Origin of the sequence: Sphingomonas flavida (assembly GCF_036663655.1) — a bacterium.
Lineage (GTDB): Bacteria > Pseudomonadota > Alphaproteobacteria > Sphingomonadales > Sphingomonadaceae > Sphingomonas.
Genome location: NZ_JAXOJH010000017.1, coordinates 1 through 57,671, shown reverse-complemented (window position 1 = coordinate 57,671; position 57,671 = coordinate 1). Strand labels below are relative to the sequence as shown.

The window sequence follows — 57,671 nt, the reverse complement described above, 5'->3', positions numbered from 1 at the left end:
GTTACACTCACTGGCGTCACTTACTGGTATCGTACACACTTGGCAATTCTTCCGTTCTCAAGGGCGCTCAGCGCTCCACCGGTGAGCAGCGCGTGCAGCGACTTCCGGTGGCAGTTGCCATCCTGGGACCTCCTCGGATGCCGAGTTGTGTAGCTGCACACACCGATCCTTGACGATCCTCATCCCAGGCAATCGACAGGTCATAACGTCGGCCAGCGAACCTGAGGATATGAATTCCGGTAGCTGGCGCCGCTGCTCATCGGACAACGCTTCCCAAACGACGTCTCCCGGCCGGTCTGCGAAAGTGCGCTTCGCCAGAAAAGCTGTGCAGAGAATGCTGATCAGCAGCGCCGCCGTCAGGAGCGTCAGCAGGGTCGGTCGCACCCATGATATCTCCTCTCGCAGCGCCCGATAGGCCGAGCGACTTTCGTAGGCCTGATCGCGTAGGTCGCTCTTGGCCTGCTCGAGCGCCGAAACCGTGCCGCGAATGCGGGCACCGAGATCAACGTGTAGGGCCGTGAGCGTAACTACCGAGGATTGGGCTCTTCCCGCCGCATCCTCCAGCAACGACGCGGCATGGGCGGTGCCACGCACATTTTCCAGGAGCGCCGGGCTATGGTCCTCCAGCCAGTCGGCGATCGACGACTTGAGCACCTGGCCATGACGGTGCTGGTACATGGCGATGACTAGAAAGGGATCGTCCTGATAGGGCGCGCATATGCTTGCGATCTCGTCCAACGACGCGGCCACCCGATCATCGGGCTCTTCATCAGGCCAGATCTGATACCAGAGCACGCGCCACTGAGTCACAGGACGTCCTCCAGCCCGGCGTTGAGCAGCCGGAGGGCTCGGGCGAGCAGCATGGCTTCTCCTGCCGACGCCTCCAGCAAAGCCGAGCTGAGGCGGCGCTTGTCCTTGTAAAATGCCTGTTGGAGCCGCTCACCGAGCCGGGGCACCTGCAATACGCCGCCCTCTGGATCGTGGCGCATGTTCGTAGCACCGGCACCGGCCCGAAGCCCCCGACGCGGCTCAGTGAAACACCGGATAACCCGGCCTAGGCCTCCCTTCTTGCGGTAATAGGCCTCAGCCCGGCTATCTTCGCTCCATTCGGCTAACTTGACGAGAACGCGGTAGCGTTCGGGCGCCCGTTCGATCCATGGCGCAAGTTCACCTTCGATCTCAACGAAATCCTTCCACGCCCCGGCGTTGACGCTCAGCAGGATCGGATAGCCGGTCGGGACCTCCGACACAGCCGTGAGGAGGTTGGCGACGACATCCGGGTCCGCGACGTCGACGAAGACATACTCTCCGGGTTCGAGCGTGCCCTTCAGATACCCACGGGTCGTTCCCAGTTCGATTACTCGGCATCCTCTTCCGGCTCCGTCCAGAAGGGCGACGATACAGCCGACGAGCGTATCCACACCCGCTCCACCAGTTTCGCCGGTCACGACCAGCAGCGTCGCAGTGATGCTGTCGATTAGTAGGTTGGACGCCGCCGCCGTCACAGGCAGTTGCGGGCGGTCGTGAATGACCACCGCACGCGGCGTCGCGACGACGAGATCGGTCTTTTCATTGCTCATTTACTTGATCCTCAATAGTCTTCGTCATCAATGCCGAGCATGTCCGCACCGGAAATCCGGGAAGCCGGATATCCTGATGGCGATCCGACAGGCTGCGAGGCTTGCTGCTCAGGCGGCAAGTCGAACAGCTCCCAGATGAGCTCAGTCACCGGCTGCCGGAGCAGATTCGCGGTACGCGAAAGCGGCAATTCGACCGTCAGGTTGAGGGGAACATCGATGCCGCGCGACTGCGCCAGCCAGCGCACGTCGGCCCGATCGCGCACCAACAGGGCGAGGTCTCGGACCTCCTCCCGATGCTGACGCTCGAGAGCAAGTCTCCAGTCTTCCGCCAACAAGATCGTCTTGGCCCAGGATGCCTGACCCGACTTGTCTCGGTCAGTCTCGGTCAAACGATCCGCGAAGGCGCGCCGCATGCTGACGTCGTGACCGATCGTATCCATCAGCGCCTTCCAGCGGTCTTGATCGGGACCGTGGAGATGCTCCAGCATCTGGCGCGCGATCGATTCAGCATCCTCAAGGGACGGATCATCGACGGAGCGTGACGGCGGGAACAGGATGTCCCATGCGCGCTCCTCCGCCGCTTCGCCGCCGCCGAGGGCCTCGGCCAGAGACTGAAGGTCCTGCTGAAAGGCCTTTTCCTCGACATGATCAACGGTGCGATCTGCGCCGGGCCAGACGCCGTCCGATCGCTGTCGCTCCGCCGCCCGCGACAACGCCCCGGCGAGGGTTGGAGAAATTTGTAGCGGTCGACCCGCTGCTGCCTCGAACGCGGACTTCGCGGCGATATCAGCTTCCGAAATTCTGCCCGCGGCCAACAGCAACGCCAACTCCTCATCCGGGGTCAGCCCCTCTACGGCAAGTTCGAGATGGCCTGCCCGGAATGCGGCCATCCCCACGCCGTCCTGCTTTTGGTGCCGCGGATCACGCAGCTTTTCCCGGACGAAGGTGGCGACGAACGAGAGGTCGTCCTTGGATAGGCGGGCCAGTTGCCATAGCGGGCATCCGGCGTCCTCTAGCGCCTTCAGAGCCGCGCTGTCCTTTCGGGTCAGCGTCGGCTTCGCCTTGACCTCGGCGCGCTCTTTTCGGATCTCATCGATCTGGGTGCCGAGGATCAGCGCCTCAACGACGACCTTTACCATATTGCCCAAGTCCGGCCGGTGTTCGATAAGGAGCTTATTCAGCGCCTTGGTCAGGTCCGCTTCTTCCTGCGCAAGCGACGCCTTGCGCCCCCGTGGATTTTGCAGGGTCTGCTTGGCGGCCTTGGCCTTCCGCTTAGCCTCCATCTTCTCTTGGGGCGTCAGATTAGCAAGCCGATCCGCCGAGGCATCCGCGATGACTCTGGTAAGCTCCTCCCGCTGCCGTACCGCTTCCGCGATCCCCGCAAGGACACCGCTGAGTGCGTCGTCTTCGATAATCCTCCAAATCGACATGGCCTCACCTGAAAAAGGCAAACAAACCACTTTGTAGGATTCGAAGCGAAATCGCGCAAAAATTTTCTGAGCAGCATGGAAAAGCGCCGACCATAGCGGCGCAGATAAGGTGCAATGTCGGCGAAGACCTATCGCGAATACCCTTCGTCAAAGCGATCGTCTTCCAAACCACTCGGCGAAGGAGTGTCGCCACAGCTCCTTCGCCCACTCAAGACAGGCGCAATACCTACAATTTGACGCACCTAACGGCGCGACAAATTGTGTGCGGCGGCGCCTTTGGCGCCGCTTGGATCGGCGCTGACGCGCCGAGGTGGCACCGCTCTCTCGTTGCCAGCGCTAACGCGGGGGTCGCGGCTTCGCCGCCTCGGGCGGGGCGTGGGCGCCCCGTGTCGCTACGCGAAATCCTGAAGATCATGAGCCTTTCACTCAAGTCGGGAACATCATGACCGCTGCGCTTGGGCGACGGAATACGATGCCCCAGTAGCATTGGTGCGGATCATGACCGATCCGCCAGGCTCCGGAACGTGATCGACCAGCGCGGTCGCGTCAGCGGAGCGATGCTGTGCTCCCAGTCGTGCCGAGCGGGGCCGGTCATGTGATAGCCGCCGCGCGGATCGAGCGGCACAGAAACGCGATCGAACCCGTCGGCACGCCGCTTCCGAAAACGCATGACGGCCGGCTCGCCAAGCGAAATGCCGAGGACATGCCCATAGATCGGTCGGTCGCGGTGCCAGCCGATCCCGGCGCCGGGATCGTAGCGGATCAACAGCGCCTGGATCAGAGCGTCGGCGTCGAGCCCCGCAAAGCTGGCCGCCCGGTCACGAAACGGCCGCAGCCAGTCCGGGATCGGTGGAGCGTCCTTGGGCCGCCCAATTTCGAAATCATAGCTCCAGCCGAACGACGTGGTCAGCCGCTTGCCGGTCCAGCCCTGGAACCGGAAGGGAGCCAGATCGGTCGCATCGATGCGATCGATCAGCATCCGCTCTTCCGTGAGGCTGATCAGATCATGGCGAGTGGTGAGGCCGGGCAAAGCGGGCGCATCAAACAGGTCGAGCATCAGGCCGCCGCCTCCACGAAGATCGGCAGTTCGTCGACCGCCTCGGTATGCGCCTCGGCAAAGTTGGATACCGTCACGCCGACCAGCCGAATGCCCTTCTGGGTCGGCAGGACCGATCGGATCAGGTCGAGCGCGGCCCGGTGCAGCGCCTCTCGCGTGGCAACGACCATCGGCTGGCTGCGTCGGCGCGTGATCTGGTGGAAGTCGCCATATTTGACCTTCACCGTGACCGTGCGGCCGAACGCCTGACGGCCTTCGCACCACGCCCAGACATCATCCGCCATCTTGAGCACTCCGACCTCGATCTCCGCTGCTTCGATCAGGTCGCGGTCGAAAGTGGTCTCCGAGCCGGACGACTTGCGGACCCGGTTGGGGTTGACGGGTCGGTCATCCTGTCCGCGCGCGATGGCGTGGTACCATTCCGCCGAGCTGCCGAAATGCTGCTGGAGGAAGGCCATCGACTTGGCCTTGAGGTCGACCCCCGTCTCGATGCCAAGCCGCTTCATCTTCGCGGCCGTGACCGGTCCGACGCCATGGAAGCGGCAGACCGGCAGCGTCTCGACCCAGGCCCCGCCCATCTCGGGCGTGACCGCGAACTGGCCATTGGGCTTGCGGTGGTCGGAGGCGAGCTTGGCGAGGAACTTGTTGTAGGAAATGCCGGCCGACGCCGTCAGCCCCGTCTCGGCAAGGATGTCGGCGCGGATCGCCTTGGCGGTGCGCCACGCGGTCCCCACCCCCTGCTTGTCGGCAGTCACGTCGAGATAGGCCTCGTCGAGCGAGAGCGGCTGGATCAGGTCGGTGTAGCGCGCAAAGATCGCGTGGATCTGGCGGGAGACATCGCGATAGACCTCGAACCGCGGCCGCACGAAGATCAGGTCGGGACAGCGACGCAGCGCCGTGACCGACGGCAGGGCCGACCGCACGCCGAACGAGCGCGCCTCATAGCTCGCCGCTGCGACCACGCCGCGCGCCGCGGCGGAGCCGACCGCGACCGGCTTGCCGCGAAGCGTCGAATCGTCACGTTGCTCTACCGACGCAAAGAATGCGTCCATATCGACATGGATGATCTTGCGCGTGACCATGGACGCGAGCTTACCCGATTCGGAACGAATTGGGAACATGCGCCTGCGCATCCACGCGGAGGACTGCCTATGAGTTTGCCGTGGCTCGGAAATTACCATGAAACGTTGGGTTCGGCATGAAGACGATCCGCTTGCCCGACGGCACTGCCGTCCCCGCGCTTGGCCAAGGCACCTGGATGATGGCGGAGGATCGCCGCCGACGCGCGGAGGAGATTGCCGCCTTGCGGGAGGGCGTCGACCTCGGCCTGACGCTGATCGATACCGCGGAAATGTATGCCGATGGCGAGTCCGAACGGTTGGTCGGCGAGGCAATTGAGGGTCGGCGCGACGACATCTTCCTGGTCAGCAAGGCCTATCCGCAGAATGCGTCGCGTGATCGCCTGCCCCGCGCGTGTGAGGCCAGTCTGGCGCGGCTCGGTACCGATCGGCTCGATCTCTACCTGCTGCATTGGCGCGGCAGCGTGCCGCTGGCAGAGACTGTGGAGGCGATGGAGCGGCTGGTCGAAGAGGGCAAGATCCTGCGCTGGGGCGTCAGCAATCTCGATACCCACGATATGGAGGAGCTGGTCGCCAGCGGCGGCACGGCGTGCGCGACCGACCAGATCCTCTACAATCTGACGCGGCGCGGCCCCGAGCACGACCTCCTGCCCTGGCTCGCGGAACGCGGCATGGCGACCATGGCCTACAGCCCGGTCGAGCAGGGGCGCCTCGTCGCGCATCCAGGATTGCGCACGCTCGCCGACGAACTCAGTGCTTCGCCGGCCCAGGTGGCACTGGCCTGGCTGCTGGCGCAGGGTGATGTCATCGCCATCCCCAAGGCCGGGCGCAGCGCGCATGTGCGGGAGAACCGAGCGCCGGCCGACCTGACGCTCGATGCGGATGCCCTCGCTCGCCTCGATGAACTATTCCCGGCCCCCAAGGGATGCGTGCCCTTGGAGATGCTCTAGCCGAAGCGGTAGACCCCACCCGCGTCCGCCGCGACGAAGCGGTCCGGGGCGATGTGCGCCTCGTCCAGCGCTATCGCCAGTTCCTCGACCGGTGCTTCGCGGGCCTCGTCGGTCAGCTGGAAGGTCCCCCAATGGATGCCGAGCGCGCGCCCTGCCCCGACGTCCTTGAAGATCCGCACCGCCTCGGCTGGATCGACATGCTGTGCGGCCATGAACCATCGCGGGGCATAGGCGCCAATCGGGATCAGCACGACGTCGGGTGCGCCGAGCCGCTCGCGAACTTCGCTAAAGATGCGTCCATCGCCATAGCCGGTGTCGCCGACGAACCAGATCGTCCCGGAAGGCGTGTCGAGATAATGCCCACTCCACAGCGTCATGCGCGTGTCGCTCGGCCAGCGGTTCGACCAGTGGTTGGCCGGGGTCAGCGTTGTCGCGAGGCCGCCGCCGAGGTCGAGCCGGTCCCACCAGTCGCCGGTCACGCATCGCGCGGCCGGTACCGCTGCCCGGACGACCGCATCATTGCCGAGCGGCATCGCCATTAGGGGATTGTGCGCGGCGTGGAGGCGCCGCAACGTGTCGAGGTCGAGATGGTCGTAATGGGCATGGCTCAGCAGCACGACATCGATCGGCGGCAGATCCTCGAACGCGATCCCCGGCGCGGTCACCCGCATCGGTCCGACGCGGCGGAACGGGCTGGCGCGCTTCGACCAGACCGGGTCGGTGAGGATGTTCACCCCCGCCACCTGGATCAACAGCGACGCATGGCCGACCATCGTCACGCACAGGCCATCGACGCGCGGCTCGGGTCGTGCGGGCGTGACCGGCACTGACTTCGGCCACTTGGCGGCACCGCCCGCCAGCTTCCAGCGGAGCACCGCGCGCAGGCCCCGGTCGGTGCTGGCCTGCCCCGGGTTGAAGAAGCGCGTGCCGTCGTAGTGATCGCTCAGCGGTCCGTCATAATAGCGGTTGCGGGCCATGGTCAGGCGACGCTCATCAGCTGCGAGGGATAGGCGTTCAGCATCGTCACCGCCTCCTCGACCGGGGCGGTCAGCCAGCGCTCCTGATCCTCGGCGAGCAGGATGACCGGCATCGCCTTGGGATGCTTGGGCGCGACCAGCGGATTGGGCTCGGTCGTGCAGAACGCATAGACCCGGTCATGGTCCTGGTCGACCTTCCACAGTCCGGCAAAGCACGGCGCTGACTGGTCCTCGACGGTGAACCACCAATTGGTGTCACCGGGCGCCTGCCGGTCGGCGGCCGCCTTGGGCTCGGCAAAGCGCGTGAAGGGCACTAGGCAGCGATACTCAGCCTTGAGCAGCCACGGCTTCCACATATTGCTCTGCATGTTCCGGGCGTTGGTCCACCAGTCGTAAACGAAAGGCAGTTCTCCCTCACGCGCCGGCCGCTTGCGCGGTTTGCGGGTTGGGAAGCCCCAGCGCATTGTGCTGAGCACCCGTCGGCCCTCCTCGACACGAACGACATAGCCGGGTTTGCCGGGCGCCGCGTAATCCTTCTCGACCTCCAGCGTGTTGCTCGCATCGTCGACTGCAGCAAGCGCGTCGAAATAGGTCCGCGGATCGACCTTGATGTTGTAAAGATTACACATTCGCCTGTTCGATCACGACCGGTAGCGCGACACAAGCTTCTTCCACGTCGCGGCATCCGGATAGGGCAGAGCGGCACCCGTAGGCTGGTCCCGCCCGATCACCACATGAGGACGCTGGGTGCGTCCTTCCGCCTGGCATGCCGAGCAACATAGCCGTCGACCAACCACCCCCAGCGTGCCGTCCCAACCTCGCCGGTAGAACAGCCACCAGAGCGCAACGGCATCGAAGACGCGGCCGTGACCGCATTTTGGACAGGTGAGGCGCAGCGTACGCTTGTGCAGGGCACGCTCCTCCAACGTGCGCAGACGCCGCCCGATATGATCGTGATCGGCCCCTGCCCCGCCTTCTTGGCTGCCCCTTTTACGGCCCTCATCTGCCACCGCCCTGTCCCGTTCCGATTATCGATCCGCTTCCGCAACGCCTTGACCCGCCTGCGGAATCAACGGAACATATAGCGAACATATGAGTCGCAGCAATGATGTCTTCCACCGCCCCACCCATCGAAACACTGGCTCGCCTGCGGAGCGCCATAGGCGCTGTGCGCGGCAGCGAGGGCGCAATTCTCCCTTTCGGCATCGAAGCGGTAGACACGCGATTGACGGGCGGCGGCCTGGCGCTCGGCGGTTTGCATGAGACGTCTTCGGCGACACCGACCCTTACGGATGATGCGGCTGCCACGCTGTTCGCGGTGGGGATTGCCGCGCGCGCAGCAGCGCTGAGCGGCCGCCGGGTGCTTTGGGCGCTCACCCGGTTCGACCTCTATGCGCCGGGTCTCGAACAGGCCGGGCTCAGCCCGGCCACGCTGTTCTTCGCCGAGGTACGTGAGGACAAGGACGTTCTGGCCGTCATGGAGGATGGCTTGCGTCATGGCGGGCTTGCAGCGGTCGTCGGCGAGGTAAAGCGCGCCGACATGGTCGCAACCCGGCGACTTCAGCTGGCGGCGATGACGGGGAATACGCCTGCCTTGCTTTCGCGTCGCTGGCGCCGACAGGGCACCTGCCCACTCACCGAGCTGTCGGCGGCAATGACACGGTGGCGGATCGCCTGCGCGCCCTCCACGCCGCTCCCCGCGCCCGGGGTCGGCCGCGCACGCTGGATGGTCGAGCTGGCGCGCCAGCGGGGCGGCCCGGGTTTCACGATGGAATTGGAGGCATGCGATGACACGGGTCGCCTCGCTCTACCTGCCGCATCTCGCGATCGAGCGAATGCGACGGCTGGAGCGGCCGCGCGCGCTGCCTGAGCCGAGGCCTGCGCTCATACTTCCAGTCGACGATGACCCCGGTGCCTGCTCGGTGCCGCGGGGCGGCGGCTGGCGTCCCGGTGCGCGCTGGGCGCAGCAAGGCGCTGCGCGTGCAACGGTCGAGGAGCAGGTAGCGGCGCTGCCGCTCCATCAGCGACCGCCGATGCGCGAGTTGGGCCGCCGGTCCGAGGCAGCGGATCACCCCTTCAAGCGACTGGTCGCAACGGACCAGCGTCAACCCACGGCGGCGTCTGTGACGCACCTCGTGCCGATGGTGCTGGCCGAGCAGATCGGACAGCGACAGGTCATCGCCGCCGCTTGCCCGGCGGCGATGGCGCTCGGACTGACCCCGGGCATGGCGGTGACGCAGGCGCGGGCGCTAATCCCGGATCTCGACATCCGCCCCGCCGACCGGGCGGCAGATATGACGTTGCTGGCGGATCTGGCGCTGCATGCCGTGCGTCATTGGACGCCGACCGCCGCGGTCAGCGGATCGGACGGGCTGTGGCTGGACCTGAGCGGCGTCGCGCATCTGCACGGCGGCGAGACCCGTTTCTGCCAACGACTGGTCCGGTTCTGCCGACGTTTCGGCCTGACCGCACGGGTCACGGTCGCCTCCACGCCGGGCGCAGCTCATGCGCTCGCCCGTTTCGGTCGCGATGCGATCCTCCTGGTTCCCGGCGGACAAGAGGCACAGGCGCTGGCTCCCTTACCCCCCGCCGCACTCCGCCTGACCCCGGAGGCAACAGCGGCGGCGAACCGGTTTGGGCTCGACCGGATTGCCGATCTGCTGCCACTGCCACGCGGGCCGCTCGCCCGGCGGCTAGGCATGGCGAGCGTTCGCCGCCTCGACGAGGCGCTGGGGCGTGTCCCCGAACCGATCGTACCGGTGGTTCCGCAAGAGACGCCCGTCGCCCGTCTCCGCCTGCTCGAACCCATCGGTACAGCCGAGGCGATCGAGCAGGTGATCGGCGATCTGCTCACCGACCTTATCCAGCAATTGGTGGAGCGTGGCCGCGGTGTCCGGGCGTTGATCCTGACGCTGGAGCGGATCGATGGCAGCGAACAGCATCTGTCGATCGGCACCGCGCGCGCGACCCGTAATGCAGGCCATCTCGCCCGCCTTTTCCATCTGCGCATCGACCGGATCGACCCAGGCGACGGGATTGAGGCCATGCGCCTTGCGGCTCCGCGGACCGATCCACTCGGCGCGACCGCGCTGGCCGCCAGCCTGGCCGGCGACGATGCCCCGCCCGACGTTGCGGTTCTGGTCGACCAGATCGCAGGGCGGGTCGGCGAGGACGCCCTATTCACGGCTGCACCGGTGGAAAGCGACGTGCCCGAACGTGCCGTGCGCCGATGGCCGCCGCTCGCCGCCCCCACCGGCTGGCCATCGTGGAAGCGGCCTGTCCGCCTGCTGTCGCGCCCTGAACCACTGGTCGGGGTGCTGGCCCTCCTGCCCGACGCACCGCCGCGACGCTTCACTTGGCGGGGCAAGGTCCATGTCGTGGTCGCGGGTGACGGCCCTGAGCGCATCCACGGCGAATGGTGGCGACGCGACGGCGAGGTCTGGGCGGTGCGCGACTATTTCCGGGTCGAGGACAAAACGGGCGCTCGCTTCTGGTTGTTTCGCCGCGGCGACGGGGTCGTGCCTGTAACCGGCGATCTCAGCTGGTACCTCCACGGGCTATTTGGCTGATGGCAGCCCCCACCACGACCTATGTCGAGCTTCAGGTGACGAGCCATTTCTCGTTTCTGCGCGGTGCCTCCAGCCCCGACGAGCTGTTCGCCGCCGCCGCGCTGCAGGGGCATGGCACGCTCGGCATCGTTGACCGCGGCAGCGTCGCCGGGCTGGTGCGCGCGTGGGAGGCGCAGAAGGCGACTGGCGTGCGGATGATCGCCGGCGCGCGGGTCGACCTCGACGACGGCCGCGCGCTGCTGCTCTACCCGACCGACAAGCCCGCCTGGTCGCGGCTGACCCGGCTGCTGACGCTGGGCAAGGCGCGCGCCGGCAAGGGCGGCTGTACGCTTGGCTGGAGCGATGTCGTCGCATGGAGCGAGGGACTGGTCGCGATCCTGCTGCCGGGCGAGGCGGATGCGGTGACCGCGACGCAGCTCGCCGAATTGCGCTCAACCTTCAGCGCGCGCGGCTATTGCGGCCTCGCCTTCCGCCGCCGGCCCGACGATGCGCTGCGGCTCCACGATCTCGCTGCGCTCGCGGGGGCGGCGGGTGTCCGCGCGGTCGCTCTCGGCGACATCCTTTACCATGCCCCCGAGGCGCGACTGTTGCAGGACGTCGTCACCGCGATCCGCGAGAAATGCACGGTCGACACGCTCGGCTACCGGCGCGAACGCCATGCCGACCGGCACCTCAAGTCCCCCGCCGAGATGGAGCGTCGTTTCGCCGCCTTCCCCGATACGATCGCCGCCACCGCCGCGATCGCGCGTGCCTGCACCTTTGACCTCGGCGAACTCAGCTACCAATATCCGCACGAGCGGGTGGTCGAGGGGCTGACCGCGCAGGGCGCGCTTGAACAGCTGACCGAAACCGCCGCCGCGCGAATGTTCCCCGACGGCCTGCCGCCAGCTTATCGCGACCAGATCGCACACGAGCTGCGGCTGATCGGCGAACTCGGCTACGCCCCCTATTTTCTCACCGTAAACAGCATCGTCGCCGAGAGCCGGCGCCGCGGCATCCTGTGTCAGGGGCGCGGCTCGGCGGCGAACAGCTGCGTCTGCTTCGTGCTCGGCATCACCAGCATCGATCCCATCAAGCATGAACTTCTCTTCGAGCGCTTCGTCTCCGGAGAACGCCGCGAGCCGCCCGATATCGACGTCGATTTCGAGCATGAGCGGCGCGAGGAGATCATCCAGTGGATCTATGACACCTATGGCCGCAACCATGCCGCGCTGACCGCGGTCGTCACCCGCTATCGCGCGCGCGGCGCGGTGCGCGAGGTCGGCAAGGCCCTGGGCCTGCCCGAGGATCTGACCAAGGCACTCGCCGGCCTCGTCTGGGGCTGGAGCCAGGAGGGGGTCGGCGAGAAGCAGGTCGCGCAGCTCAATCTCAATATGGACGACCGGCGCCTGCGCCTCGCGCTCGAACTTTCCCGCCAGCTGATCGGCGTGCCCCGCCATCTATCGCAGCATCCCGGCGGCTTCGTGCTGACCCACGATCGGCTTGACGATCTCGTCCCCATCGAGCCCGCCGCGATGGTCGACCGGCAGGTGATCGAATGGGACAAGGACGATATCGATGCCTTGAAGTTCATGAAGGTCGACGTGCTCGGCCTCGGCATGCTCGGCTGCATGAACCGCGCCTTCAACCTGCTCGAGGAGGCCAAGGGCGTGGCGGTCGGCATGGCCGATCTGCAGGACGACGACCCGGACGTCTATGCGATGATCCAGAAGGCCGACACGCTCGGCACCTTCCAGATTGAGTCCAGAGCGCAGATGAGCATGCTGCCGCGCATGAAGCCGGCGCGCTTCTACGACCTCGTCATCGAGGTCGCGATCGTGCGACCGGGGCCGATCCAGGGCGACATGGTCCACCCCTATCTGCGCCGCCGAGAAGGGCGCGAGAAGCCGGACTATCCGCGTCCAGAATTACGTGCTGTGCTCGAAAAGACACTGGGCGTGCCGCTGTTCCAGGAACAGGCGATGAAGGTCGCGATCGTCGGCGCAGGCTTCACCGCTGTCGAGGCCGACCAGCTCCGCCGCGCCATGGCGACGTTCAAGTTCACCGGCGGGGTCAGCCATTTTTACGACAAGCTGGTCGAGGGGATGGTGTCGCGCGGCTACCCCCGCGACTTCGCCGAACGGACCTTCAAGCAGATCGAGGGTTTCGGCTCCTACGGTTTCCCCGAGAGCCACGCCGCCTCTTTCGCCAAGATCGCCTATGCCAGTTGCTGGATGAAGCATCATCATCCCGACGTCTTTTGCGCGGCGCTGCTCAACGCTCAGCCGATGGGCTTTTATGCCCCCGCCCAAGTCGTCCGCGACTCGCGCGAGCACGGCGTCGAGGTGCGGCCCGCCTGCATCAACGCCAGCCGCTGGGACTGTACGCTGGAGCCGACCGCCGGCCGCTACCTCGCCGTGCGGCTCGGACTGCGCCAGGTGCGCGGCCTCGCCAACGCGCATGGTGCGGCGATCGTCGCGGCACGGGGGGAATCGCCTTTCCAGTCGGTGGAGGAAGTGTGGCGGCGGGCCGGCGTCCCGAGGGCCGCGATCGAGCGACTGGCTGAAGCGGATGCCTTCCATGCGCTGGGCGAGGATCGCCGTCAGGGGTTATGGAAGGTGAAGGGCCTGGGCGAGGCCCCCCTGCCCCTGTTCGCCGCCGCCGATGCGCGGCACGCGTCGTTCAACACGGAGGGACTGGAGCCCGCCGTGTCGCTCCGCCCGCTAACCGAGGGCCGCGAAGTGGTGGAGGATTATCGCGCGCTGCAATTGTCGCTGCGCGCGCATCCGCTCGCCTTCCTCCGCCAGGACCTGACCCGCCGCGGCATCGTCCGCTGCGCCGACCTCGCCCACATCAAGGACGGCCGCCACGTCGAAGTCGCCGGGATCATCCTTGTCCGCCAGAAGCCCGGCAGCGCCAAGGGGGTACTCTTCATCACCATCGAGGACGAGACCGGCATCGCCAACGGCATCCTCTGGCCCGATCGGTTCGAGGCACAGCGCCGCACCGTCATGTCGGCGGCGATGATCGGAATGAAGGGCCGGGTCCAGCGCGAGGGGCTTGTCATCCATGTCATCTGCGACCGGATCATCGACTATGGCGGGCTGCTCGCCCAAGTCGGACAGATGGACTTCCCTCATGCGACCGGCCGGGGAGACGGTGCGCGCCATGCCGGGTCGCCCGACCGTGGCGATGCCGGCTGGCGACCGGGCCCGCGCGACAGCTATTGGCCGCCGCACGCCAATGGCCAGGATCCCGAGCAGGTGGTGCGGATCAAGTCGCGCGACTTTCATTGATTGGCCATGTCGCGCCATCAGCGGATCATCATAGACTTGTCGCTCCACATCCTGCGCGGGGCCGCCGCCCGGTCGGGCAAGGGCAAGGTCGACACCATAGAGGTGCGCCTCGCGCTGCGCTGCCTGATCGCACATTGCCCAGAGCGCTGGCCGCTCGACATGTTCTGGAACTCGGCCGGCACCGATCACGATATCGGCCGCGCGCAGGGATGCACCGCTGCGCTGAACGGCATTATCCGGCAGATCGGCGGCGATCCTCGCTAGGCGCTTGTCCAGCGCGCCGAAGCCAGCACGCTGGACTGCCCCCAGCCAGCCATTCTCGCATAGGCCGAGAATGGAACGTGGCTATTATCGGCTCGCAACGGGCGTGTGTAACCTCACATGGTAATGTACCACTTGCCATCAAGGCGGCGCACCTTGCCGGTGTCGGTCTGCTTCGACCCGTCGCCAAAGCGGGTGACGGTGGTCACCAGTGCGTGATCCGCGTCGGTCTGGTCGACCTTCTCGACCTCGACAGACGTCACGCCGCCCCGCCTCTGCGCGTTCGCGGCCTTGCCTTGCAGCATCGGCGTGATGAAGATCCCGGCGGTCGCCTTGATCTCCGGATCAATGCGTTCGAGCGCCTCGGCGGTCTGACCGCGCCCGGCCGCCTCCATCGCGGCACGGGCAGCGTCACCCGGTCCCTGGCCGCAGGCGGTCAGCGCGAGAAGTGCGGCGGCTGCGAACAGCGGACGAATGTGCATCGTCCCCTTCAGGATCGCGGCCATCACAGCACCGGCTTCGTGGCACGAGCGGCAAAGAAGGCGTCAGCGGCTTGTGCCACCAGAGCGGCTGGCCGTTGGGATGATCCATCGGGTGAACCGATGCCGACCGTACCACCACGAGGTCCGACATCGGCGTCGGCGTGGTAGCCATCCAGCCCGGCTTTCCCCCAACGCGCGGAGAAGGTGTCGCGGCTGCTCTCCTGATGGGGCGTGCCCCATTTGGTGACGAGCATCTGCCGCCATTCGCCGGCCGCCGTACCTTGTGGCGCGATATAGGTGATCCCGGACAAATGCGCCCCATCCGGCCAGACGAGCATTCGGAGCGTATATCGTCCGCCCGCGTCGTCCTGAAGCGTCGCCTCGCCGAGCACGCTGCGCCGCGTTTCCACGCCACCAACGCCTCCACGAATGTTGATGGCGCTGCGAAGCTGACTTTCGAAATCGACGAAGCGGGTCACGCCCCTGCTGGTCAGCTTTCGCGTCGCGATGACGACGGAAACCTCCTCCTCGCTCATGCCGAGGCGAAAGCCGCCGAGGTCGAAGGTAACCGGATCATCGGCAACGCTGCGATCGGCAGCGCGGGTCAGGCCGACGATCACCGGCGTGGTCGGCATGGTGATGGCAGGCTGCTTCGGCCCGTTGCCGAAGACGGATGGGATCTTGTCGAGCAACTTGGTGATCGGTGCCCGCTGGGCGGCGGCGGGCACGGCGGCCAGCCCGATGACGAGTGCAATGGTCAAACGCATGTGTGTCTCCCTTGAATTAGTCGGATCAGAAGCCGGCGTGCCAGCCGACGAGCGCGGCGACGGAGCCGTCGGTGACGTCGTGCATGACGCCGAGGCGGAGCGGCATGGCGGTGCGGGTGACGTAACCGGCGGTGAGCTGGACACGGCGTGGACCAGCAAGACTGGCGCGGGTGACGCCGTACAGGACCGAACGGCTGGCAAGGTCGTAGCCGGTGCCCAGCGTCAACTCCGCCGCGCCCGCCTCGATGGCAAGCGGCTGCGCGATCCCAAGCGTCAGCAGACCGCCGGGCACCGCGCCGGTTGCCTGCACGCCGATCCGGCTGCCGAGGATCGGGGTCGCGCCCGTCACCAGCGAGGCGGCGTCGATCTTCAGCCGGGTGACGCCCAGCGAGCCATAGCCCTCCAGCGCCCAGCTATCGGTCACACCGATGCGGTGGTGAACCTCGACCATGACGGTGCGGGCGCCGCGTCCCAGCCGCAGAGCGCCGCTGCCGGTCGGCATGCCCATCAGCGTGCCGTCCTCGTCGATATACGAGGCGCGCAGATCTACGCCACCCCGGCTCCAGCCCAGCGTCATCGCCTGCGCGGCACTCCCGCTGGCTCGCCCCGCCGCCATGGTCAGCCCGAGCCGTCCGCCACCGACCGCCCGGTCGACGCCGAGGCTGGTCGCGGCCTGCGGGGCATAGGCGAGCACGCCATCGGCGAAGGGCGCCAGACCCATGACATCAGCCTGGAGCATGTCGCTCGCATTCCACGCCGCATGCATCCGGGTCGTCCCGTCGGTATAGCCAAAGGTGCCCGCCGTCGCTTCGGCACGGACCTGATCCTGTCCGGGGCCGAAGCGGGTGCTCGTAAAGCCCATCGTCCCGCTGAAACCGCCGAGCGACAGGCTCGCCTGTCGTCCCATCTGCTGGACCCGCCGCTCGATGCGGCGGTCGGCCATCACCTGCGGCTGGACGACGAGCGCGGCGACCGAACCCGCAAAGTCGCGGCCATAGGCATCGAGCACCGTCACATGCGACAGCGCCGTCTGAATCGCAGCGGTGCCGACCGCCGTCGGCACCACCATCACCGATTTCGCGACGCTGGCCTGGGTCGATCCATTCGACAGCGTCGGATTGACCGGCGACAGCGCCGCCTTGAAGTCGACCAGACCCATGCCGAATACCTCGTCCGGTCCCGGCGCACCAATGTCCTTGGCGGTCTTCAGGATGACGTCGCCCGCCTGCTGACCGCTCAGCTGCGGCCACTTGGACAGGATGTCGGCGGCGAGACCTGCGACCACCGGCGCCGCCGAACTGGTGCCGGAGAAGACGCCGACCGTGCCATCGACCAGCGTGGTAACATTGGCGCCGACCGCAACGACGGTGCGGTCCTTCATCGACCCCGCCCGGTTGGAATAGGCCTCAATCTCGTAGGCGTTCAGCGCCGGGCTGAGCGCACCGACGAACAGCACCGCGTTGCGATTGCCGACGGTGATCCACTGGCTATTGTGGGGATCGGGAGCGCCGTAATTGCCGGTCGAGTTGACCAGCAGCCCGCCGGTCGCCGCCAGCCGTTCGGTTGCTGCGGTCCAGCTCGCGCTCCCACCGACCAGCGATGAACTGACGATCTCGATACCCTTGTCCGCCGCATAGCGGATGGCCTCGTCGGTATGCGACAGGATTTCTCCTTGCGTCTTCTCGTCCCAGTCGGCGACGCGAAGTGCGACGATCCTCGCGGACGGCGCATAACCCACCGCGCCGCCACCATTAACCCTGGCGGCGATGATGTTGGCGACCGCCGTGCCGTGGTCCGACGCTGCGCTGCCCAGCTCGTTGCGCTTGGTCCGGGTGCCGTCGGCGGCCACGATATAGCCGAAGTCCTTGGACAGCGTCTGATCGATGCGGCCCTCAAGCTCGCCGTTCACGTCCATCACGCCATCGTCGACCACGGCGACGGTGACGCCCTGGCCGGTGTGCCCGCTGTCGAGGGCGTAAAGCGCATTCATGAACTCGTTCGCACCATAGTTGCGGCGGAACTCGGGCGTGTCGTTGACCGAGCGGATCGGCTGGCGGTCCGATGGCGTGATGACATAGCCCGCTGGTGGCGGCACCGGCGCCGAATAGACCGGCGGCGTCGGCGTCGGCGTTGGCGTGGGGGCCGGTGTCGGCGTGGGTGTGGGTGTGGGTGAAGGCGTCGGAGACGGCGAGGGCGTTGGGCTCGGCGACGGCGTTGGCGACGGTGTCGGACTTGGCGATGGTGTCGGCGCGGGCGTCGGTGTTGGCGTAGGCGTCGGTGTCGGCTCAGGCGTCGGTGATGGACTCGGCGTCGGCGTTGAGCCGCCAGTCGGCGGTGGCGTCGCTACGCTGCCCGAACTGCTAATCGCGCCGCCGCCCCCGCAGGCAGCGATCGTCATCGCCAGCATGCTGGCCGACGCTGCCCTAATCCCCCGTATCCCAACCATCATCATCCCCCGATGGGAATGCACGCCGGCCAGCCGGCGGCACCCCGTGAAATGGCGGGGTGCCGGCCTTCTGGAGACCGGAAGTTGAGAACCAGCGCATAGACTGGCGCGAACACCTTTAGCCGGATGGCCTGGACATACGTGTCCGCCATCCGGTCACAGAAGTGCTCCGCGACCGAATTTGGTCATATTGACCGGCTCTATGCGCAGGGTTCTCACGCCCCGGTCCGTAGGAGAGCACCCACGGACACAATCAGGCTATATTCGATTCCTTAACGAATTGCGACAGCCCGGAAGTGCCTCTGAAAGGCGAAGCCATGCCACTGGCACGGAAAAGAGGCGGCGATGGCGCTGATCCGTACGGACGGATGAAGCGAAGGTTCTGAACGAAAGGAAAAAAATAGGGTCGGCATCCGCCGACTCGGCCTTCGGTCAGAATTTTCATCGTCGGCCGGTTCTGCCGGTCATCCCCCACCATCCACGCGTCTTAAACCCCCGCCGCCTCACGCGGCGTGGGCGACAATGGCGCGTGCCTGGAGCACATTGCCTATGCTTCCTTCACCTATCATCACGGCCCTGAGCGTAGCCCGGCTCGACGTCGGTCATCGCCTGGGCGTCGACCGCCAAATCCCCATCGGCGCCGCCATTCTGACCGCTGAACTGCACGGCCAGCTCATTCACTTCACCCTCGGCAGCTGCGTCCTCCAGCCTTCTGATCCCGCAGAGTGGCTCCTGACCTGGCTCGACGAACAGCTGCTACGTGATGGGGCAACCATCGCCGGATATGGCCTGGACGACGACGCAGCACTTCTCGACCACCTTCCCGGTGCCAGATGGTCGCCTTGCATCCGCGCGCTCGCGGGATGCGGTCAGCAATATGCCTTGAATTTGATCGCCAGCCGTGACGGTGAACGGCTGACGTTCGCGCAGGCCTGCGCGAACATGAACATTCTCCATGCCCCGGTCGATCAAGGTCGCCGCTTCGCCAGCTGGCTGCGGTCCGACATCAGCGACATCGAGGGGCAAGTGCAAATCGATGCGATCGCCACTTTCCGCCTCGTCATACGCCGCTTCGCCGCGCTGAACCCGGTCGGACACAGCATCGCCGCCGTCCTCAGCGACCGCCTCGCCGCCTGGCTCGGCGAAAGCGATCACGCCGCGGCGCAGGCACATGTCGCGGACCTGCTGTCCGCCGCCGACTGATCCCACACGGCCGCCATGCGGCCAATGCCCAAGGAAATGCCCATGTCTCTCATCGACCTGTCGGTCGAGGACCGCGGTTTCGCGCCCACATCGATCGCACTCGCCATCCGCACCATCGGGGCCTGTCCCGCCGCGCGGAACAGACCGGATGCCCGCATCCTCTGCGGAATCGGCATGCTCACGGTCTCCCCGGATCATGACGGCTACCGCTTCTCGACTGAGGCTCGCTGCCTCGGCGAAGGGGATACCGTCATTGATCTGCTCGACTGGCTGGAGCCTCACATCGCATCGCCTGGTGCCGTGATCAGCTGGCACAATTTCGGCGCCGTGCCCTACCGGCTGCTCGCGCTGGCCGATCCGGCGCGCCATCCGCAGATCATTACGGCCGCAGTCGATACGGCGGAACGATGGCGGGCCCTGCCGCTCGGGCACACATGGCACCTTCGCCAGGCACGCGCCCATCTCATGCCCTGCATGTGCCCGCCACAGACGCCGGTCGACGAGTGCGCTGCAGAGATGCCGACCATCCTGCTGCCGGACCCGGCGACCACTGCTGTCGAACTGATCAGCGAGGCGATCGCCGGATGGCGATGCTGGGCTCAAGGCTTCGGCGATTTCGACGACGCTGATCACCCCGCACAGGCAGCACTTCGGGCGCTGGACCGCTGGCGGGGCGAGCAGCCCGCCACCCGCTGACCTTTCCCAAACGACATGAGGGCGCGCGAGCGCCCGCCGGAGAATCACCATGCACCACGACCTGACCTCGCTCTGGAAGAGCAACACGCCCCGCTTCGTCGTCGTCCTCGATGCCGAACTCGCCTATGATCATGAAGCACATGGCCGATACCAGGCAAGCGAACGCTTCCTGCCCGCCGATGCCGCAAACCTGTCGCTCCGCAAATTGCGCACCGACCCGCGCGTGACGCCGCGCTGGCCCTGTCACCGGATCACGACACTGAGCTGGCTGGTGATGACCGAAGCGGACGACGGCCTGCGCCCGGTAAGGTTGGAGACGCGCGGCTTGCCGGAGCAAGATGAAGCCGCTGTCCTGAAGGCCTTCTTCACCGACATGGAACAACTCGGCTATGTCCAGCTCGTGACCTGGGGCGGATTCCACTCCGACCTGCCGCAGATCTTGATCGGGGCGATCGACGCCGGGCTGCGGCTACCGTCGTCCCTGAGCGGCCTGTTGTCGCCATGGCGGCGCGATGCGTCGGGCCATCTCGACCTCTGCAGCGAAATGTGTGGCGGGGCGGCACCCGCGCACTTGGCTGAGGTCGCTGCCCGGCTGGGCATCCCGGCCAAGCTCACCTGCCGGCCGGACCTCGTCTCGCATATGATGCAGCAGGGCAAATGGTCCGCGGTCCGCTCGGTCTGCGAGGGTGATGTGCTGAGCACGGCGGCGCTGCTGATGCGCTGGCGCCACCTGTCCGGCGGCACCGGCTCCGTCCTGGAGGCAACGCGGCGGCTGACCGGCTTCGTCGCCGAGCACTGCACCCACCGACCCTACGCCGCCGATTGGCAGCGATACGCTGACGACCTGCTCGCCGCATCCTTCGCGGCGGAAGCCCGCAAACTGGAAACCTTGGGAGCCTCGGCCTGCAATTGAGCCGTGATGATGGCCTCTTCGAAGGGGCGGAAAAGCAAGAAGGATCAATGACATGAGCGTCATTGAATCAATGGACACGATGCAGGCCTGGACTATCGGCCTGCGCTTGGCGATGGGCTATCCACAATATGCGCCCATCGGCAATCCGATCGCCTATGCCTCGGGCGGGCGCAAGAACTTCGCAGAGGCGCTGGAGATCGCCGCCATCGTCGAACAGACCAACCGAGACTTCGTCCTCGTGCAATTCGACCTGCCAATCGCCGACGGGCCAGTTGGCATCTCGCTTGCCACACGCGGCAACGTCCTTGTCGAGTGGCACGCGGACGTGCAGCCCTACCTCGCCAGCGATGACGGGATCATCGAACTGCTCAGCGACACGCATCGCTGGTCGGTCGGGCCGCGCTCCATCCTGACCGCGTCGCCGCTGCCGTCCCACAGCCGCATCAAGCGCGGCATTGAACGCGCGCACCGGCGCTGGCGGGAAGCCGCCGATCAGATGCGCGGCATCGAATTGCACGGTTCGATTTTCATACCCGCCGGGGGCAGCTACGCCGACGCGACACCGATCGAGGTGGTGAGGGCGGCGGCATAAACGTCGCCAGCCTCGTCGGCGCGTAGATGTGCGTACCATCAACGCTAACAGTGCTGTTACATCGCTGGCGGTCGTTTGGACGCCCGCATACAATCGACCGTCAGCCAGTCCACTTTCGACCAGAGTCGGTCGTTCAGCCCCCACACGCTCAGCGTCCGGTTGTGCCGAAACTTGCCGTTGGCTTGAGACCGGTTATCTCGGTCGCAACCGCTGACAAAGGAGACATTGCCAACCCGAAGCTGCTCGTTGAAATCCGCCATTCGTTTCTCCGGTTATCGCGGCATTGCAATCGACCGGCTTTGGGATATTCCGGTCCTTCAAGCCGGATGCCCTGACCGACAGCTTGTGGACTAAAGGCCGTCATAAGTGACCTGCCGCTTGAGACAGCCGATCAGCCTTTCGCAATAGCGAGCGCCGGCTGTGAGCGGGGCCTCCTCGATCGACGTCCTATCTTGGCCGCATCCCAGGCGTCCGCGAACCTCGCCGCCGGCTACATGGCGTTGCCGATAGCCGATCGTCCCGTGAGGCATGCCGCGACATCCGTCTGCACCACATTGTAGAAAGCGAACGTCGCGAACAGCGCACCTATGACAGCCACCAATGCAATGATCGCGAGAACGATGCGGTGCCAGCACACCCGCCAACCGAGCGATTTAAAGACGTCGTCGAACTGTTCTGAAATAGCGGCATAATCGCTCTTCAGCTTGGCTTTCTGGCGCGAAATCTCTGTCGAGAGCACGCTTAGGGTGAGCCATTGGTTGATCACCCCGAACATGAGTAGTCCGACGAAGATCCAAGCGCCGGCCAGCACGGCAACGTCCGTCCAGAGGTCCAAGCTACAGGCCTTGGCGACCTTCAGTTGTGACGCAACGATCACGCTCGCCACGGGCAAGCCGAGCAGTTGAGCCTGTATGTCCACGATCGTCTTATGGATCTTGGTGGCAAAATCGATCCGAGCATCTTCCAGCTGACTGCGGATCTTAGCGTAGGAGAAGCTCGAGGCGAACAGGCGATAGCCGTCCTGCACGGCCTTGAGGACCGCGTTGAGATTGGCGACCAGATAGGAAAAGCGGAGCTTATGCGGATGCGCATGCGCTATGTCCATGAGCGCCCCGCCAAGAATCTCGAGCTTTTGTTCCCGGTGTTCGTCTCGGTCGAAGAGATCAAGCAGGGCGTTAGCATTGTCGATGGCCATCATCGTCAACTCGTGCACGCCGTACGTCACGGGCACGACGAACTTGCCGTCCTTGACGAACACGAGTTCGGCACGCGTCTCGTCAAAGTAGGATGCCGCCTCGCCAAACAAGGTCACCAGCTTGAGCATCGTCCGATAGCGCACGATAAGATCCGGAACGGGTGCGTCCCCTCGGGCGAAGTCGACATCTTTGACGTAGTAGGCCTGCGGCTCTGCGATGCAGACCCTGGGTCCCTTTAGTAGATCATCCGTCGTGCGAGCGAACAGGCCGAGGCCGACGCGCGGAGCATCGATGCGCACAAGCACGTCGGCCCCGGGCGCAACCTCGTTCCGCTCCGATCGCAGCACTAGGCCAGTCTCCGCGCCTTCCTCGGGGTCGCCGTCAATCCTAAGAAGCAGTTGCGCCATCACAGCGTCGCCCACGACGACGTGGCCGTCCCGTCCGGGTCCATCGAATACCGTAGCGCGATAGACCGGAATGAGATCGCCGAAGCTAAGCCTCGGCATCGAGACCGAACTCTTGGTGCAGGCGGGCCACAAGCTGCTCAGGCAGATTGCGGATCACGAGCGTCTCATCATCCTCGTTGAAGGTGATCGACTCACTGGTGATGGCATTGCGGTCAAACTCAATCGTCCAATCATCGGTTCGCGCCTTGAACCGCACCAGCGTAGTCAACACGGACACGTTCGGCACGAAACCGTCGGTCAGGTTCCGCTCCGGATCGTTGAGACGCTCGAGCAAATCATCCGGAGCGTCTGGCACGAGTTCGTTGGCCAGTGCCGTGAAGTCGAGTTCGGTTCGAGTGCGAGCCGACCGTTCGCAGATCGACCGTGCCCGACGCATAAAGTCCTCGCGCCCCTCCCCGGTTAGACCCCGGCTGTCGGCAAAATCACGGAAGATATCGACGAGGCCTTGCGTGTCGGCCTTTTCGAGAACCGTCTCCTCGCAGCCGAGCACCTCCTTGAAATACTCGGCCACGTTGCCGCGCCCCTTCAGGAAGCCGATATAGCGCGCCTCGCCTGCTTGCCATCCTGAGATGCCGATCCGACCGGCGAAGCGGAAGCCTTCCATGTCGATGTGCGGTGCTTCGTGCATGTCAAGATCCTGGGTCAGACGGGCGCCCCACTTCTCGTTGACGATGGCGACGAGCAGGAACTGGCGACCCTCGGTCTCGAAGTGAGCGAACAGGACATGTCCCCCGCCGGCATTCGGTCGGGTCCTCGCCCGCACGTCCAGCGTCGTCATCATGTCGCCGGTTAGCGCGGCGAACGCCTCCGCCGTCGTGCCCTCGTCAATGTATGTTTGAATGAAGGTCTGCGTCGGAAACTGTACGACGTCGGCGGCGAAGCGCCCATGAGCTTTAGAACTGCGTCGGCGATAAAGTTCATGCAAATCGTCGACGACCTTCTGCGTAAGACCACTGACCGGAAGCGGCGCCCCTCGAAGCCGGACTTCGAACCCGCCGTCGATCCTGCGATGTTCATGAACCGTAAGATTGATGATGTCGTTCGCCAAGAGCATATCTCCAAAGTCAGCGGCGTATTCTGCCAGAGTACCGCAGACGTAGTCTAGCCTGTTCCATTTCTGTTTCTTTTCCGCAAATCAGGCCGGTGATCGCCAGCAAGCGCCGCCTCGTTGCAGCCGGCCAGCGTTTAATCATTATCGTTTGCCCTGAAATCCTCGTCCGTACATCAATGAAGCCTTGACCCCTATGAAGTTCCATGTTTGTTCTCATTTGAAGTGCATCCTCGAACCCGGGGCGAAACTTATGACGAGAGCTATCCTGATCCCTGTACACGACATGCTTGACACCCTGCTCTTTTCTTGGGAGCCCAAGAGAAGGTGGTGGGGAGAGGGCATTTTTTTTGATGCAGAGAGCGCTCGAGCTTTTGAGAGTACGATCCGTAGTCTGTTTTCGGTTTCCGCGAAGGCGGTCTGTCGTATGATCAATATCGCCTTCGAGACGCTTATAGACGATTCATTATCGAATATCACGAATGTCACCCAGTTGAAGGCGCTGTTGAACAAGCGTGTCTTGAGCTTAGTGAATGACTTCGAAGATGGGAAATGGCTCAGCAGTCGATTCCAAAGTTATCTTTGGGACAATATCGCTCAAACTGCCCTTTCTGAGCGGGAGCGATTGGCGCTGGTTGATCAGAGCCATTCGGCCTTGGTAGCTGCGGCTCGGAATCTCAGGCTTACTGACAAGGATGAGGTCGGCCAGGGAAGTGAAATCGCTGAAGTTTTTCTCTATGGAATCATGAAAAACCACTACAAGGCGCTGCCAGTTGTACCCAAGATATTTTATAAACAGAATGTACAGGATAATGCCAAGGGTGCCGATAGCGTTCATATCGTGGTCAGCAAAGATAGCGAAGACTTCACTCTGTGGTTCGGCGAAGCGAAATTTTATAATTCCATCGCCGATGCGCGCTTGGACGCGGTGGTAAATTCGGTTTACGCAAGTCTAGACACTGGCAAGCTGAAAAAAGAAAACGCAATCATCACCAACGTGTCTGACCTTGACCAGTTGGTTCTGGCTCCGGCGCTAAGATCAAAAATCAAGGCAGCCTTGAGCAGCCAAGTTTCAATCGATCATCTAAAGCCGAAGATTCACGTTCCGATCCTCATTATTCATCAGTGCGCCGATACGGCGAAATGTGCTGAGCTTTCCCAAGAATATCGTAAGGCGATCTCTGCTCATCACAAAGAAAGAGCCGAGGCCTATTTCTCGAAGCAGATTTCCGGATCGTCCAAGGTCCATAAATATGGCGACATTCAATTCCACCTGATCCTCTTCCCGGTTCCGGATAAGAAGGCGATTGTCGACACCTTCTTGGGAGCAGTCTCTTTCTACAAGGGGGCGAAGTGATGGAGGTGTTTGCTGCATGCTCCGAGGTCAATGACCTCATCGAAGGCGGCAACGACCTAGCTGCGCGAAATATACTGATAAGGCTGTTGGGTGATCTAGACCGCAGCAAAACGCCATATCCTCAGGTCTTGAATCAGTTGGTTCGAGCAGCGGGGCTTTTCCCGTATCTGCAGCTTGAGAATGCGTCGTGGGATCAGAAATTCGTCCATGAGGCGTTCGCTGTGGATGTCGGTAACCGAACCGCCACATTGCATCGAGAGCAGGCCACCGTTTTGTCGAAGCTTCTCAGCGGCAAAAGTATCGCCGTGAGCGCACCGACGAGCTTCGGAAAGAGCTTCATCATAGACGCGTTTATCGCTTCGAAGCGACCGGACACGGTGGTGATCATTGTGCCCACTATCGCCTTGATGGATGAAACTCGCCGCCGCCTGTACAAGAAGTTTTCGCGCGATTACGGCATTATCACTGCGCCTGACGCACCTCTAGAAACTCGGAATATTTTGATCTTTCCGCAAGAGCGAGCGTTCGGTTACATTAAGAAGCTTAAAAAAATCGATCTTTTGGTCATTGATGAGTTCTACAAGGCAAGTATTGCCCACGATAAGGAGCGGGCTCCGTCACTCATCAAGGCAATTGTCCAGCTATCTCGCCGGGCTGAGCAGCGTTACTATCTGGCTCCGAACATCAAAAGACTGGCTGATAACGTCTTCACGCGCGACATGGAGTTTCTAGAACTTCTCGATTTCAACACCGTATTCCTCGAAAAACATGAGGTTTACAAGGAAATTGGCGGAGACGCGAAAAAGAAATCTGAAGCGCTTCTGTCGATCATATCTCCGCGAAACGAGAAATCTCTCGTCTATGCCGGAACATATGCCGAGATAAAGAGGATAGCTGATCTCGTTGTGGCTCGAATGAGCAAAGTCGACCGAGTTCATACAAACCATTTCGCTAGGTGGCTTCGCGAGAATTATCAAGAGAACTGGGTACTAGCCGACCTCGTGGAGCGCGGCGTTGGCGTGCACAACGGGCGGATGCACAGGTGCCTCAGCCAGATTCAAGTCGTGCTTTTCGAGCATGAGAAAGGCTTCGACAGCATCGTTTCGACGTCTTCAATCATTGAGGGCGTGAACACATCCGCGCAAAACGTCGTCATATGGAAAAGTAAGTTAGGACAGAACAACCTTAAGGATTTCACATACAAAAACATAATCGGCCGAGGTGGCCGCATGTTCAAGCATTTTGTAGGCCATATATATCTTTTGGACTCACCGCCAAAAGATGAAGATACGCAGCTTCAGATCGAGTTCCCTGACACTGTCCTTGGCGGTCTAGATGAAACCCAAGATCGTGAAAGTTTGAATGAACGCCAGATCGAGAGAATTATCGAGTATAAGCGGCAAATGTCGGATATTGTTGGGGTCGAAAACTTCGCACGAATCAAAAGAGATAACCTACTGCAAGACAGCGACGCGGATTTTTTGCTTCGGATTGCTGGTGATATGAAAGACAATCCTGAAGATTGGAAGGGTTTCGGCTATCTGAACTCGAGCAATCCTTCTGACTGGGAGCGAATGCTCTACAAAGTAATCACTCTTAAGCCTTCCGGATGGGATGCCCCGTACAGCCGGGTGGTGGGGGTGGTTAAAGCGCTAGCGGCGAACTGGACGACCGACATACCGAGGATGTTGCGGCAGCTCTCTGGCAACGGAATTGATATCGAGGACTTTTTCCAGTTGGAGAGGACGATTACGTTCAAGCTCTCGGCACTTCTGAGCGACATTAATGAGCTTCATAAGATGATTGTCAACTCATCTGTCGATATTGGCGGTTTCATTGGTAAGGTTAGTCACGCATTTCTGCCACCAGCAGTGCACAACTTGGAAGAATACGGCCTTCCGCGAATGATCTCGCGCAAGCTGCACATGGCACGCTATATAGATTTTTCACAGGCGGACCTTGATCTCCGGAACGCGTTGAACCTTTTCCGCCGCAACGGTCTCGAAGCTGCTCTCGGGATCGAAACCTTGACGGCGTTTGACCGCTACATTCTTCGGTTTTTCTTCCACGGTATCACGCCCGACGAGGTCGCTTCGGCACCGGCGTAGTTCTGCAGCTTCTTTCTGCGTGGCGTACGTGGGTCGAAGACAATCATTGCCTTGCCGCATCCGAACGTCTGCTGTTGCCTGATCGGCACCAATAACGGACTTTCGGAAACGTCCAACATCGTGGTCATTCCCAACGTCGATGGCCAACTTCGGCTTTCGGCAATACCTGCCGTTGAATCGTTGGGGTACGGTCGGCAGGTATGTCCCACTTTTCGCCGTGCCGCTCTCAACATGTCGCTTACGGCGACGGATCAGCATCTGCGACAGTTCGGTTGTGCGGCAGGATATGGATCGAGGTTGCGCCGACATCGGATTATAGCAGGTACCCCTGATCGATCAGGCATCCTCACTGTTCGCAGGCGATCCACTGCGTTACGCCGCTTGAATGGATGACGACGTTCATGCCTCAGCGGTCCGGCTTCAGATACTCGCCACGCGGATGCTCCGGCTCGCGCGCTCGTCTCACGCCGACCATAAGCTCACCAGCGCGCAATTCTCCGCGCTGTCTGTTCTCCGTGAGCGCGGCACCTTGCCGCTTGGCGAGGTCGCTCGCGCCGAACGCGTGTCCCACCCGACCATGAGCCGCATCATCAGTGGCCTGGCCCAGTCCGGTTTCGTCGAGCGCGTCGGCGGGTCCTCTGACAAGCGTGTTCGCCATGTCGCCCTGACTGCAGAAGGGCGCACCTTGTACGAGCAGGTCGCGGCCAATCGCATCGCGATCATGGAAACGATCCTGACTCAGTTGACGCCGGCAACGCGAGCGGATGTCATCGCGGTCGTCGCACGGGTGGTAAAGGGTATCGAAGAGCACCTCGACCAAAATTGACGGACCACAATCCGTAGCTATGCTACATATCCGTACCGAGGGGAGGTATGGATGCATAAGCGCAAGTCAGCGGGTATCGTGGCGGGGGTCGGGCTGATCGGCCTGTATCTGGCGAATGCATCGTGGCTTGCGGCCACGCCGCAGGGGCGTCCGATGCTGCTGGCGCATCGCGGCGTTCATCAGACGTTTGATCGGACTGACCTCAAGGAAAACAGCTGCACCGCGACCCGCATGCGGCCGCCGACCAACCCCTATCTCGAGAACACGATCGGTTCGATGCGTGCGAGCTCTGCGCTGGGCGCCGATGAGATCGAACTGGACGTGCATCCCACCACCGACGGTGAGTTCGCGGTGTTCCATGACTGGTCGCTCGAGTGCCGGACCGACGGCAAGGGCGTCACCCGCGAGCAGAGCATGACCTACCTTCGCACGCTCGATCTCGGCTATGGCTATACCGCGGACGGTGGCAAGACTTATCCTTTCCGCGGCAAGTTCGTCGGCGAGATGAAGACGCTGCACGAGGTGTTGGCGACCTTCCCCGGCAAGCAGTTCCTCATCAACATCAAGAGCAACGATCCATCCGAGGTTGACAAACTCGTTGCCTATCTTCGCGCGAAGGGCGATCCCACGGACGAACGGCTGCACGTCGTCGCCAGCGACCCCGTGCTGGATCGCATGCGGGTCGTCGCCCCGCGGGCCAGGCTGCTGTCGACGGCGCGCGGCAAGGCGTGCGCCTTCGGATATGTGGCGTTTGGCTGGAGCGGATATGTCCCGGACAGCTGCCGCCACGGCGCGATCGGCGTGCCCGTGAACCTGCGCTGGGCCTATTGGGGGTGGCCCAACCGCTTTCTTCAGCGGATGCGCGACGCCGACGCAGACGTCTTCATGGTGGCACCGATCGGTAACAAGGACGGCGATCAGGGCCTTGCCGATCCCGCGCAGTTGGCCGCGATTCCCCAGGCGTTCGACGGCGGGATCATGACCGACGATGTCGAGAAGATCGGCCCTGCGGTGTTGCGGCGCTGGCCGCGCCCGCAGGTCGCCCAGCGTGGCGAGGCCACGCCGACTGAACCATCGCGTTGAACAATGGGGGGACACATGAAACGTCGGTATCGGGCGGCAATAGGCGCGGGCGTGATCCTGGTGCCTCTGTACCTCGCGAACGCGTCTTGGTTGGCAAACCCGCCGACGGGGCGGCCGACGCTCATTGCGCAACGCGGCGTGCATCCGCTTTTCAAAAGGAGTTCGGACGATCCCCAGGATTGCAAGGCCCGGCATATCCTGCCGCCCCGCAATCCCTTCATCGAGAACACGTTGCCGTCGATCCGCGCCGCCATCGCAGCCGGCGCTGATATCGTCGAGGTGGATGTCAGGGAGACGGCCGATGGGGAGTTCGTGCTGTTCCATGATTTCGGGCTCGAATGTCGCACGGATGGCAAAGGCGCGGTCAATCAGACGACCTTCGCCGACATGAAATTCCTGGATGTCGGCTATGGCTATACGGCGGACGGCGGCAAGACCTACCCGCTCCGGGGTCGGGGCCGCGGGCTGATGACCACGCTGGACGAAGCGTTTGGCGCCTTTCCGAAGCAGCGCTTCCTCGTCCAGCTAAAGGACGGCCCGTCGTCGGGCACCAACCTTGTCCTGTACATCGACAAACGACATCCCGACGCCTGGGGCCGCATCGCCCTGTTCGGCGACACGCCAGCGACGGAGGCAGCCAAAAAGCTTCGACCACAGGTGCCGGTGGTCCATGACCGACGCGGCGCGAAATGCACGCTCACCTATGCCGCGCTGGGCTGGACAGGTTACGGTCCGAAGGCATGTCGAGATGGCACGATGCTCGTCGCGATGAACATGCGAGCCTTGGCCTGGGGATGGCCCAATCGCTTTCTCGGGCGGATGGCGAGCGCCGACGCCGATGTCATGCTGATCGGATCGGTATCCGGCCTGGGTTCCAACGACTTCACCCGGCTGGATACGCTCGACGAGCTTGCCAAAGTCCCGGATGGTTTCGGCGGCCTGATCTGGACGGACCGGGTCGAGGTCATAGGACCGGCCCTTCAGAAACGGTGGCCGCGTCGATCCGGCAGTCCGAAGACGGCCCAATATCCGCCATGAGAGAATCTATGATCTGACGCGATTTAATATCCTTTGTCGGCCCGTGAGCCCCGAACATATGCTCCCTCCAGGACTGGCAGGGAATGTAGCCAGGAGGTTTACGCGGCGCGCGCGGAGGTCGCATCCATTCATCATGACGAGGAGATCAGGCATGACCCGATCGGATACGATATGGCTCCTTGCCGTGGCAGGTGCTCTTTGTGCTTGTGGTGGCTCGACGGCAGCCGAGCAGAGCAAGCCTGTTTCGCCGCCTGACGATGCGGTTGAGAAAGTCGAGACCTGGAGAGCGCCCACCGGGTCGCGGCAGATGAATATCTGGCCGGGCGCGGCGCCCGATGGAACGTTCCGGCCGCAGCGCGGCGAAACCGTCCGAACATATCGCGATCCCGGCGTGGCAGGTGGCTGGTCGCAGGTTGTCATGAACGTCGCGGTTCCGACGATGACCATCATGTCACCCAAAGAGCCGAAAACGAAGACGGCGGTCATCGTCTTTCCGGGCGGCGGCTTCCAGAAGGTCTTCGTCGGGCTGGAAGGAACGGAAATCTGCGATTGGCTGGTGGCCCGGGGCATCACCTGCATCGTCTCGAAATACCGGGCGCCGGGCGGTAACGATTTCTGGGATCCGGTTACACAGCGCCAGATCACGCCGAAGATCCCCCGCGCATTGCAGGATGCCCAGCGCACCATAAGGTTGGTGCGGTCCAAGGCCGCCGAACTGGGGATAGATTCCAACCGGATCGGCGTCCTGGGCATGTCCGCTGGCGGCTATCTGGTGGCGCAGACCAGCACCATCCTCGCGCCGACCTATCGCCCCGTCGATGCGATCGACAAGATCAGCAGCCGTCCGGACTTCGGCATCGCGCTCTATCCCGGTCATATCTGCCGCGACGACGGGTCGTTCGATCCGAAACTGCCCGTGACGAAAGCCGCACCCCCGCAGTTCATCGTGCAGACCTGGGACGACCAGACCGATCCCGTCTGCAACAGCCTGATGTATGCCGCCGCGCTCGACAAGGCGGGGGTGCCCACCGAATTGCACCTGTTTGCGCATGGCGGACACGCCTTTGCACTCCGCCATCCGAAGGAGCCGGTCGGAAAATGGCCGGAGCTGGTCAAACTGTGGCTCAGGCAAATCAAAATGCTGTAATTCCAGCACGGGTGCTCGCATCAGCTCGTCCGGACTAAGCAGGTGCCTTGGTTCGGGCTGCCGCCAAACCAGGTTATGAATGAATGACCGAATGTAGGTCATTCCGTTGAAAGCAGGCAGGCTGATGTTCACCGCCGCCGATCTTTAATGGCTCAGCGCGCGAACGTCGGCTGTTGTCGGAAACCGCCGTTTCGCGGACCAGTTCGGAACGTCGTCTTCGTCCCACGAACGACCGGCAGCAGGCTACCAATCGAGGTCTTTCGGGAAGCAAGATCCAAATGGCTGCTTTGGCCGAAAGCGGTAAGTCGCAGGTGCTCGACCAAGCGACCAGCATCGCCCCGTTGCAAGCCGTTCGTCGTACGCTTCTCAGACCCGGCACTTGCTGCTGGGCTACGCATTTGGCAGTCCCAGTTCTCCATCTCTCGGGACAGTTTCAGGAAAGAGTGGTCGGGAATAGATTGTGGCAAAACTGCCGCCTATAGGCCCAGGAAAGACCGTTGCGCTCGTCCCGTCGCGCTAGCGGTTCCCAACGAGAACGGCTTACATGGGGACATCCCCTAAGAGAAGCATAGCTATGCGGAGGTGGCGATCCTGCCGACCGGCGATGGGTGAAACTTGTCCTTTGGAAATCACCTGTTCATCGTCAGTGCGCGCGCCCCGCCTCCGATCCGGGACACTTCCATGGGCACACGCAATGGAAGCGTCAGCAACGTGTCGTTGTCGCCCGGCTGGTCGACCACCAGAGGCCCAGTCAGGATATAGCCCTGTTCACTGAGATAGCGTTCTAGCGTGCCGTTGAATGGCGATGGCCCCTGGCTTTGGTCGCCCAGCGCCAGGATGAGCTTGCAGGATCGATCGCATTCGATCCGCCCCTCCCGGATCATCGGGAAGCGGGCAGTTACGAGCGTGACGAGGTGCTGCCCATCATCGGCCGGAATCGCCGCCGCCGCGATCGGCGCGGTTGGCCTGGGGGCGGTGACAGCCGGCGGCGTCGATGTCGCGCCGCCGCCGACCACCTGGACGCGGCCTGTATCGCGTGGCGACGCAGGACCGTGTGACCGCATGACGAGCAACGACACGGTGATGACGATGGTCAGCACCGTGATACATGCCATTCCCGCCCCGGCTGCAAAGCGCATATCATCCGATCCCCTGGGATGCCGTGACCAGGGATGGGCGCATCCGATGATGGCCCACCCCCGGCGGATTCAGTTGCTGATGACCGACGTGTTGCGGCGATTCTTGCCACGCAGGTTGGAAATGGCAGTGATCGGGTCGTCGGTGATGATGTAGGAGAAGCTTCCGCTCACCACATCCGTCAGCCAGTTCAGGTCCGGCCGGTTGTCGGCGGTTTCCTGGCCCCAGCCATGCTGGGATTTCCACAGCCAGTATTTCGGCTCGGTGCAGCAATGGCCGTCGAGCGCGAAATAGGTATTGTTGCGCGTTTCGGGCACGGGCTGGTACGCGCCCAAGATCTTGGTGGTCCGCTGCGTCGTGCGCAGGCCGTAATAGCGGTTGACGATGTTATCCAGCGGATAGCTCAATGAATTATCATACTGCTTCATCCGCACTTCGGTCGCATAGACATAGCCCTTGTCGTAATAGGCCTGCCAATTCGACAGCGCGTTGGACGGGCCGCCGCTCGCATCGATGAAGTCGGCGCCGAACACGGGGATCAGCCGGAACCGACCGCCTTCGGTCGACGGATCGAAAATTCCCTTCTGCTCGAATTCGGCGGGCGTCTTGCCGATCGAGCTGACCGGCATCTTGAAATAGACCCAGCGTTCCGCCGGCGTGCCCCAGGCGTTCTTGTAACCCTTGACGATCTCCCACGCCGCCTTGGCGACGGCGACGTCCTTCACGTCGAACAACAGGATCATCGAGATCTTCTGGTCGCGGACGGCGCTGAGGATATCGTGCAGGCGCGTGAAGCGGCTGTCGGTATAGCCCGACAGGCTGGGCTTGCGCAGGGCGAGCTTATAGGTTTCGCCCGGAAACTGATCGACATTGGGGTTATAGCCGCGCCCCGTATATGGATCATATTCGGTGGCGCCGCTGACCGCGCTATAGGCGTTGGTCGTGCGGCCGAGATTGCTGTCATGCATGACCGCCACATTGCCGTGACGGTCGAAACGCAGGTCGATCTCGGAACATTCGATGCCCTGCGTCGCGGCGGCCTGGATCGCCGCGACCGAATTCTCGGGCACGTCGCGCAGCCAGTCCTGATGCGAGTTGGTGCCGACCGCCGTGCCGTGCAGGCCCCGATGGGCGCACACCATCGTCATGTCGGTGCGCGCGGTCTTCATCAGATTGCCGATCTTGTCCGTGTTGTAATTCGCGGCATGTGCGGTCGAAACCGCCAGGCAGGCCAATGCCAGGCCGATGATGCTGGACAGGCGAAATCCCATGGATCGTTCCTCAGTGAAGGGTTCGTGGATCGGTACGCGGTACTAATCGAATGTCGGGGTCCGTATCGGCGACGAAGACCGAAGGCGGCGGCGCGGGCGCGATGGCGGGGGACAGCAGGGCGCCCGTATCGGGATCGTAGCGGAACACCTCTGTCACGGGCCCGGTGACGACGGTCAGGACTCCGCGCAGGTCGTCCGTCACCGCGATCCGGGTCGCCGGTTCATCGCCGCAGACGACCTGCGCCCCGGCGTCGAAACCGGCGCCGCCATCGGGCTTTATGAGACAGGACCGACCGCCGGGCCGGGCAATCTCCAGCCACCCTCGCGCGGTGATCCGGTGGCTGTAGAGGCCACGTCCGTCGGGCGCGATCGAGGTGAAGGTATCGCCGCGGCCAAAGCGACGCTCGGGCGTACCCAAGCCCTTCACGCCGACGATATTCTCGGTCAGCAGTCCATCCGGGCCGATATAGTAATGGCCGATCTGCGTGCCCGTATCATCGGGCCAGCGCAGATGCATATGGACATGCGGCGGCGCATCGACATGACCATGCGGGGCATTGGTGTCGAAACCCATGATCTGGATGCGGCCCAGCCCCTCCCGCTCGGCCTCCTCGCCCAGGCCCAGGCGGCGCACGACTTCGCGCTGGGCAAATTCGAGCACGTTCGCCGTGCGGCGTTGCCGATCGGGAAATGGGCCGGTCGCATAGGCACCGGCGCGGCGCGCCGGGTCGGCATGTTCGAAGCGCAGCACCATTCCCGGCTCGACGATATGCGTCGCGACCTCGGCGGCGGTGATCGCATCGGTCGCGACCGGCGGCAACTGCACCACCACGCCGTGCGGCCCCGACCGGAACGGCACGTCCCCGCCCGACAGGAGCACGCGCCGCACCGCCAGGCGCGGCCCGTCGAACGCCAGTTCCAGCGATCGCCGCCTCGGCACGTGCAGGGCGACCACGGTCTCGCGCGGATTGTCCGCATTGAACAGCGGCGTGGTCACGGGCGCGCAGGCCGGACAGGATTCCGGCTGGAACCGTGCGACCGGACGGTCCGGCGAACCGTGCTTCACGAACTTGAGCACGATCTGCACCGCATCGCCCCCCTCCTGCGGGGGCGCAGCCCAAGCCGGGACGGCAGACAGAAAGGCGGCGCAGAGCAGGGCCTGGGCTGCCCGGCTTACCATTTCGGCTTCCACGACAGGCCCAGCCAGAAGGTGCGCCCGACCGGGAAATAATAGTTCACATAATCGCGCCGCACGCCCTGGCGGACGATAAACGGCTCTTTGGTCAGGTTCTGCACCTGCCCGACCAGCTCGACGCCCTCGCGCAGCGTCACGCGCGCCTGCATGTCCAGCTGCTGACGCGGTTCCTGATACAGGTCGCGGGTCGGCGTATCGCCATCGGCGGACTGCAGCGCACGGCCGATGCGATTATAGGATGCGCGAAGCTCGACCGGCCCGGCGACGTAGAAGACCGTCATGTTGGCGATATAGGCGGGTTGCTGGATCAGGCCGGTCGTGCGCCGCGTCCGGGGTAGGCCGGTCGCGATGCCCGCCGCGCTGACCGGCTGGTCGAACGATCCGTCGAGCAAGGTGATGTTAGCATTGACGCCCAGACCCGGGATCGCCGCGATCCGGTCGAGCGTATAGCTCGCCTCGATCCCCTTGACCCGTGCGCGCGCCGCATTGCGCGGCGTGCTGATGAACACGGTCTGGTAGGTGACGCCGGCGAAGCTCGTCGGGCTGCCCGCCTGGGACGAGGTGAAGATCTCGTTGCGGATGTCCTTGGCGAACCCGGCGAGCGACACCATGCCCGCGCCCCCCAGATACCATTCGTAGGACAGGTCGTAATTCCACGCCTCGCGCGGCTTCAGCGCCGGATTGCCGGTGTTGATGGTCAGCGTGCCGTCTGTCCCGACGCCGAAGGTCGTGCGCGCCGCATATTGGCTATAGTCGGGGCGGCCGATCGTCTTCGACACGCCCGCGCGCAGCCGCATTCCGTCGCCCAGATCATAGGTGGCGAGCGCCGAGGGCAACCAGAAGCCATAGCCGGTCGTCCGCCGCTGCGGCGTATAGGTCGTGGCGTTGACCAGCTGGTTGGTGTCGATGACCAGGTCGGTGCGGTCGTAGCGGACGCCCGCGCGCAGGTCGAACCGCTCGGTGCGGTAAAGGCCCTGAAGATAGGCCGCCTTGACCCGTTCGATATCGTTGAAGTCGTCGGCGACATTGTTCGCAACCTGGTTGGTCGCGATGAAGGCGCTGCGGTTCGCGGCGAAGCGCGCCCAGGCGGCAGCGCGGTTGAGCAGCAGATAGGGGACGCCCGGCGTCTCATAGGTCGCCGGACGCTCCGGATAGAGGAGGCCCGCCAGCGTGCCGACCGCCGCCTGCCCAGCCACGGTACCGGGGACATATTCCAGATAGGTCTGGTCATAGCCGACATCGGTGCGCGTCGTGGCGACACCGACGTTCAGGCCCGCACCACGATCGTCCGCGCCACTGTTATAGCCGAGATTGGCGGTTGCATATTGGACCGTCGAATCCAGATCGCGGTGGATGTCGCGATAATAGAGGTTCTTGTACGAATTCGGGTCGGCCGCCGCGACGGGGTCGTTGAAGGTCAGGCGCGGACGCCCGTCGACCAACGTGTAGCTGTACCCGAAAGCGTTCGCGAACCCGTTCGATGCCGCGCCGGCACGCGGGGCGACATCATATTTGATCATCTCGCGATGTTCCCGGTACAGCGCCTTGGACCGGGCGATCGTCGCGTCGAGCACCCAGCCGCTGCCGAAATCATGCCGCCCCTTCATGTCGACGAGCCAGGTGTCGCGGTTGACCGGCTGGAAGGTCAGCCCCTGCTGCGTATCGCCCTGGGCGAAGCGGCCGCTGGTCAGGGTCGTCCCGATCGGCGCGCCGGTCGGCTGGGTCAGCGCCTCGTAGCGCGTCTCGGTGTCGGTATCGTGATAATAGCCACCGAACAGCGACACGGCTGTCGCATCGTCGGGTCGCCATTCGAGCTTCAGATTGCCCGACAGGCGGGTGCGCATATTCTCGAAGAAATAATCCTGGTTGCGCACGGGCACGAGATTGCCGTTCGACAGGCCGGGAAAGGCTGTCCGCGCGCCCGCCGCCGTGAAATAGCTCCACCCCGCACCGTTGCTGTCGCCCGGCAGTTCGGCGCGCGCCGTCGACGGCAGCCGCTGATATTCGACCGACGCGACCACACCGAACTGGTCGCCCGATCCGAACACGCGCGACGCCGTGGCATCGGTTCGGATCGAGGCGCCCCCGCCGCGCACCAGCTTGCCCGTGGTGTCGTTGTAGCCGCCATTGGCGTTGACCACGAAGAAGCTGTGCCCCTGCTGGTCGAAGGCGCTTTTCGACACGATGTTGATCTGCCCACCCAGCGCATGGGGGTCATATTGCGCCGACACACTCTTGATCGCCTCGATCCGCGACACGAGCGAGGCGGGCAGCATGTCTAGGCGTGCGCCACGATAGACCCAGTCGGGTGAAGCGAGCGGAATGCCGTCGATCGTCACCAGATTGTAGCGCGGGTCGAGCCCGCGGATCGTCGCACGCTGATAGATGTCGCGGTTCTTGGTCGGGTCCGCGCCGCCGACCACCGAGACGCCGGTGATGCGGCGGCTCGCCTCGACGATATTGAGGTCGGGCAGCCGGCCGACATCGTCCTGCGACACGGCGTCGAGGATGACGGCGGCGTTCTTCTTGGCCTTCGTGGCGGATCGTTGCGACGCGCGGAAGCCCGTCACGACGATCTCGCCGCCCGCTTCGCCGGACGCCTTGGCGGTCGACGACCCGGTCGAAGGATCCGTCGCTTGCGCCAGCGCGGGCGACACCCCCGCCAGCATCGTTCCCGCCAGCCACAGATCGGCCCATCGCTTCGTGATTCGCATGATCGTCTTCCCCTTTGGTCTCTTTATATATCATGATGTATGATATTATTTTGACAGTCGTGCGCTATGCAGCGCCGATCGAGCCGGGTAGACGCCGGTGGCGTGGGGAAGGTGATGACGAACCGTCGATTATCCGCGCGTGCGCGCAGCGTGCTGAGCATGATCCGCCGCCATGGCCAGGTGTCGCGGGCGGTGCTGATCCGCGAGAGCGGCCTGTCGGGCACCGCGATCTTTCGTGCGACGGAGGAACTGGAGGCCTCCGGTCTGGTCCGCTCGGGCGAGTCGGTCATTGCGGGGCGCGGCCAGCCGAGCACCACGATCCATATCGAACCCGATGCGGCGTTCAGCCTGGGCCTGTCGGTGATGACCGACCGGGCGGACGTCGTCCTGATCGACATGGCGGGAACGGTGCGCGCCCGGCGCGAGGTGACATGCCCCGACATGTCGCGGTCCGCCATCATCGCGGAGGTCCTGCGCTTCAGCGACGATGTCTTCGCGGCGTCAGGCCTGGACCGGCGGCGCCTGCAGGGGCTGGGGGTCGCGGTGGCGGGCTATTTCGTCGATCCGGGCACGGTCAATCCCGGCTTCGAACTGGAGGATTGGGCGCTTGTCGATCTGGGCGATGCGATCGCGCGCGACCTGGCGATGCCGGTCGTGGTCGAGAATATCGCCAATGCCGCGGCACTTGGCGAACGCCTGTTGGGGACGGGCGCGCGGTTCGAGAGCTTTTGCTACATCAACGTCGCGGCCGGGTTCGGCGCGGGCATCGTGGTCGACGGCGCGTTGATGCGCGGACGCCACGGCAATGCGGGCGAGATCGGCGGCCTGTTCCTGTCCAGCGGACGCGTCACCCCCAATCTCGCGACGCTGCGCGATTGCCTGGCCGAACATGGCGTTCATTGTGACGGCATCTCCGACATGATCGCCCGCTTCGATCCAGAATGGCCTGGCGTCGAGGCATGGCTGGCGACGCATCAGCCGTCTTTTTCCTATCTGTTCGGCGCGCTGCGCTTCACGCTGGATTGCGAAGCGCTGATCCTGGGCGGCCGCCTGCCGCGTGCGCTCGCCCGGCGGATCGTCGATGCGATCGACTGGCCCGAAAACCACTGGCCGATCCGGCGCGGGCGACGGGCACCGGCCACCGCGACGATGGTGGCGCATCTGGAGCCGGAACTGTCCGGCCCGCTGGGCGCCGCGGCCCTGGTCTTTCACCGCACGCTGTTCGACTGACGCGAAAGACGGGGATGGCCGCCACGCACAGCAGCGCGACGATACCCGCCGCCGCCGCCATCAGCATCAGGGGCGCAGACCGGGGATCGGCCATCGTCACGCGGTAGGGCGATGCCGAGAGTATCTCGCCGAGCAGCAACATGGCCCCCGCCTGCCCCAGTTTCGAGACGCAGGTGAACAGACCCGCATGACCCGTCGCCTTTGCCGTGGCGGCATGGGCCATCATCGCCGACCAGAGGATCAGCCACAGGCCGCTCATCCCCGCGCCGAAGCCGAGCCCCGCCATCGCCCCGGCCATGGCGGGTGGCGCGACCAGCAACGCGGCGGCGGCAAGCAGGAGCAGCGCGGCGGCGCCCGACAGGACGCTCGCTGGCCCGAGACGCCGGTGACACAGGGCCCAGATCGGCGGACTGACGATGCCCCCGATCGCGCCCCCGATCAGCAGACCGCCGCCGGCCCCGGCATAGGCGGCATAATAGGGTTCAAGGGCGCGAAAGCTAGTGCCCAGGATCATCATCAACACCAATATCGCCAGAAGGATGGGTATGGCGATGCGCGTATCGCGTTCGAGCACGGGGTCGGCAGGCGCGCGATGATCGTCCTCCGGCCCGCCGCACAGCGACCAGGCCGTGCCGCACACGAAAAGTGCCAGGCACCCGGCCCATGACAGCCACGCGGCCAGGGTCTGCCCATGGATCATCAGCGGCGCCGCGATCGTCGCGACGCTCAGACCGGCCAGCCCAGATGCGACATTACGCCGCGCCAGCAATTCGCAGCGTGCGTCCGTTCCCGGTACGAGCAGGGCAACCATCGCGTTCTGCGGGACGTCGACAAAGGGATAGCAGGCCCGAAACGGCAGCAGCATCACCATCGCCCAACCCAGCCTGTGTCCGGGCGCCAGCAGCGGGGTGGCGCAGAATGCCAGGAAGAACAAACAAGCAACCGGCGCGGCCAGCGCCTGCCGACGGGTCGCGGCGCCCACCGTCGTCACCGTCCGGCTCCAACAGGCCCCGAGCGCGGCGTCGATCAGACCGTTGAGCATCAGCGACCCCGCCATGATCGCGCCCATCGCCCGCGTATCCAATGCGCAGATCTCGGTCAGGAAAAAGCCGAAGAGCAGTGTGCTGGCATGCCAGAGGTGGCTCTTGGCGAAGTGCGCCAGCAAATAGCGCACCGTCGCGCGTCGGCTGAGCACCCCCCTTGAGACTGACCGATCCCGCACGCGATCCACCCGAAGCCCCGGGCCAAAGAGCGCCCATCCGCTATCCTGGCGGAAATTTATGCCCCTTTTATGTACCGCGTCGATATTGGGTCACGCGAAACGGAATAGTCCGCGCTCAGCCGGAACCGCACTGGCAAATACATTCCCCGCTTCCCCATTTTTCGACTTTCAGAGAGCGGCTGGTTTCTCAAAACATCGTCCTTTTCGGGACACTCGCGAATGGCCGGACTCCGTCGAACCCGCCGTACGGCGAGGCTGCTGCGAATAGCGGATTTGTCCCAAGGGCTGTCGAATTCTGAGTTGTCGGCGACCGACCAGACTGCAAAATTCGGCGACGTTGTTGCGAGCGGCGGCTCTTGCCGAAACTCGCCATCCATGTCTCGCAAACCAGCCGGTCAGCTCTGCGCCCTAACAGCCGTCGTTCAGGCCCGCCCGGGGCGATCCCAAATGCTGTCCTTCGTTCAGCCGCACGGTACCCAGCGCGTCGTAACCGACCTGTTCTATCGGCAGAAGGGCGTCGTGTTACGCACGCCGTCGCTGGCCGAACGGGCGACCGATGTACCGCTGCTCGCCAGATTGTTCCTGCGGCGGGCGGCCGAAGGTCGGGCCAACTTCTTGCCGGACGCGCTGAATTGGTTGGCGGGCCGGGGAAGGCCCGGCAACGTCCGCAAATTGCGCGCCGCCGTCGAATGCGCCCCAGCGCTGGCGATCCTGGGCGCGGCGGGCACCATCGTCACGGCCGCCGACCTCGCCTTCGCGGTCGGCGACGCTCCGTTACCGGTAGGGAGCGTCGCCACCATCGCCCCCCAAAGTCTTGAAGAGGAAATCGCCGCTCTGGAACGCCGCCGCATCGTCGAGGCGCTTCAGCGGACCGGGCACAACCACACCCATACGACGCGCGAACTGGGTCTGTCGCGCGTCGGCCTGCTCAAGAAGATGGACCGGATGGGGCTGCGCTGATCTCCGTGCTGTAACCGCGCTGGTCAGCCTCGCGTCCTCCGGCCCGCCGACTGACGCGTCGGGCGCGCACAGCGCAGATGCTTAGGAAGAAGATTAATGGTTTCAGGCGACGGCAGATGGCCGGTGACGATGGGCAGGCGGTCCACGACATCCGCCAAGATCTCCAGCCGCGTCGCTCCCGCATAGCGAACGGCATTTTCGCCACCAATCTGCTGCCCGAGGAGGTCGGCCCGCGTCTCTTCGAAGGTCTGCAACGCCTTCAGCTCGGTGCTGACCATGTGTCGGCCGCTATGCACCGCCTGGCCCGGCTTGATGAGCGACAGCAACGGCTTGATCTTCAGCCAGATGGTGTTGAAGAACACATCGCCCAACGGTCGGCCGCCCTTGCCGGGCACGATTTCCGGAAAGAGATATTCTTCGCCCGCCGCCCGCATCGCGGCAACGTAGTCCAGCAGGCCGAGCCGGCGAAGTTCCGCGCAGATGGGAACCTTTCGAGTGCTCTTGGCCGTTTTGACCCGTCCGGCGCGGGTGTTGCGGATATCGAAATACGGGACGCCATCTTCCTCGCCGATGTCCTCGACGAGCAGCTTGCATGCTTCCTCACGCCGCATACCCGAGTACCAGACAATCGGCATGATCCAATAAGCCGCATCATGCCAAATCCGGCCGTCACTTCCCTTCGTGAACCGGCCGTCCAGCGTTGGGCTGCCGGTCCAGATTCCGAGTGCGAACAGCTCTTGCCCCTGCTGGATGGTGTAGGGATCACGCTCCGTCCGTTCGTCGCGCTCCTCTTCCACGAGAATGTAGTCGGAGAAATCAAGCACCCGCATTTTTGTCTTGCTGGCAAGCCATGTGGACAGCTTTTTCAGGTTGGCGAAGTGCCTGTTGATCGTACCGACATCCAATCCGATCGTGAAATTAATGGCTTCTGCGTGCTTCTCCGCCTCCTCCACCCGGTCGGCAGCCTCGAGGCAGATGTCTTCGATCTTCATCGGCTCGTGCCGCACCGACTTGTGATGCGTGGAAGGCATGCGGTTGAGCTGGTCGTAGAACCGGTTGAGATCCTCCTGCCTTGTTTGCGCCAAGGGCTTGCCGCCATTCGACTTGCCGAACAAGAAGGCCGCCGCCTTAAACTGACGCCGCTGACTGTCGGCCCAAGTCTTCGCCTGTGACTTAGGCTTGTTAGCGGCCGCTTTGGTCACGGTGGCGCGCCCTCGGGCCTTTGGCTTGAGGCTCATATACGCCTCAACTACCTCCAACGGGGTCATGCGCGCGTAGCGCTGCCTTTCCGCTTTCTCGTCCTCCCCATCCTCCTCATCCCATTGCTCGGGATTGGCCGAGACATTCGCCGCCGTCTGCGCGGACATGGGGGCTGGCGTCGGGGCTACGCTTTGTGCAGGCGAAGGAGCCGCCGCGCCGAGGGGTCGCATAATGGTCGCCGCGACGGCCATTCGATTGGCCATGTCCTGCAACGCCGGATCGGCGTACGACGCCGCGGCCGCCGCTCGCGCCTGACACATGATCTGACGGGCGGCCTCACTCCGGTCGCCGGATTCGTCGATACCCACGCGGCGCAATAAGTCTCGCGCTTCCTTCAGCAGATGCTCGGGCAATTCGGGGGTTCGGCCGAGCATCGCATAGAGATGCCCGCGTGCGTCGTCGTCCAAGTCGGCAAAGCGGCTGTCGAAGCCGCCAACATAATCGATTCCCAGAAAATCAGTGAAGCCATTGTCGGCAAAATCGCGGTTCACCGCGCCATAGATGGCCCGCATCTGCGCGAAGCGTTCCGCGACATGGCCTTCGCCGTCCTGCTGGATCGACTGGTGCTGATAGGCCAGCATATTCCGGTAGCGGATCATCTCCTCCTGAAATATGGCACTGGCTTGGTCGGCGGTAAGGCCGTCTCGCTCAATCTTCTCGTACAGGCTCATCCGCACCGTCTCGCTCTGCCCGGTCATCGCGACCGCGCGTCGACGCGCGACCGGCTGGTCCTTCGTTAGAAGGCTGACCATCATCACTACGGTTATAGGTTTTGCGCTCGCTGGCGCCAAACGCAGTCTTCGCCGCCACCAATAGACCGCACTGCGGCGGGTGACGTTCTCGATCGCTGGCATCAGGGACTGGCTCCATCGACTGGCGTCAGTTGACGCCACTGCGATGGTTGAATCCCTGCCAAGTTACCGAAAACCGCAGTTTTCCGTCCCCTTAGCTGGGGCAATCAGTGCTTGGCTGGGGCGGCAGGATTCGAACCTGCGTATGACGGTACCAAAAGAGTTTGGACCACGCTCTAGACACAACCGAAAGCGCAGAAATCCGCGCCTGAAGACTTCATAATACCGCTGGAAATGGTGTCAAGACACAAACTAGACACAGCGCTTCGAATTTCCTCAACCGTTATATACCACTTTCTTGGGCATCAATATAGGCCTGCACATGAGATAATTTGAACATCGGACGCCGCCCACGCGGATGCGTGGAAAGGCTAAAATTATACTCAGGAGGAAAACCGGCGGGCTGAGCCGCTCGCAACCGATTGAGCGTTTTGCGGCTTCGACGCAGCATATATGCGAATTCGTCGGCGGTGATTAGGCGGTCGGTCGTCATCGTCTGGTACCCTGTTAGACAGGGCCATCCATCTCTACCGCATTCGACCTGTCCGCAACGCCCTTTTGCAGATTTTTGCAAGGCATAATGGCCGTCCGCTTCCGTTCGACAGCAGATTTCGACAACATCTCCCTTGTCGCCGCGCAGACCTCGCCCCTACCCTGACCACCTTGCGCTTCAGGGTGGACGGCGATGACTGGAACAGAAGGCTTCAAGGTGATTGAGCGCTACGTCGCTGCTATCGCGACACGAGCGATTGATCGCCCGATCTATCGTGGTCACGCGCATACCGGGTGGTTACTAACCCCGGCGGCGTTTCGAGGCCCTATCGAAAATGGCATTCGATCCTACGATGAACTTCGCCGCTGGAAGCAGATGGCAGCGCGCTTCGCCGATCGACATACGACCGATCTTGAGTGGTTAGTGCTGGCGCAACACTATGGCGTCGCGACAACTCTGCTCGATTGGACCACAAACCCGTTGGTCGCCCTTTTCTTCGCCTGTGCACCGCTGCTTGATCGTGGCGGCGGACGCCCAGCAGACGGATGTATCCATGCCCTCCCCGGCAACGCCCTGCCAAGTGCGCCGACAAATCGGAATTGGAATCCTTTGGAGGCCTATACAGGGCCGCCGCTGCTAATCGACACGCTCGTGATGAATCCCCGTACACTCGCCCAAGACAGCGTCATGACGCTTCATCAAGAGTCCACAAGCCGTCCCAACGACGGCTTCAATTCGGTCATCTTCACCATCAAAGCTCACGAGAAGCGGTCAGCGCTCGATGTCCTGAGAACCATGGGCGTAAGTTCCGACCGCATTTTTTCAGATATTGGGGTCGTGGCGCGTGAATTTACGGACGAATTGACACGGGAGGCCGCGATGCGAGCGCTGAAAGTGTCTTCTGATGCCAAAACAGGGTAGCACGTGATCGCGGGATGCATAAGTAATCGGTGACGATCACCGACCATTACCGCGCCGACCACGCCGCCGCCCATTCAGACGAAGAGAGGGCCACCATCTGGCGAACCTATCGCCAAGCGCTTTCGGGCGAACTCTTGGATCGCAAAAAGGCAGTATCGAGCAAACGCCCGGCCGGGCGGCGCGGCACGGTTCGCTATCACGGTTATTGGTCGCAATTGTCGCATGATGACCTTGTGGCGCTGGCGCAGGCGCTCACCGAGACATCCACGTCATCAATCACACCCCCCGCCGGTCGAGCGAGCATGAAAGCCGCAAGGGAACATCGCGCTCAACAAGCTCGGCTCAAAACCTGACGGCAATCAGTGGCCGAAAGTCCACCGATGCTGCATGTCAGCATGGTCGCGCTCGCATTGGCGACGCATTCGTTCGAGATGTTGGTCAATCTCTCGCCGATCATCCTCATCACCGTCCGACCAGATGTCAGCAATTAGGCGGGGTATGGACCATTCAGATATAGGTGCGGTCTCAGCCATCGCGGCATAGTCGGGCTGATCAGTGTTTAACAACATCGCCGTCTTCCAGCTTGCCGATCACGGCCATAATCCCGTCGATCGACCCAAGCAGATAGGCGAACTCGACATCCTTGGATTCGTCCGGCTTGTAAGCTTCTTCTAAAATCCGGCGCAGGTTTTCGATTCTTTCGTTCGTCATGGTGTTTTCCCTCCATGACTACTTATCGGATGGGCCGCGTATCCCGCCGATAAGCTCAAAAATTCACGATTCCTGATTGTTGATCGCCCAAAGCGCGGCCGATGGGATGACTCCTCGGGAATCACGCTCAAGGAAGTCAGTGGCAGAGCGTCCATGGATCGGTTGATCGTGGCCGTTGTCGAAGCGGTAGACTGAATCGCGACGTGTCAGGGTGGCGTCGCCGTCCCGCCAAATTTCTACTTCCGTCATGGCCGGGACTTTCTTAAAAGGTAATCTTCGACATCCGCCAACCGGAAGCGCGGCTGCGGTCGGCCACCCGGCGGGGCGATGTCGATCGTCGGGATGTCGAGCGCCCCGGCCGCACGGCGGCGGGAGATGGTGCGGATGTCGAGGCACAACATCCGCGCCAGTTCGGAGGAAGTGATGAGGTCGCTCATGCGGCCTTCACCCTGACGCGTGGCTTGATCGCACGATACATCTTCACACGCTTCGTCCGGCCACGTTTGCCCGCGACCGCAGTAAAGAAAGACTCGGCGTAGCCGGACGCTTGAAGATCGACTAACGCCCACGCGTGATAGTTCACGAGCCTCGGAGAGGTCGGATCGAGACCTTCTTGGCGCAAGACCGCATCACGCAGTTCCTCGCCAGTCATCGGACCTTCGTCACGCAGTTTTAACCAGATCGGCACGCGCAGTGAGCGGCGAGGCGTGTCATCGTTGTGGACGGGAGGCGCGTCTTCAAAAGCGTGTTCAATCGCGAGGTGATTGCGAAACTCTTCGATCGATGACCAACCGCGACGCTCGTTGTCATTCGTCTTAGCCACATCAACGGACTTTGAGACACGAGGCGCAGGCATCTCATCCCACGTCCGGCCATCAAGTTCGCGCCCTGCATCCTTTTTCCCGCGTTGCCATTGGCCGTTTTCGTCGTAATTGCCCCACTGTTTGAAGAAAAACGCAGTCGCACTCTCTACGCAGCGGTCACGAAGGTCGCGGACCCAATCTACCGACATCGGCCTGATCTTGTCACGCGAACGACCAGATTCGCCGCCCACGATCAGCCAATCAATATCCGCAAGGTTGAGCGACGGGAGGGCGGACAGCAGAGGCTCAGCGCTGATGAAGCGGACAGCCGCAGGAATCTTCCTAAGATAATCGGCCCGGCCAGCATATTTGTCGCTCTCGATGCTGGTGCCCATCCAAATATTTTCCGACCATTCAACCACGTCGGCGAACTTTACCGCGCGGTTCGGCCGCTTGGTCAAAATCTGATAAGTATGACGTGGCGTCGCGTTCATTATCGCAAAGACGCGCTTGATCGTAGCGTCATCCACGCCTTCGCCAAACAGGTCGCTCATCGAGTTCACAAACCACGTCGTGGGCGCTTTCGTGCGAAGAGGCTTATCGAAAATGTGATCAGGCGCGACGTTAAAGCGTCCTGACCAGTCTACGCGCTGACCATCATTTATCGTCACGCCCTCATAGTGGGCGAACATCCCATTTTTACGATGAGACTCTAAAATCGCATAGCAATTGTCACAACCGGGCGAGACCCGGCGACATCCCACGACAGGATTCCAAGTTTTCCCGGTCCATTCAATCTTACTCACTTATTCCTCCTATGACTCGAACCGGTAGTTTCATCGTTTACAAGCCAGCACGACTACCGATCGTCCTGACAAGACAGGACATCGCTCCAGTTTCCGTCTTCCGCAAGGCCTCGAAAACTATACCACTTTTTATACAGACCGGACTTTCCATGGCCTATTCAGATGCTCCACTCGTGAATACGCACGACAACTCACCGTTGCGTGTCGACGTTTTTATTTTTGATTTTGGCTTGAATCGTTGCGCGCTGCATCGCGAAGCAACATAACTTTTACTTGCGCGGATTACTCGGCTGCCACGAGCGTAGACTTAACCCCCGAAAACATACTCGCCTCTGGCGGCAAGGTCGCCATCGCTTCAGCAATCCGTTCTCCGGCAATATTGAAAAACTTCGGGTCCGCCTCGACGCCAAAGAAATCGCGGCCCGCGCGAACGGCAGCAACGCCCGTCGATCCGCTACCCATAGTAGGGTCGAAGACCGCATCGCCGACATTAGAGTAGCGCAGAATCAGCCATTCCATTAGCGCCAACGGTTTCTGCGACGGATGTGCATTGCCGTCCTTCGGAAACTTCAAAATCGAGCGGGTAGAATTTCGGAGCGGAGTGTATTTCTTCCCGACCTCGGTACCTTGGAAGATGCGATAGATTTCCGACGTGGCAAGCTTGAGCTTCGTGGTTCCCGTCTCCTCGCCATCCGGATTAAAGGTCATCCGGCGCTTGGTTGCGAACTCATGAATCTGCGCACCATGGCTAAAGACCAAGATGTCTTCGTGAATGGCAAGCGGGCGATTGCGAACGTGGAGGTGCCCCGTCGCCTTCTCTTTTTCCCAAACCAGATTGTATTTCAGAAGGTCGATCGCGGGTGCGGCAAGCTTGGTCGCGAACGGCTGATTAGCGAACGCCAGAACCGTCCCGCGCGGCGTAAGGATACGGCGGAGTTCGACCCAGAGCGCAGCGGGATCAATCATGCGGTCCCACTTTGCGCTCGTGCAACCGTAGGGCAAATCGAGGACGATCAGGTCAACGCACTCAGGGGGCATCGACCGCATGGAAGCGAGACAGTCGTTCTGATCGATGGCGATGTAAGTGGTGGTGGCAGTGGGCGTCGTCGTCATGAGGTCTCCACAAATCGTTGCTCGGAGCCTCGTTTTCGCACAGATTGATCCGCCGCCCGCTTTTCTGAACTTTTGTGTGAAAAGATGAATCGCCTCGCCGTCGAACGCTACAAATCGCAGGTTCGCAGGCAGTCAGCGGCCATTTGGCTTGCCGACGCGCAGACCCGCATATTCCATACGTGCTTCGGTGAATTGGAAGCAGACGGGATCAAGGTCGCGGAGACGGCTATCGCCAAATGGTTGAACGAACGCCACGTCGTCTGTTCCCGCAGGTACGCTTCTAAGACGCCAGATTCGACCGGCCGGAGACCCCCTGCCCGCTGGTCGCCCAAAACGGTTGGTGATCGTCTCTTCATCGATCAGCGCCTACAGATCGAAGCGGTATGTGAAACCGGGCTTGCCATAGCTGATCGGCTCACAGACGAAGAAGACATCTACCTTTTTGCCAGTTGGCACGCGATTCACTCGCCAAACATTTGCGAACCAATGCTGAAGCCCTATGAAGTCAAAAATTGCGTTCGGCAGTTTGCCGTAGATCAGCGCGAGTGGGTGGATTTCGTAGCGCAGAACGTGCGCGCAGGCCGGACATTCGTAGATTGAACGAAGAGAGCGATGAACCGCGCAGTGACCATAGATGTCATCACGTTTACTGCGTTTTGACAGCACCCGCGCTTTCGCGGCGCATCCCGATCCTCACAGTGGGCCAGCGCCTTGGCTAAAGCGAACCGTTCAAGGGACCATCATTGGTGGCCAGTAGCACTGCAAAGCTATTGGTGCGATGACACGGGCAATCTTTCGTGGATCACACCCGATGGCGTCGTTGACAAGAAAAAAAGTGCTAACCGAAAAATCGGCTTCAAGGCTCACGGTCACACCCTCTTTAGAGGTCATCCGTGGGGGCAAACTAACTTTGAAAGCGAATTTGACGTAGACAACGAGATTCACCGCGTTGTTGAACTTCTGTCGAATCTGAGACCCTCCGGGGAACCACGTTCGCGATTGGAAACGTGGCTCCGATCTTGGTTGAAGAAAGATCGTGACCTATCCGAAAGCGTCGCGGTCCATCACATCCCCGACAAGTCCGTTCGCACCATTTTGCTTCTAGTTTTTTCGCTGCTTATCCGCGCGCCTTCCAATCGCTGGAAGTACGAGAATTTTCCCGCTCAATTCGGTCTTCCCGTGGACGAAAACGTCGGGAAAGCGAATATGCGCCAAAGCTACATGATAGCTAAGAAGCTATGCCTCGAAGGTGTCACGACTAATCGCGCCTTTGTCATTCTCCACTCTGATCACAAACAGTTCATATGCGGCGATGGCTATCTTGACTTAATGACCGGGAGCCTACAGGCCAATCGGGTCAATGGTCGAGCGCTTCTCCCGCTCACACCGAACGCCTGTCTATACGTCTGCACCCCAATGTCGATGCGCACCGATCGCAATTGCTATTCGCTCAGAGCGCCGCCTTGGCTCGTAGATCGAATGAATGAAGTTACGCAGGTCTACTCGCGCGATAGATTATTCTTCCTTGGCAAAAAACCCCGCATATTGCCTGACTTTCAGGCGAAAAAGTTTCTTCAATATACCGACCTCGACATAGACCTGATCCGACATCTTGACGAAATCGCTCAGCCGAAATCGCGGTGGTCGCTTGTCCCTTTCGCGTGACGCCCGCGCCACCCGCCGATGAATCAAGAATCACGCTGCCTTCTTTGCACGGCTCGCCGCTTTGCGCAGGCGCGCCATCTCGCGCTTTTCATCAGCCGTCCGCGTGATGACTGGACGACCCACCTTCCGCTCGATCTTGGCAAAACCGAGATCATGAGCGATCATGATCGGGTTGGCGTACCCGCGCTCATCCCGCTCGAAGTAGCGCCGTAGATATTCGGCCTGCGTTTTATCGTAGACAAATAGGTCCACGGTCGCATCGCTATTTGGATCGCGGATGCTCGTGCGACATGCGAATTGCAAAATCGTCTCGCGCTCATTTGTCTCGACGTAATAGTCAGGATCGACGCCAAGAATCTCATACACGCGACGCTGATCCGCGTCCGGCTTCACAGTGTATATGCATGTGGCAGCGGTCACGTGGCTGTATGCATTCGAACCGGCCTGCCTAGGTGACAGACGCTGACCGTCGAGCTTCACCGTCTCACTGTCAGCCTTATTCGACATCCAAATGTGATCGCGGCCAGCGATCCGCGCGTTTATATCTTCGCATACTCGCGCCAGATTCTCGCGCCCTTGATCGGAAGAAAAAAGTTTGCGCGACGCAACGTGGCTGTCTGCGTAATAATGAATGCGAACGTCGCGCGATTTGAATTCGCGACCGCTATTTGTTTTCACTTCCCGCCATTCGATCACAGGCCACATCGCGGCCATAATCTGATACGTTAGGCTCGTGGTGAAGGCGTTTGCGAGAAAATTGACGCTGTTGAAGTTCGCGAGGTGCATGGGGGACCAGAGCGAAAACCAGTTGCACTTGTTCTGGCCGTCGAACTCGGACCAATCACTTCCGCTTACGATTACCGAACGCCGCCCGCTGTCTTTGGCCTCTATGACGCGACGGTGGAGCGCGCGCAGACCGCAGGCGATGTCGTCGTTGGCAATCATCGCCAAATCAACAGCAGCGTTACGACACATCACCTCTGACCAGCCGGTCGGGGTGCCATCATCCTTGAGGATGGGATTGAGGCTGTAAAGGCTGTTGAGCAGGACGCGGCTTACGCCCACCGAGATCGACTCGTTATCCATGATGTCTGGGACCTCATCGACCCAAATCGACCAGCCCTCGAACTCGCTGAAATCGCACATCCTCATGCCTTCGTGCGTGATAAAAACGCAGATGTCGCGACCATCTCCATAATCGTCGGCGAGATCATGGATGCGTCGGCGAACACCCAGCCGCTTTGTCGCTCGGTCATCATCCGAAGATATGCAGAGAGTCGAGATATAATGGCCAGTCTCACTCGCAATTTGAGTCAACGTCGCCTGACGATCAATCATGACTTCCTTGCGATCAACGACGAACAGATGGCGTCCACCAGCCATCACAATCTTATTCAACGCCTGAAACGTTTTCCCCGTGCCGCACGCTCCGTCAGTGTAGTAGTAAATCGGCGTCATCTGCCCTTCTGTCTCCCATAATTCGGTATGAACCTATTTATGCAGGACAGCAGATTTGGATGTCGATTTAAAATTACCCGCGCGGGGTCACGCGCGTGCCTATGATCAATGTCACACTTTATGCATAGAAGAACAAGACACTCTTACCATTTAGCGTGACATGGCTGAACTGACGAAATGGAAGAAAACGACAGCCGAAAATTATGGGAGAAGGAGGCGAATAGCCGACTGACGCCCATCAATTTCGAGATGTCCTGAGCCTTTCTCGCCCATGGCCTTGGACATGGGTGAGGAAGGCGATGTTCGATTGTGTTAAAGGTGTATGCGTCCGACCATCGCTGACGCGACGGTCGTCCGGTCTTCTCGGAGTGCTTATGGCACGGGGCCTTGCCCCTTCGCTATCGCTCGCCTTGCTCACTCCGAAAAGACGTGTTTCGCCATAGCTATAAGATCACGAATCCGTTTCAAACGACTCATTCATTCCCATGAACTGACAATTAAAACGATGCGCCGCAGGCGCTTACGGTCATAGGCACGCGCGTGACCGCCCTCCGTCACCTATTATCGCACGTTCTTGCCGGGGTTCGTCGCTTTCTTCTGCTCTTCCCGCCTAGCAATCTCGTCCTCAATTTGCGTGATGCGGGCATCACCCTTCGCGTCGGGGGCGCTACGCAACTCTTTTAATCGAGCTTCTAGCTCGTCGTCCGTCATATTTCCGGGAAAACGTGGGTTGTGCCCCTTTCCCAAGTCAGCGTGATTGCTCGTTTTGTTGACCGATGTTGGGATGAACGGCGTTTCGCCTTGAATTCGCGCGATCTCATCCAAGTCTTTCCGCATTATGTCGGGTAATCTACCTGTCATCATCCCTGCCCCTTCGCCGCCTTCCGCGCCGCAATCGTCGCTGCGTAAGCTGCCCGACGTTCTTCCGACCAGCCCTTGCCACCACCTTCGCGAGGCGCACGGGCGGTACGAGTGCGAGGCATAGGCGCACTGCCCTCCTTGCCCTCAAGCTGATCGTCAACCTCGCCCGCCTGCACTTCGGCAATTAGCTTGTCCAAGACATCCGTAAACCGCTCCGATGGAACGTAGTTCACTTCCTTGCCGCCCAGCACCAGCGGATGTCCGCCGGGAAGCACGGGGCGGAATTCAACGACGCCGTTAGCGATCTTGAAATCCTTCGCGCCGCGCGCGGGCTCGGTCGCGAGAAACTTGGCCTTCTGCGCTTCGAGGCGCTTCACCAGCTTGGCGCGATCCTTCGCGGGATCGTAGGCCTTCTTCGCGAACACGTCGGCGAGCTTGTCGTCAAAGAGGTTGAAGATGTCTTTCAGGGCCATGGGAGGGCATCCTTGATGATGGAACGCCGCAAACTATCGGCAAAAACTTAAAGTTCAATCATGCAAAGCCTACGAAAGACGGAGACCATCCCATCAATCTTTCGCAGGGCGAATAGCGAGACATCCAACACATATAGAAAAGGCCCGCCCAACATCTCATGATGCTGGACAGGCCCGTTGAGACAGCCTAAACGACTGCTACGCTATATCGGCGGTACCATAGGCCCGCCTCCTTTCTGCCCGATCCGAGCGAAAGAGTAGCAAATGAGGTTCTTCGGAGCCGCAATCTCCTAGAACCTCGGCGACCGGGGCGGCTCCAAGCCGCCCCGGAAGTCGTCTATTGACGCCCTCGGACGAGAAGCGCAAGCCCTTTTTAAGCAAATCTATACACTTCGTATAGACGCTAACGGTGAGCCGTTAGAATCCCCGCTGGCACGGCATTTAAACGCGTCAGTATATATTTCCGTCAGACGTAAAATACGTGTGCCACACATATGCGGTAATTTTCCGGGTATTCGGCAAATACGTTGCGTATTGCTGGCTGCGATGGTGGCTTAGTATATTGCGATGAACACGACGCTGAAAATTGCGAAATACACGAGCGAATATGTGGCGGTAAATTCGGCGTTGTATGCGACGGTATCGCGGCATTCGTGCAACTCGTTGCAGAGTGCGGCTTTCAGAAACCATTTCCAAATGCGCTGACGTTGCGGCAGCAATCACGGAGATAACGTTGTCCCCGGCACGATCGAACGCGTGTCCGGCAACGTTACCGGAGCGGTGCGTAGCCATTGCAGGCCAACAAAAAAGGGGCTGGCATAACCAGCCCCCCTTCGAAGTCGTCAGGAATGCGGGCCTGTGGAACGGCTCACATCAACCTTCGCCGCCCAAATGGGCCTGAGCCGCCGCCTTGGCGTCCGTGACCGACTTACCCTTCCGAACAGGCTTAGACGCTGCCTTCTCGACCTTCTGGCCGGGCTTGCGGCCAAGGCCGATCTTCTTCGCCATCGCCCGGCGGCTTTCCGAGTAGGTCTGGGCGACCATCGGATAATCGGTCTTCAGGCCGTAGCGCTCGCGATATTCCTCCGGCGTCAGGCCATGCGTGGCGAGGTGACGACGCAACGTCTTGTAGGGCTTGCCGTCGATCATCGAGACGATGTGGTCAGGCGATGCGAGGGATTTCCTCACCGAGACAGCCGGAGTGTATTCGACCGCAGCTTCAACCTCGGCCGTCGCAGTGACACCGCCCATCAGGCTAAAAACCGTCTCGTGCATCTTGTGCAGGAACGCGGGAACATCATCAGCCGAAGTGCGCGTGTTGGGGTTGGCGAGCCACGCTACGGTCAGTTCGGTGGCGAGTTCGACAGCGTCGATTTCAAAGTTTTCGTCGGTCATGTTTTCGATCCTAGGATGGGAAGAAAGCTGTTATAGTTATAGCTATCACCATCAGCAACATATGCGCGGTAAATGCATTATCGCACACATAGACACATGCACTTGAACGACATGAGGCCGCCTTCGATACCCTTAGAAATTGATATATTCGTCCTCCGAAATTATGATGTCTGCGTGTGACGGCTTACGTCGAACCTTCCTAGCGCTAACCTCCTCTTCCACACCCGTGAAATATCGATACATTTCCGGACGCTCACGCATCCTCCAATCGGTAGAGTTTATCACCAGAAGAGCAAGGAGATACGACATTGCGTTTCTTTCAATCTTTATAATAGATTTGCAATCTCCCGTGTACATGTCAAATCCAATTTCGTGGCTCAATCTACAAAGAAGTAGAGACGGATTTACGAAAACAACATCTACATTCTCGTTTATGGGCTTCTGGTCATGCGATGAGGCATACCAATCAAAAGCAGCCACCCCAGATACATCCGACTCACATGCCAAAAGTAAGCTTGCCACCGGAGGTGCCGCCCAATCAGCACCATAAGCATGGTACATATACGACGCCCCCGACTCTTTTACGAACCTTTTTGATTCACGCTTGATTTCCGCATGTGACTCAAGAGTTTTTTCAAACTCCTTCTTGTTTAGAATAGCCTTTATCTCAACGACGGCATATACGTATTCTATTGGCACAACCCTAGAATTTGCACCATAAAATAATATAGGTGAGGATTTATCGTAGACTATAATATCAATCTGCTTGGATCGAAACCCACTTGACGATATTACGAACCCTTGCGCAAATCCCAAATTTTCAGGTAGATACTGCTTCAAAAGATTCTCAAAGAACTTTTCTATCTCATTGCCCTTTTGACCCCCATGACTGAGAGAATCACGAATTTTCTCTAATTCGTGAGCCAATTGGCTTGCATTGGTTTGAAGTGATCTCAGGAGGCGATTGCTCGCCTCGATTATTTTCGGATCAATAATCAAAAATACCCCCATGCATCACGCTAATATTAGTAAGAAAGGCCGTTCGACGCATATATCTTACAAACCATCCGGTTAATATTTTCTCGCAAGTCCAAGACATCAAGATTTTCAATGCCGTCTGACGCCACAGCACGACCGACCTTCACCTTGTCGACATTACTTTCCACCAAGTCTGTCGAGGACTTACCCTTCCGCCGACGCTTGGGAGCGACCCGTTCAAACTCTAGGGCATGGTCGTACGCGCCCCCCGCCAATGGCCTTCCGTAAATGCCGCCATAAACGCTCGCTACGGCGCGTTGCAGGCGGGTGTGCTCGATGTAGTTTTCGACCTCTCGGCCCTTTGTGATCCAAACCAAGCTGTCCTGAGCCTCAAACTCATCCCGAATACGCAGTTTTGTATCATTGACTTTCGAATGGGCGGACTTCCGATCGCTATCGATCAAAATGGCCATATTTCGATTGAGGTCACGCAGCTGGATAAACTCTGACACCTCTTCGTCATTAGCCGACAGGTGGCTAAGCAAGCGACCGCCGTAGAACATTATCGAATAATGGATGCCCTCAACTAAATCGGGTGCGGCGATACCAATCCAGTGCTTCAGATAGATGCGATCCGAAGGCCCCTCGACCCAGATCACAAAATTTGCTTGAATAATGTCCGATGCTCGATGGCCAAGATCGAGACATATGGCGTAGCGCTCGTGCTTTAAAACTGCTTCGCGGATATGTGTCGTGCCATCTTCTTGATAAACGTGAAAGATAGCCGCGCCTGACGTGTCGATAAATGCGGCCGAATGGGTTGCGATAAAATATTGATTGGTAGTATTTTCAGCCAGATAGCGAATCAGTTTGCGCTGAAGAAGCGGATGAAGATGTATTTCTGGCTCTTCTATACAGACGATTTGACGCTCAGCCAGCGTGCAGAAGGCAGCAATCATAACCACCTCATGGATGCCAGTGCCCAGTGATGACAATGGAAGAACACGACCATCCATATGAACCAGTACATGTTCACGAGAGTATGGTATTTCTATTTCTGCGTCAGGGCGATCCGTAACGTATTGAATGAAACCATTGATTGCCTCAAACTTCGAGCGATCCTCCCGCCTGTCATGCTCCGGGTTCTGAATTGCTGCAAGCTGATCTATCAGACCTACCCCGCTATAGTCTGAGAACGACATCCCCTTCGGACCAATTTGTCGAATTGCTGGTATGATGCTTACGGCAGGGAGCGCCAAAGCCGTGGCCTGATTAATGGCCTTGATACAACCCGGAATCCAATCCTTTAGATCTCCTCCGCCTGTATAGCTCGTCAATGCAATCCAGAGACGCTGCCAATCGATTCGATCTAACAGTGATGCAAGATTTAAATTTTGAGGAATGTCGAGGTTTATTTCCTCGCCATATGGAACCTCACTTCTCTTCCAAATCATCCCTCCACTGCTCGCCAGCGCACTAACTACTATGCGAAGATGTTTACGATACGAGAGCCCTACCCGGATGCTGGGAAATGCCGTCTCAACTTTTTTACAAACCTCGTCTACCTCAAAGCCAAATCCCACCTCAATCGGAATGCTTGCTTGCTGCATATGCCGTTCAAGATTATCTATATTATAGGATTGACCTCCGCCAAACTGAATCGTCCTCAATGTTCGAGGTGGTAGATATCTCTCTATAAAGTTTAATACCGTGGATTTTCCAGCGTTATTTGCTCCAATAAAAAAGTTGAATCCTGCAAATTTTGGCATAACTTGCACACTATCACCAATACCGCGATAGTTTTTTATACTCAGCGCCTTCAAAAAAATGGGCACAACCCCTCCTGTTATCATACTGCTGACGGCTTATATTCTAACTAAATACGAAGTGCCGAACAAACCGAAGTCGTTCCGCAGTCGAATGAATTTGATGTATGGAGGGAGTATCTCCCTTCGTGACCAGTCTGCCGCCTACCGTCGCCAGCGCCTCGCCATCCTGAGCGTCGAACCGCTTTGCCGCTACTGCCGCGCCGATCACCGCCTTACGCCTGCAACCATACTTGACCACATTATCGCGCTCAGCCTTGGCGGGACCAACGACATCTCAAACCTCGCGCCTGCCTGCCGCACCTGCAATAACGCCAAGGCAATCATTGAGGCGCGCTATGCCAAGCGAGGCTATGACATCGCCTCCGTCAGCCTCGACCCAGAGTTAGGCGAATGGCTCAGGCGCGCCCAATCAGACGGAGACAAACCAGTCTGACCACCAAGCGAGGTACACCGATTGGTTATCCGCCGCAGTCACAGATGGGTGGTAGTGCATTTTGATGACGCCATATCCGGGATGGTTGATTAGGCCGTCAAACAGATGCTTTTCCACCTTGAGTGTTTTGGCCTGTGACATTCCCCAATCCAGAATGACGAAGCCGTTGAGCGTTCCACCCTTCTTCCGCGCCCACGTGGCATAAGCCGATCGGCGGCGGGTTGGGTTTGACCTGCTCCCCATTTTCAGGCCACCGATAAGTTAGCTTCGGTGTCCTCATGCCCGTGGCGCGGGCGGTTGGTGAAGTCGGCGGGTGCCATGCCGCCGAGGCTGCTGTGCGGACGC

Annotated in this window: 53 protein-coding genes and 1 pseudogene; 23 read left to right on the top strand and 31 right to left on the bottom strand. The window is 61.4% G+C overall.

Going from position 1 to position 57,671, the window contains the following annotated elements:
• Positions 1-57 precede the first annotated feature (57 nt).
• The 5 genes from U1703_RS16050 to dinB form a co-directional block, all read right to left on the bottom strand.
• Entirely contained in the window at positions 58-810 is a 753-nt protein-coding gene (locus U1703_RS16050; protein ID WP_332786496.1) for a hypothetical protein, read from the bottom strand.
• Positions 807-1,580: a hypothetical protein gene (locus U1703_RS16045; RefSeq protein ID WP_309703198.1), complete on the bottom strand. Its 774-nt coding sequence runs from the start codon at positions 1,578-1,580 to the stop codon at positions 807-809. The genes U1703_RS16050 and U1703_RS16045 overlap by 4 nt, the downstream gene beginning before the upstream one ends.
• 11 nt (positions 1,581-1,591) lie before the next feature.
• Positions 1,592-3,010, bottom strand: a complete 1,419-nt coding sequence (locus tag U1703_RS16040; RefSeq protein WP_332786495.1) for a hypothetical protein — start codon at positions 3,008-3,010, stop codon at positions 1,592-1,594.
• Between the two features lie 496 nt (positions 3,011-3,506).
• Positions 3,507-4,067 (bottom strand): alpha-ketoglutarate-dependent dioxygenase AlkB, encoded by a 561-nt coding sequence (locus U1703_RS16035; protein WP_309703203.1) that lies wholly within the window; start codon positions 4,065-4,067, stop codon positions 3,507-3,509.
• Positions 4,067-5,149 carry a DNA polymerase IV gene (dinB, locus tag U1703_RS16030; protein ID WP_332786494.1) on the bottom strand — a complete coding sequence of 361 codons (1,083 nt, stop codon included), beginning with the start codon at positions 5,147-5,149 and terminating at the stop codon, positions 4,067-4,069. Before dinB ends, U1703_RS16035 begins: the two co-directional genes overlap by 1 nt.
• A gap of 116 nt (positions 5,150-5,265) precedes the next feature.
• On the opposite strand from dinB, the gene U1703_RS16025 reads away from it, so the two are divergent.
• Positions 5,266-6,096: an aldo/keto reductase gene (locus U1703_RS16025; protein WP_332786493.1), complete on the top strand. Its 831-nt coding sequence runs from the start codon at positions 5,266-5,268 to the stop codon at positions 6,094-6,096.
• Here the strand turns inward: U1703_RS16025 and U1703_RS16020 are convergent.
• Entirely contained in the window at positions 6,093-7,073 is a 981-nt protein-coding gene (locus U1703_RS16020) for an MBL fold metallo-hydrolase (protein ID WP_332786492.1), read from the bottom strand. The genes U1703_RS16025 and U1703_RS16020 overlap by 4 nt on opposite strands.
• A 2-nt stretch (positions 7,074-7,075) precedes the next feature.
• A complete protein-coding gene (locus U1703_RS16015; RefSeq protein WP_332786491.1) occupies positions 7,076-7,702 on the bottom strand; it encodes an SOS response-associated peptidase family protein in 627 nt (208 codons plus the stop codon).
• A 476-nt stretch (positions 7,703-8,178) separates the two neighbouring features.
• Between U1703_RS16015 and U1703_RS16010 the strand changes: the two genes are divergently transcribed.
• The 4 genes from U1703_RS16010 to U1703_RS15995 are packed head-to-tail and all read left to right on the top strand — an operon-like array spanning position 8,179 to position 14,181.
• A complete protein-coding gene (locus U1703_RS16010; protein WP_332786490.1) occupies positions 8,179-8,943 on the top strand; it encodes an ImuA family protein in 765 nt (254 codons plus the stop codon).
• Positions 8,861-10,642 carry a Y-family DNA polymerase gene (locus U1703_RS16005; protein ID WP_332786489.1) on the top strand — a complete coding sequence of 594 codons (1,782 nt, stop codon included), beginning with the start codon at positions 8,861-8,863 and terminating at the stop codon, positions 10,640-10,642. The genes U1703_RS16010 and U1703_RS16005 overlap by 83 nt, the downstream gene beginning before the upstream one ends.
• On the top strand, positions 10,642-13,917 hold the full coding sequence (locus U1703_RS16000; protein WP_332786488.1) for an error-prone DNA polymerase: 3,276 nt from the start codon (positions 10,642-10,644) through the stop codon (positions 13,915-13,917). Before U1703_RS16005 ends, U1703_RS16000 begins: the two co-directional genes overlap by 1 nt.
• A 6-nt stretch (positions 13,918-13,923) precedes the next feature.
• Positions 13,924-14,181: a hypothetical protein gene (locus U1703_RS15995; RefSeq protein ID WP_309703219.1), complete on the top strand. Its 258-nt coding sequence runs from the start codon at positions 13,924-13,926 to the stop codon at positions 14,179-14,181.
• A 113-nt stretch (positions 14,182-14,294) separates the two neighbouring features.
• Here U1703_RS15995 and U1703_RS15990 read toward each other — a convergent pair whose 3' ends face one another.
• From U1703_RS15990 to U1703_RS15980, 3 genes are read right to left on the bottom strand one after another with little or no spacing between them, the layout of a single operon-like run.
• On the bottom strand, positions 14,295-14,684 hold the full coding sequence (locus U1703_RS15990; RefSeq protein WP_332786487.1) for a DUF4878 domain-containing protein: 390 nt from the start codon (positions 14,682-14,684) through the stop codon (positions 14,295-14,297).
• On the bottom strand, positions 14,684-15,427 hold the full coding sequence (locus U1703_RS15985; RefSeq protein WP_332786486.1) for a hypothetical protein: 744 nt from the start codon (positions 15,425-15,427) through the stop codon (positions 14,684-14,686). Before U1703_RS15985 ends, U1703_RS15990 begins: the two co-directional genes overlap by 1 nt.
• 25 nt (positions 15,428-15,452) lie before the next feature.
• On the bottom strand, positions 15,453-17,522 hold the full coding sequence (locus tag U1703_RS15980) for a S8 family peptidase (RefSeq protein ID WP_332786485.1): 2,070 nt from the start codon (positions 17,520-17,522) through the stop codon (positions 15,453-15,455).
• A 70-nt stretch (positions 17,523-17,592) separates the two neighbouring features.
• On the opposite strand from U1703_RS15980, the gene U1703_RS15975 reads away from it, so the two are divergent.
• From U1703_RS15975 to U1703_RS15955, 5 genes are all read left to right on the top strand, one after another.
• Complete coding sequence (locus U1703_RS15975; RefSeq protein WP_332786484.1) at positions 17,593-17,961, top strand: hypothetical protein; 369 nt, start codon at positions 17,593-17,595, stop codon at positions 17,959-17,961.
• Between the two features lie 434 nt (positions 17,962-18,395).
• Entirely contained in the window at positions 18,396-19,076 is a 681-nt protein-coding gene (locus tag U1703_RS15970) for a hypothetical protein (RefSeq protein WP_332786483.1), read from the top strand.
• Between the two features lie 42 nt (positions 19,077-19,118).
• The gene (locus U1703_RS15965; RefSeq protein WP_332786482.1) at positions 19,119-19,772 is read left to right on the top strand and encodes a hypothetical protein; all 654 of its coding nucleotides are present in this window, start codon (positions 19,119-19,121) and stop codon (positions 19,770-19,772) included.
• Between the two features lie 49 nt (positions 19,773-19,821).
• A complete protein-coding gene (locus tag U1703_RS15960; RefSeq protein WP_332786481.1) occupies positions 19,822-20,685 on the top strand; it encodes a hypothetical protein in 864 nt (287 codons plus the stop codon).
• Between the two features lie 52 nt (positions 20,686-20,737).
• Positions 20,738-21,277: a hypothetical protein gene (locus U1703_RS15955; RefSeq protein ID WP_332786480.1), complete on the top strand. Its 540-nt coding sequence runs from the start codon at positions 20,738-20,740 to the stop codon at positions 21,275-21,277.
• 56 nt (positions 21,278-21,333) lie between these two features.
• Here U1703_RS15955 and U1703_RS15950 read toward each other — a convergent pair whose 3' ends face one another.
• The 3 genes from U1703_RS15950 to U1703_RS15940 form a co-directional block, all read right to left on the bottom strand.
• Positions 21,334-21,537, bottom strand: coding sequence for a hypothetical protein (locus U1703_RS15950; protein WP_332786479.1), 204 nt, complete (start codon positions 21,535-21,537; stop codon positions 21,334-21,336).
• Between the two features lie 230 nt (positions 21,538-21,767).
• The gene (locus tag U1703_RS15945; protein ID WP_261270555.1) at positions 21,768-22,979 is read right to left on the bottom strand and encodes a hypothetical protein; all 1,212 of its coding nucleotides are present in this window, start codon (positions 22,977-22,979) and stop codon (positions 21,768-21,770) included.
• Entirely contained in the window at positions 22,966-23,988 is a 1,023-nt protein-coding gene (locus U1703_RS15940) for a nucleoid-associated protein (protein WP_261270554.1), read from the bottom strand. Before U1703_RS15940 ends, U1703_RS15945 begins: the two co-directional genes overlap by 14 nt.
• A 427-nt stretch (positions 23,989-24,415) precedes the next feature.
• Here U1703_RS15940 and U1703_RS15935 point away from each other — a divergent pair, with 427 nt between their 5' ends.
• The 6 genes from U1703_RS15935 (at position 24,416) to U1703_RS15910 (ending at position 31,547) form a co-directional block, all read left to right on the top strand.
• A complete protein-coding gene (locus U1703_RS15935; RefSeq protein ID WP_332786478.1) occupies positions 24,416-25,345 on the top strand; it encodes a HamA C-terminal domain-containing protein in 930 nt (309 codons plus the stop codon).
• Positions 25,345-27,453 (top strand): DEAD/DEAH box helicase, encoded by a 2,109-nt coding sequence (locus U1703_RS15930; RefSeq protein ID WP_261270552.1) that lies wholly within the window; start codon positions 25,345-25,347, stop codon positions 27,451-27,453. The genes U1703_RS15935 and U1703_RS15930 overlap by 1 nt, the downstream gene beginning before the upstream one ends.
• A gap of 385 nt (positions 27,454-27,838) precedes the next feature.
• Positions 27,839-28,279: a MarR family winged helix-turn-helix transcriptional regulator gene (locus tag U1703_RS15925; protein WP_309703262.1), complete on the top strand. Its 441-nt coding sequence runs from the start codon at positions 27,839-27,841 to the stop codon at positions 28,277-28,279.
• A 153-nt stretch (positions 28,280-28,432) separates the two neighbouring features.
• Positions 28,433-29,362: a glycerophosphodiester phosphodiesterase family protein gene (locus U1703_RS15920; protein ID WP_332786477.1), complete on the top strand. Its 930-nt coding sequence runs from the start codon at positions 28,433-28,435 to the stop codon at positions 29,360-29,362.
• Between the two features lie 15 nt (positions 29,363-29,377).
• Positions 29,378-30,400: a glycerophosphodiester phosphodiesterase family protein gene (locus U1703_RS15915; RefSeq protein ID WP_309703266.1), complete on the top strand. Its 1,023-nt coding sequence runs from the start codon at positions 29,378-29,380 to the stop codon at positions 30,398-30,400.
• Positions 30,401-30,551: 151 nt separating this feature from the next.
• Positions 30,552-31,547 (top strand): alpha/beta hydrolase, encoded by a 996-nt coding sequence (locus tag U1703_RS15910; protein WP_309703268.1) that lies wholly within the window; start codon positions 30,552-30,554, stop codon positions 31,545-31,547.
• 629 nt (positions 31,548-32,176) lie between these two features.
• On the opposite strand, the gene U1703_RS15905 is transcribed toward U1703_RS15910, so the two are convergent.
• The 4 genes from U1703_RS15905 to U1703_RS15890 all read right to left on the bottom strand — a co-directional run bounded on the left by U1703_RS15905 (position 32,177) and on the right by U1703_RS15890 (position 37,864).
• On the bottom strand, positions 32,177-32,686 hold the full coding sequence (locus U1703_RS15905; RefSeq protein WP_332786476.1) for a hypothetical protein: 510 nt from the start codon (positions 32,684-32,686) through the stop codon (positions 32,177-32,179).
• A gap of 69 nt (positions 32,687-32,755) precedes the next feature.
• The gene (locus U1703_RS15900; RefSeq protein WP_309703272.1) at positions 32,756-33,955 is read right to left on the bottom strand and encodes a glycerophosphodiester phosphodiesterase family protein; all 1,200 of its coding nucleotides are present in this window, start codon (positions 33,953-33,955) and stop codon (positions 32,756-32,758) included.
• A 10-nt stretch (positions 33,956-33,965) separates the two neighbouring features.
• Complete coding sequence (locus U1703_RS15895; RefSeq protein WP_309703274.1) at positions 33,966-35,135, bottom strand: hypothetical protein; 1,170 nt, start codon at positions 35,133-35,135, stop codon at positions 33,966-33,968.
• Complete coding sequence (locus U1703_RS15890) at positions 35,129-37,864, bottom strand: TonB-dependent receptor (RefSeq protein WP_332786475.1); 2,736 nt, start codon at positions 37,862-37,864, stop codon at positions 35,129-35,131. Before U1703_RS15890 ends, U1703_RS15895 begins: the two co-directional genes overlap by 7 nt.
• A 66-nt stretch (positions 37,865-37,930) precedes the next feature.
• On the opposite strand from U1703_RS15890, the pseudogene U1703_RS15885 reads away from it, so the two are divergent.
• Positions 37,931-38,689: pseudogene (locus U1703_RS15885) on the top strand (ROK family protein); the annotation flags it as partial.
• Positions 38,690-38,876: 187 nt separating this feature from the next.
• On the opposite strand, the gene U1703_RS15880 reads toward U1703_RS15885, so the two are convergent.
• A complete protein-coding gene (locus U1703_RS15880) occupies positions 38,877-40,289 on the bottom strand; it encodes an MFS transporter (protein ID WP_309737051.1) in 1,413 nt (470 codons plus the stop codon).
• A gap of 474 nt (positions 40,290-40,763) precedes the next feature.
• On the opposite strand from U1703_RS15880, the gene U1703_RS15875 reads away from it, so the two are divergent.
• Positions 40,764-41,276 (top strand): helix-turn-helix domain-containing protein, encoded by a 513-nt coding sequence (locus tag U1703_RS15875; RefSeq protein ID WP_332786474.1) that lies wholly within the window; start codon positions 40,764-40,766, stop codon positions 41,274-41,276.
• Positions 41,277-41,299: 23 nt separating this feature from the next.
• On the opposite strand, the gene U1703_RS15870 is transcribed toward U1703_RS15875, so the two are convergent.
• Positions 41,300-43,291 carry a site-specific integrase gene (locus U1703_RS15870; RefSeq protein ID WP_332786473.1) on the bottom strand — a complete coding sequence of 664 codons (1,992 nt, stop codon included), beginning with the start codon at positions 43,289-43,291 and terminating at the stop codon, positions 41,300-41,302.
• 379 nt (positions 43,292-43,670) lie between these two features.
• Positions 43,671-43,880 (bottom strand): helix-turn-helix transcriptional regulator, encoded by a 210-nt coding sequence (locus tag U1703_RS15865; protein ID WP_153006168.1) that lies wholly within the window; start codon positions 43,878-43,880, stop codon positions 43,671-43,673.
• 192 nt (positions 43,881-44,072) lie between these two features.
• On the opposite strand from U1703_RS15865, the gene U1703_RS15860 reads away from it, so the two are divergent.
• Positions 44,073-44,801, top strand: coding sequence for an FRG domain-containing protein (locus U1703_RS15860; RefSeq protein WP_332786472.1), 729 nt, complete (start codon positions 44,073-44,075; stop codon positions 44,799-44,801).
• 29 nt (positions 44,802-44,830) lie between these two features.
• Entirely contained in the window at positions 44,831-45,154 is a 324-nt protein-coding gene (locus U1703_RS15855; protein WP_332786471.1) for a hypothetical protein, read from the top strand.
• A gap of 199 nt (positions 45,155-45,353) precedes the next feature.
• Here the strand turns inward: U1703_RS15855 and U1703_RS15850 are convergent, their stop codons facing one another.
• The 5 genes from U1703_RS15850 to U1703_RS15830 all read right to left on the bottom strand — a co-directional run bounded on the left by U1703_RS15850 (position 45,354) and on the right by U1703_RS15830 (position 48,234).
• A complete protein-coding gene (locus U1703_RS15850; RefSeq protein WP_332786470.1) occupies positions 45,354-45,512 on the bottom strand; it encodes a hypothetical protein in 159 nt (52 codons plus the stop codon).
• A 63-nt stretch (positions 45,513-45,575) separates the two neighbouring features.
• A complete protein-coding gene (locus tag U1703_RS15845; RefSeq protein ID WP_332786469.1) occupies positions 45,576-45,761 on the bottom strand; it encodes a hypothetical protein in 186 nt (61 codons plus the stop codon).
• Positions 45,758-45,949, bottom strand: coding sequence for a hypothetical protein (locus U1703_RS15840; RefSeq protein WP_332786468.1), 192 nt, complete (start codon positions 45,947-45,949; stop codon positions 45,758-45,760). Before U1703_RS15840 ends, U1703_RS15845 begins: the two co-directional genes overlap by 4 nt.
• Positions 45,946-47,121, bottom strand: coding sequence for a DUF5131 family protein (locus tag U1703_RS15835; RefSeq protein ID WP_332786467.1), 1,176 nt, complete (start codon positions 47,119-47,121; stop codon positions 45,946-45,948). Before U1703_RS15835 ends, U1703_RS15840 begins: the two co-directional genes overlap by 4 nt.
• A 282-nt stretch (positions 47,122-47,403) precedes the next feature.
• Complete coding sequence (locus U1703_RS15830; RefSeq protein WP_332786466.1) at positions 47,404-48,234, bottom strand: DNA-methyltransferase; 831 nt, start codon at positions 48,232-48,234, stop codon at positions 47,404-47,406.
• A gap of 84 nt (positions 48,235-48,318) precedes the next feature.
• Here U1703_RS15830 and U1703_RS15825 point away from each other — a divergent pair, with 84 nt between their 5' ends.
• Complete coding sequence (locus U1703_RS15825; RefSeq protein ID WP_332786465.1) at positions 48,319-48,834, top strand: hypothetical protein; 516 nt, start codon at positions 48,319-48,321, stop codon at positions 48,832-48,834.
• Between the two features lie 111 nt (positions 48,835-48,945).
• Positions 48,946-49,899, top strand: coding sequence for a hypothetical protein (locus tag U1703_RS15820; protein ID WP_332786464.1), 954 nt, complete (start codon positions 48,946-48,948; stop codon positions 49,897-49,899).
• Positions 49,900-49,929: 30 nt separating this feature from the next.
• On the opposite strand, the gene U1703_RS15815 is transcribed toward U1703_RS15820, so the two are convergent.
• From U1703_RS15815 to U1703_RS15790, 6 genes are all read right to left on the bottom strand, one after another.
• A complete protein-coding gene (locus tag U1703_RS15815) occupies positions 49,930-51,357 on the bottom strand; it encodes a hypothetical protein (RefSeq protein ID WP_332786463.1) in 1,428 nt (475 codons plus the stop codon).
• A gap of 561 nt (positions 51,358-51,918) precedes the next feature.
• Entirely contained in the window at positions 51,919-52,182 is a 264-nt protein-coding gene (locus U1703_RS15810) for a hypothetical protein (protein WP_332786462.1), read from the bottom strand.
• Positions 52,183-52,217: 35 nt separating this feature from the next.
• Positions 52,218-52,691 (bottom strand): hypothetical protein, encoded by a 474-nt coding sequence (locus U1703_RS15805; protein WP_332786461.1) that lies wholly within the window; start codon positions 52,689-52,691, stop codon positions 52,218-52,220.
• 873 nt (positions 52,692-53,564) lie between these two features.
• The gene (locus U1703_RS15800; RefSeq protein WP_332786460.1) at positions 53,565-54,086 is read right to left on the bottom strand and encodes a Ros/MucR family transcriptional regulator; all 522 of its coding nucleotides are present in this window, start codon (positions 54,084-54,086) and stop codon (positions 53,565-53,567) included.
• A 132-nt stretch (positions 54,087-54,218) separates the two neighbouring features.
• Entirely contained in the window at positions 54,219-55,097 is an 879-nt protein-coding gene (locus U1703_RS15795) for a DUF6602 domain-containing protein (RefSeq protein WP_332786459.1), read from the bottom strand.
• Positions 55,098-55,111: 14 nt separating this feature from the next.
• Positions 55,112-56,899 carry an ATP-dependent nuclease gene (locus U1703_RS15790; protein WP_332786458.1) on the bottom strand — a complete coding sequence of 596 codons (1,788 nt, stop codon included), beginning with the start codon at positions 56,897-56,899 and terminating at the stop codon, positions 55,112-55,114.
• Between U1703_RS15790 and U1703_RS15785 the strand changes: the two genes are divergently transcribed.
• Positions 56,892-57,326 (top strand): HNH endonuclease, encoded by a 435-nt coding sequence (locus tag U1703_RS15785; RefSeq protein ID WP_332786457.1) that lies wholly within the window; start codon positions 56,892-56,894, stop codon positions 57,324-57,326. The two genes, U1703_RS15790 and U1703_RS15785, sit on opposite strands and share 8 nt — an antisense overlap.
• Positions 57,327-57,671: the final 345 nt, after the last annotated feature.

What these genes read in the sequence shown, in the direction of transcription:
- U1703_RS15800 (WP_332786460.1), bottom strand. Translation starts at nt 54,086, where the DNA reads ATGACCGACGAAAACTTTGAAATCGACGCTGTCGAACTCGCCACCGAA.
- U1703_RS15950 (WP_332786479.1), bottom strand. Translation starts at nt 21,537, where the DNA reads ATGGCGGATTTCAACGAGCAGCTTCGGGTTGGCAATGTCTCCTTTGTC.
- U1703_RS15815 (WP_332786463.1), bottom strand. Translation starts at nt 51,357, where the DNA reads ATGACGCCGATTTACTACTACACTGACGGAGCGTGCGGCACGGGGAAA.
- U1703_RS15930 (WP_261270552.1), top strand. Translation starts at nt 25,345, where the DNA reads ATGGAGGTGTTTGCTGCATGCTCCGAGGTCAATGACCTCATCGAAGGC.
- U1703_RS15895 (WP_309703274.1), bottom strand. Translation starts at nt 35,135, where the DNA reads ATGGTAAGCCGGGCAGCCCAGGCCCTGCTCTGCGCCGCCTTTCTGTCT.
- U1703_RS16010 (WP_332786490.1), top strand. Translation starts at nt 8,179, where the DNA reads ATGATGTCTTCCACCGCCCCACCCATCGAAACACTGGCTCGCCTGCGG.
- U1703_RS15785 (WP_332786457.1), top strand. Translation starts at nt 56,892, where the DNA reads ATGGGCACAACCCCTCCTGTTATCATACTGCTGACGGCTTATATTCTA.
- dinB (WP_332786494.1), bottom strand. Translation starts at nt 5,149, where the DNA reads ATGGTCACGCGCAAGATCATCCATGTCGATATGGACGCATTCTTTGCG.
- U1703_RS15860 (WP_332786472.1), top strand. Translation starts at nt 44,073, where the DNA reads ATGACTGGAACAGAAGGCTTCAAGGTGATTGAGCGCTACGTCGCTGCT.
- U1703_RS15965 (WP_332786482.1), top strand. Translation starts at nt 19,119, where the DNA reads ATGTCTCTCATCGACCTGTCGGTCGAGGACCGCGGTTTCGCGCCCACA.
- U1703_RS15945 (WP_261270555.1), bottom strand. Translation starts at nt 22,979, where the DNA reads ATGCCGAGGCTTAGCTTCGGCGATCTCATTCCGGTCTATCGCGCTACG.
- U1703_RS16025 (WP_332786493.1), top strand. Translation starts at nt 5,266, where the DNA reads ATGAAGACGATCCGCTTGCCCGACGGCACTGCCGTCCCCGCGCTTGGC.
- U1703_RS15905 (WP_332786476.1), bottom strand. Translation starts at nt 32,686, where the DNA reads ATGCGCTTTGCAGCCGGGGCGGGAATGGCATGTATCACGGTGCTGACC.
- U1703_RS15875 (WP_332786474.1), top strand. Translation starts at nt 40,764, where the DNA reads ATGCTGTCCTTCGTTCAGCCGCACGGTACCCAGCGCGTCGTAACCGAC.
- U1703_RS15830 (WP_332786466.1), bottom strand. Translation starts at nt 48,234, where the DNA reads ATGACGACGACGCCCACTGCCACCACCACTTACATCGCCATCGATCAG.
- U1703_RS15795 (WP_332786459.1), bottom strand. Translation starts at nt 55,097, where the DNA reads ATGGGGGTATTTTTGATTATTGATCCGAAAATAATCGAGGCGAGCAAT.
- U1703_RS15870 (WP_332786473.1), bottom strand. Translation starts at nt 43,291, where the DNA reads ATGATGGTCAGCCTTCTAACGAAGGACCAGCCGGTCGCGCGTCGACGC.
- U1703_RS15825 (WP_332786465.1), top strand. Translation starts at nt 48,319, where the DNA reads ATGAATCGCCTCGCCGTCGAACGCTACAAATCGCAGGTTCGCAGGCAG.
- U1703_RS15910 (WP_309703268.1), top strand. Translation starts at nt 30,552, where the DNA reads ATGACCCGATCGGATACGATATGGCTCCTTGCCGTGGCAGGTGCTCTT.
- U1703_RS15890 (WP_332786475.1), bottom strand. Translation starts at nt 37,864, where the DNA reads ATGCGAATCACGAAGCGATGGGCCGATCTGTGGCTGGCGGGAACGATG.
- U1703_RS15955 (WP_332786480.1), top strand. Translation starts at nt 20,738, where the DNA reads ATGAGCGTCATTGAATCAATGGACACGATGCAGGCCTGGACTATCGGC.
- U1703_RS15995 (WP_309703219.1), top strand. Translation starts at nt 13,924, where the DNA reads ATGTCGCGCCATCAGCGGATCATCATAGACTTGTCGCTCCACATCCTG.
- U1703_RS15915 (WP_309703266.1), top strand. Translation starts at nt 29,378, where the DNA reads ATGAAACGTCGGTATCGGGCGGCAATAGGCGCGGGCGTGATCCTGGTG.
- U1703_RS15865 (WP_153006168.1), bottom strand. Translation starts at nt 43,880, where the DNA reads ATGACGACCGACCGCCTAATCACCGCCGACGAATTCGCATATATGCTG.
- U1703_RS16020 (WP_332786492.1), bottom strand. Translation starts at nt 7,073, where the DNA reads ATGGCCCGCAACCGCTATTATGACGGACCGCTGAGCGATCACTACGAC.
- U1703_RS16000 (WP_332786488.1), top strand. Translation starts at nt 10,642, where the DNA reads ATGGCAGCCCCCACCACGACCTATGTCGAGCTTCAGGTGACGAGCCAT.
- U1703_RS16005 (WP_332786489.1), top strand. Translation starts at nt 8,861, where the DNA reads ATGACACGGGTCGCCTCGCTCTACCTGCCGCATCTCGCGATCGAGCGA.
- U1703_RS15840 (WP_332786468.1), bottom strand. Translation starts at nt 45,949, where the DNA reads ATGAGCGACCTCATCACTTCCTCCGAACTGGCGCGGATGTTGTGCCTC.
- U1703_RS15805 (WP_332786461.1), bottom strand. Translation starts at nt 52,691, where the DNA reads ATGGCCCTGAAAGACATCTTCAACCTCTTTGACGACAAGCTCGCCGAC.
- U1703_RS15920 (WP_332786477.1), top strand. Translation starts at nt 28,433, where the DNA reads ATGCTGCTGGCGCATCGCGGCGTTCATCAGACGTTTGATCGGACTGAC.
- U1703_RS16035 (WP_309703203.1), bottom strand. Translation starts at nt 4,067, where the DNA reads ATGCTCGACCTGTTTGATGCGCCCGCTTTGCCCGGCCTCACCACTCGC.
- U1703_RS16040 (WP_332786495.1), bottom strand. Translation starts at nt 3,010, where the DNA reads ATGTCGATTTGGAGGATTATCGAAGACGACGCACTCAGCGGTGTCCTT.
- U1703_RS16015 (WP_332786491.1), bottom strand. Translation starts at nt 7,702, where the DNA reads ATGTGTAATCTTTACAACATCAAGGTCGATCCGCGGACCTATTTCGAC.
- U1703_RS16045 (WP_309703198.1), bottom strand. Translation starts at nt 1,580, where the DNA reads ATGAGCAATGAAAAGACCGATCTCGTCGTCGCGACGCCGCGTGCGGTG.
- U1703_RS15850 (WP_332786470.1), bottom strand. Translation starts at nt 45,512, where the DNA reads ATGACGAACGAAAGAATCGAAAACCTGCGCCGGATTTTAGAAGAAGCT.
- U1703_RS15935 (WP_332786478.1), top strand. Translation starts at nt 24,416, where the DNA reads ATGATCAATATCGCCTTCGAGACGCTTATAGACGATTCATTATCGAAT.
- U1703_RS15845 (WP_332786469.1), bottom strand. Translation starts at nt 45,761, where the DNA reads ATGACGGAAGTAGAAATTTGGCGGGACGGCGACGCCACCCTGACACGT.
- U1703_RS15990 (WP_332786487.1), bottom strand. Translation starts at nt 14,684, where the DNA reads ATGGCCGCGATCCTGAAGGGGACGATGCACATTCGTCCGCTGTTCGCA.
- U1703_RS15970 (WP_332786483.1), top strand. Translation starts at nt 18,396, where the DNA reads ATGGCGCGTGCCTGGAGCACATTGCCTATGCTTCCTTCACCTATCATC.
- U1703_RS15925 (WP_309703262.1), top strand. Translation starts at nt 27,839, where the DNA reads ATGGATGACGACGTTCATGCCTCAGCGGTCCGGCTTCAGATACTCGCC.
- U1703_RS15960 (WP_332786481.1), top strand. Translation starts at nt 19,822, where the DNA reads ATGCACCACGACCTGACCTCGCTCTGGAAGAGCAACACGCCCCGCTTC.
- U1703_RS15900 (WP_309703272.1), bottom strand. Translation starts at nt 33,955, where the DNA reads ATGGGATTTCGCCTGTCCAGCATCATCGGCCTGGCATTGGCCTGCCTG.
- U1703_RS15985 (WP_332786486.1), bottom strand. Translation starts at nt 15,427, where the DNA reads ATGCGTTTGACCATTGCACTCGTCATCGGGCTGGCCGCCGTGCCCGCC.